50 protein-coding genes and 1 pseudogene are annotated in these 56,848 nt (G+C 70.9%); 20 read left to right on the top strand and 31 right to left on the bottom strand.

Annotated features, from left to right (window positions below; translation table 11 throughout):
* Positions 1-1,012: 1,012 nt before the first annotated feature.
* Positions 1,013-1,447 carry a MarR family transcriptional regulator gene (locus AB0937_RS22495; RefSeq protein ID WP_366713973.1) on the bottom strand — a complete coding sequence of 145 codons (435 nt, stop codon included), beginning with the start codon at positions 1,445-1,447 and terminating at the stop codon, positions 1,013-1,015.
* A 192-nt stretch (positions 1,448-1,639) separates the two neighbouring features.
* Between AB0937_RS22495 and AB0937_RS22490 the strand changes: the two genes are divergently transcribed.
* The 5 genes from AB0937_RS22490 (at position 1,640) to AB0937_RS22470 (ending at position 6,262) form a co-directional block, all read left to right on the top strand.
* On the top strand, positions 1,640-2,803 hold the full coding sequence (locus tag AB0937_RS22490) for a PP2C family protein-serine/threonine phosphatase (protein WP_366713972.1): 1,164 nt from the start codon (positions 1,640-1,642) through the stop codon (positions 2,801-2,803).
* 143 nt (positions 2,804-2,946) lie between these two features.
* On the top strand, positions 2,947-3,843 hold the full coding sequence (locus AB0937_RS22485) for an STAS domain-containing protein (RefSeq protein WP_366713971.1): 897 nt from the start codon (positions 2,947-2,949) through the stop codon (positions 3,841-3,843).
* Entirely contained in the window at positions 3,843-4,250 is a 408-nt protein-coding gene (locus AB0937_RS22480; protein WP_366713970.1) for an STAS domain-containing protein, read from the top strand. Before AB0937_RS22485 ends, AB0937_RS22480 begins: the two co-directional genes overlap by 1 nt.
* On the top strand, positions 4,247-4,708 hold the full coding sequence (locus AB0937_RS22475; protein WP_366713969.1) for an ATP-binding protein: 462 nt from the start codon (positions 4,247-4,249) through the stop codon (positions 4,706-4,708). The genes AB0937_RS22480 and AB0937_RS22475 overlap by 4 nt, the downstream gene beginning before the upstream one ends.
* A 363-nt stretch (positions 4,709-5,071) precedes the next feature.
* Positions 5,072-6,262 carry a PP2C family protein-serine/threonine phosphatase gene (locus tag AB0937_RS22470; protein WP_366713968.1) on the top strand — a complete coding sequence of 397 codons (1,191 nt, stop codon included), beginning with the start codon at positions 5,072-5,074 and terminating at the stop codon, positions 6,260-6,262.
* A 35-nt stretch (positions 6,263-6,297) separates the two neighbouring features.
* Here the strand turns inward: AB0937_RS22470 and AB0937_RS22465 are convergent, their stop codons facing one another.
* From AB0937_RS22465 to AB0937_RS22420, 10 genes are all read right to left on the bottom strand, one after another.
* A complete protein-coding gene (locus AB0937_RS22465; RefSeq protein ID WP_366713967.1) occupies positions 6,298-6,804 on the bottom strand; it encodes a MarR family transcriptional regulator in 507 nt (168 codons plus the stop codon).
* Positions 6,805-6,943: 139 nt separating this feature from the next.
* The gene (locus AB0937_RS22460) at positions 6,944-8,065 is read right to left on the bottom strand and encodes a PP2C family protein-serine/threonine phosphatase (RefSeq protein WP_366713966.1); all 1,122 of its coding nucleotides are present in this window, start codon (positions 8,063-8,065) and stop codon (positions 6,944-6,946) included.
* A gap of 751 nt (positions 8,066-8,816) precedes the next feature.
* Positions 8,817-11,288 (bottom strand): SpoIIE family protein phosphatase, encoded by a 2,472-nt coding sequence (locus AB0937_RS22455; protein WP_366713965.1) that lies wholly within the window; start codon positions 11,286-11,288, stop codon positions 8,817-8,819.
* A 1,105-nt stretch (positions 11,289-12,393) separates the two neighbouring features.
* Entirely contained in the window at positions 12,394-14,934 is a 2,541-nt protein-coding gene (locus AB0937_RS22450; RefSeq protein ID WP_366713964.1) for a DUF4118 domain-containing protein, read from the bottom strand.
* Positions 14,935-14,947: 13 nt separating this feature from the next.
* Positions 14,948-15,631: a response regulator transcription factor gene (locus tag AB0937_RS22445; protein WP_366713963.1), complete on the bottom strand. Its 684-nt coding sequence runs from the start codon at positions 15,629-15,631 to the stop codon at positions 14,948-14,950.
* Between the two features lie 134 nt (positions 15,632-15,765).
* Positions 15,766-16,434, bottom strand: coding sequence for a potassium-transporting ATPase subunit C (locus tag AB0937_RS22440; RefSeq protein WP_366713962.1), 669 nt, complete (start codon positions 16,432-16,434; stop codon positions 15,766-15,768).
* 5 nt (positions 16,435-16,439) lie between these two features.
* The gene (gene kdpB / locus AB0937_RS22435; RefSeq protein ID WP_366713961.1) at positions 16,440-18,563 is read right to left on the bottom strand and encodes a potassium-transporting ATPase subunit KdpB; all 2,124 of its coding nucleotides are present in this window, start codon (positions 18,561-18,563) and stop codon (positions 16,440-16,442) included.
* A complete protein-coding gene (gene kdpA / locus AB0937_RS22430; RefSeq protein ID WP_366713960.1) occupies positions 18,563-20,224 on the bottom strand; it encodes a potassium-transporting ATPase subunit KdpA in 1,662 nt (553 codons plus the stop codon). The genes kdpB and kdpA overlap by 1 nt, the downstream gene beginning before the upstream one ends.
* A gap of 8 nt (positions 20,225-20,232) precedes the next feature.
* Complete coding sequence (gene kdpF / locus AB0937_RS22425; protein ID WP_359630810.1) at positions 20,233-20,322, bottom strand: K(+)-transporting ATPase subunit F; 90 nt, start codon at positions 20,320-20,322, stop codon at positions 20,233-20,235.
* A 7-nt stretch (positions 20,323-20,329) separates the two neighbouring features.
* On the bottom strand, positions 20,330-22,033 hold the full coding sequence (locus AB0937_RS22420) for an APC family permease (protein ID WP_366713959.1): 1,704 nt from the start codon (positions 22,031-22,033) through the stop codon (positions 20,330-20,332).
* Between the two features lie 321 nt (positions 22,034-22,354).
* Between AB0937_RS22420 and AB0937_RS22415 the strand changes: the two genes are divergently transcribed.
* The 8 genes from AB0937_RS22415 to AB0937_RS22380 all read left to right on the top strand — a co-directional run bounded on the left by AB0937_RS22415 (position 22,355) and on the right by AB0937_RS22380 (position 31,715).
* Positions 22,355-23,578: an ATP-grasp domain-containing protein gene (locus AB0937_RS22415; protein ID WP_366713958.1), complete on the top strand. Its 1,224-nt coding sequence runs from the start codon at positions 22,355-22,357 to the stop codon at positions 23,576-23,578.
* Between the two features lie 16 nt (positions 23,579-23,594).
* Positions 23,595-24,824 (top strand): SidA/IucD/PvdA family monooxygenase, encoded by a 1,230-nt coding sequence (locus AB0937_RS22410; RefSeq protein WP_366713957.1) that lies wholly within the window; start codon positions 23,595-23,597, stop codon positions 24,822-24,824.
* Positions 24,821-25,198, top strand: coding sequence for a cupin domain-containing protein (locus AB0937_RS22405; RefSeq protein ID WP_366713956.1), 378 nt, complete (start codon positions 24,821-24,823; stop codon positions 25,196-25,198). Before AB0937_RS22410 ends, AB0937_RS22405 begins: the two co-directional genes overlap by 4 nt.
* The gene (locus tag AB0937_RS22400) at positions 25,191-26,297 is read left to right on the top strand and encodes an FAD-dependent oxidoreductase (protein WP_366713955.1); all 1,107 of its coding nucleotides are present in this window, start codon (positions 25,191-25,193) and stop codon (positions 26,295-26,297) included. The genes AB0937_RS22405 and AB0937_RS22400 overlap by 8 nt, the downstream gene beginning before the upstream one ends.
* A complete protein-coding gene (locus AB0937_RS22395) occupies positions 26,294-27,925 on the top strand; it encodes a class I tRNA ligase family protein (RefSeq protein ID WP_366713954.1) in 1,632 nt (543 codons plus the stop codon). The genes AB0937_RS22400 and AB0937_RS22395 overlap by 4 nt, the downstream gene beginning before the upstream one ends.
* Complete coding sequence (locus AB0937_RS22390) at positions 27,922-29,169, top strand: hypothetical protein (protein ID WP_366713953.1); 1,248 nt, start codon at positions 27,922-27,924, stop codon at positions 29,167-29,169. Before AB0937_RS22395 ends, AB0937_RS22390 begins: the two co-directional genes overlap by 4 nt.
* Positions 29,162-30,442 (top strand): MFS transporter, encoded by a 1,281-nt coding sequence (locus AB0937_RS22385; RefSeq protein WP_366713952.1) that lies wholly within the window; start codon positions 29,162-29,164, stop codon positions 30,440-30,442. Before AB0937_RS22390 ends, AB0937_RS22385 begins: the two co-directional genes overlap by 8 nt.
* 70 nt (positions 30,443-30,512) lie before the next feature.
* On the top strand, positions 30,513-31,715 hold the full coding sequence (locus AB0937_RS22380; protein WP_366713951.1) for a low specificity L-threonine aldolase: 1,203 nt from the start codon (positions 30,513-30,515) through the stop codon (positions 31,713-31,715).
* Positions 31,716-31,937: 222 nt separating this feature from the next.
* Here the strand turns inward: AB0937_RS22380 and AB0937_RS22375 are convergent, their stop codons facing one another.
* Entirely contained in the window at positions 31,938-32,597 is a 660-nt protein-coding gene (locus tag AB0937_RS22375; RefSeq protein WP_366713950.1) for an MSMEG_1061 family FMN-dependent PPOX-type flavoprotein, read from the bottom strand.
* 416 nt (positions 32,598-33,013) lie between these two features.
* Here AB0937_RS22375 and AB0937_RS22370 point away from each other — a divergent pair.
* A pseudogene (locus AB0937_RS22370) lies at positions 33,014-33,139 on the top strand (RidA family protein); the annotation flags it as partial.
* A gap of 271 nt (positions 33,140-33,410) precedes the next feature.
* On the opposite strand, the gene AB0937_RS22365 reads toward AB0937_RS22370, so the two are convergent.
* The 8 genes from AB0937_RS22365 to AB0937_RS22330 form a co-directional block, all read right to left on the bottom strand.
* On the bottom strand, positions 33,411-34,454 hold the full coding sequence (locus AB0937_RS22365; RefSeq protein WP_366713949.1) for an NUDIX domain-containing protein: 1,044 nt from the start codon (positions 34,452-34,454) through the stop codon (positions 33,411-33,413).
* A 143-nt stretch (positions 34,455-34,597) separates the two neighbouring features.
* Positions 34,598-34,798 carry a hypothetical protein gene (locus AB0937_RS22360; protein WP_366713948.1) on the bottom strand — a complete coding sequence of 67 codons (201 nt, stop codon included), beginning with the start codon at positions 34,796-34,798 and terminating at the stop codon, positions 34,598-34,600.
* Between the two features lie 175 nt (positions 34,799-34,973).
* A complete protein-coding gene (locus AB0937_RS22355) occupies positions 34,974-35,210 on the bottom strand; it encodes a hypothetical protein (RefSeq protein ID WP_366713947.1) in 237 nt (78 codons plus the stop codon).
* A 50-nt stretch (positions 35,211-35,260) separates the two neighbouring features.
* Positions 35,261-35,536, bottom strand: a complete 276-nt coding sequence (locus tag AB0937_RS22350) for a hypothetical protein (RefSeq protein ID WP_366714103.1) — start codon at positions 35,534-35,536, stop codon at positions 35,261-35,263.
* Positions 35,537-35,675: 139 nt separating this feature from the next.
* Entirely contained in the window at positions 35,676-38,078 is a 2,403-nt protein-coding gene (locus AB0937_RS22345; RefSeq protein ID WP_366713946.1) for an excinuclease ABC subunit UvrA, read from the bottom strand.
* 117 nt (positions 38,079-38,195) lie between these two features.
* The gene (locus AB0937_RS22340) at positions 38,196-38,612 is read right to left on the bottom strand and encodes a VOC family protein (RefSeq protein ID WP_366713945.1); all 417 of its coding nucleotides are present in this window, start codon (positions 38,610-38,612) and stop codon (positions 38,196-38,198) included.
* A gap of 10 nt (positions 38,613-38,622) precedes the next feature.
* A complete protein-coding gene (locus AB0937_RS22335; protein ID WP_366713944.1) occupies positions 38,623-39,066 on the bottom strand; it encodes a helix-turn-helix transcriptional regulator in 444 nt (147 codons plus the stop codon).
* Positions 39,067-39,220: 154 nt separating this feature from the next.
* Positions 39,221-40,174: an ROK family protein gene (locus AB0937_RS22330; RefSeq protein WP_366713943.1), complete on the bottom strand. Its 954-nt coding sequence runs from the start codon at positions 40,172-40,174 to the stop codon at positions 39,221-39,223.
* Positions 40,175-40,368: 194 nt separating this feature from the next.
* On the opposite strand from AB0937_RS22330, the gene AB0937_RS22325 reads away from it, so the two are divergent.
* Positions 40,369-41,433 carry a LacI family DNA-binding transcriptional regulator gene (locus tag AB0937_RS22325; protein ID WP_366713942.1) on the top strand — a complete coding sequence of 355 codons (1,065 nt, stop codon included), beginning with the start codon at positions 40,369-40,371 and terminating at the stop codon, positions 41,431-41,433.
* Positions 41,434-41,440: 7 nt separating this feature from the next.
* On the top strand, positions 41,441-42,256 hold the full coding sequence (locus AB0937_RS22320; protein ID WP_366713941.1) for a hypothetical protein: 816 nt from the start codon (positions 41,441-41,443) through the stop codon (positions 42,254-42,256).
* Here AB0937_RS22320 and AB0937_RS22315 read toward each other — a convergent pair.
* Positions 42,202-44,049 carry a protein kinase gene (locus tag AB0937_RS22315; protein ID WP_366713940.1) on the bottom strand — a complete coding sequence of 616 codons (1,848 nt, stop codon included), beginning with the start codon at positions 44,047-44,049 and terminating at the stop codon, positions 42,202-42,204. The two genes, AB0937_RS22320 and AB0937_RS22315, sit on opposite strands and share 55 nt — an antisense overlap.
* 156 nt (positions 44,050-44,205) lie before the next feature.
* Complete coding sequence (locus AB0937_RS22310) at positions 44,206-45,507, bottom strand: aldolase/citrate lyase family protein (protein ID WP_366713939.1); 1,302 nt, start codon at positions 45,505-45,507, stop codon at positions 44,206-44,208.
* Positions 45,508-45,700: 193 nt separating this feature from the next.
* Here AB0937_RS22310 and AB0937_RS22305 point away from each other — a divergent pair, with 193 nt between their 5' ends.
* Positions 45,701-46,621, top strand: a complete 921-nt coding sequence (locus AB0937_RS22305) for an endonuclease/exonuclease/phosphatase family protein (protein WP_366713938.1) — start codon at positions 45,701-45,703, stop codon at positions 46,619-46,621.
* Positions 46,622-46,678: 57 nt separating this feature from the next.
* Here AB0937_RS22305 and AB0937_RS22300 read toward each other — a convergent pair whose 3' ends face one another.
* The 4 genes from AB0937_RS22300 to AB0937_RS22285 form a co-directional block, all read right to left on the bottom strand.
* A complete protein-coding gene (locus AB0937_RS22300) occupies positions 46,679-47,641 on the bottom strand; it encodes an electron transfer flavoprotein subunit alpha/FixB family protein (protein WP_366713937.1) in 963 nt (320 codons plus the stop codon).
* A 52-nt stretch (positions 47,642-47,693) separates the two neighbouring features.
* A complete protein-coding gene (locus AB0937_RS22295; RefSeq protein ID WP_366713936.1) occupies positions 47,694-48,482 on the bottom strand; it encodes an electron transfer flavoprotein subunit beta/FixA family protein in 789 nt (262 codons plus the stop codon).
* 220 nt (positions 48,483-48,702) lie between these two features.
* The gene (locus tag AB0937_RS22290) at positions 48,703-49,194 is read right to left on the bottom strand and encodes a flavin reductase family protein (protein ID WP_366713935.1); all 492 of its coding nucleotides are present in this window, start codon (positions 49,192-49,194) and stop codon (positions 48,703-48,705) included.
* Between the two features lie 83 nt (positions 49,195-49,277).
* Positions 49,278-49,691 (bottom strand): thioredoxin family protein, encoded by a 414-nt coding sequence (locus AB0937_RS22285; RefSeq protein ID WP_366713934.1) that lies wholly within the window; start codon positions 49,689-49,691, stop codon positions 49,278-49,280.
* Positions 49,692-49,769: 78 nt separating this feature from the next.
* On the opposite strand from AB0937_RS22285, the gene AB0937_RS22280 reads away from it, so the two are divergent.
* Together AB0937_RS22280 and AB0937_RS22275 are read left to right on the top strand one after the other, a co-directional pair.
* Positions 49,770-50,186: a DUF4395 domain-containing protein gene (locus AB0937_RS22280; protein WP_366713933.1), complete on the top strand. Its 417-nt coding sequence runs from the start codon at positions 49,770-49,772 to the stop codon at positions 50,184-50,186.
* A 188-nt stretch (positions 50,187-50,374) separates the two neighbouring features.
* The gene (locus AB0937_RS22275) at positions 50,375-51,103 is read left to right on the top strand and encodes a lysophospholipid acyltransferase family protein (RefSeq protein WP_366713932.1); all 729 of its coding nucleotides are present in this window, start codon (positions 50,375-50,377) and stop codon (positions 51,101-51,103) included.
* Between the two features lie 18 nt (positions 51,104-51,121).
* On the opposite strand, the gene AB0937_RS22270 is transcribed toward AB0937_RS22275, so the two are convergent.
* From AB0937_RS22270 to AB0937_RS22250, 5 genes are all read right to left on the bottom strand, one after another.
* The gene (locus tag AB0937_RS22270; protein ID WP_366713931.1) at positions 51,122-51,823 is read right to left on the bottom strand and encodes a phenylalanine--tRNA ligase beta subunit-related protein; all 702 of its coding nucleotides are present in this window, start codon (positions 51,821-51,823) and stop codon (positions 51,122-51,124) included.
* Positions 51,824-51,835: 12 nt separating this feature from the next.
* The gene (locus tag AB0937_RS22265; RefSeq protein WP_366713930.1) at positions 51,836-52,408 is read right to left on the bottom strand and encodes a transglutaminase family protein; all 573 of its coding nucleotides are present in this window, start codon (positions 52,406-52,408) and stop codon (positions 51,836-51,838) included.
* Between the two features lie 99 nt (positions 52,409-52,507).
* Positions 52,508-53,578, bottom strand: a complete 1,071-nt coding sequence (locus AB0937_RS22260) for a low specificity L-threonine aldolase (RefSeq protein ID WP_366714102.1) — start codon at positions 53,576-53,578, stop codon at positions 52,508-52,510.
* Positions 53,575-54,321 carry an SDR family oxidoreductase gene (locus tag AB0937_RS22255; RefSeq protein ID WP_366713929.1) on the bottom strand — a complete coding sequence of 249 codons (747 nt, stop codon included), beginning with the start codon at positions 54,319-54,321 and terminating at the stop codon, positions 53,575-53,577. Before AB0937_RS22255 ends, AB0937_RS22260 begins: the two co-directional genes overlap by 4 nt.
* 41 nt (positions 54,322-54,362) lie before the next feature.
* Positions 54,363-55,760, bottom strand: coding sequence for a DUF6421 family protein (locus AB0937_RS22250; RefSeq protein WP_366713928.1), 1,398 nt, complete (start codon positions 55,758-55,760; stop codon positions 54,363-54,365).
* A gap of 249 nt (positions 55,761-56,009) precedes the next feature.
* Here AB0937_RS22250 and AB0937_RS22245 point away from each other — a divergent pair, with 249 nt between their 5' ends.
* Positions 56,010-56,693 carry a glycerophosphodiester phosphodiesterase family protein gene (locus tag AB0937_RS22245; RefSeq protein ID WP_366713927.1) on the top strand — a complete coding sequence of 228 codons (684 nt, stop codon included), beginning with the start codon at positions 56,010-56,012 and terminating at the stop codon, positions 56,691-56,693.
* Positions 56,694-56,848 lie beyond the last annotated feature (155 nt).

Below are 56,848 nucleotides of genomic sequence, written 5' to 3'. Positions count from 1 at the left end.
CATGTACGGACGACTGCCCCGGTCCAATGCCGATTGGATGCTGACTGACCTGATGAATCGTCAGGTCAGCGAGAGGCCCAGAACAAGTTGCGAACTGGGGTCAGCGGCGGTGAGTTAGAGGACCAGGGCCGACCAGCGCGCTCCTCCCCCGTGAGACCGAGCGCTTCCGCGTCATTTCCCGTCTTCACCATGCCCAAGGAGCATGACAAAGTCCCGGATGACGACGGTTGCGGGCGCCCGTTCGGCCAGGATTTCGCCGTTTTCTCGGCTCATCATCTTTCGTGCAGACGCCCAGAGCGTCAAACGAGCGTCACGGCCGAGTCCGTCCCGCTCAGGGCTGAGCAGACTGCGGCAACCAGCTCACCCGGGGATCCGCCCCGGCTCGCTCCGGACGCCGGCTCGCACATCATGACCCTCGCAACGTCTCCGGCGGCTCGGGCGCGGACGCCGAGGCCCTCGTGCTGTGCCGGGCAGGGCCCGGAAGACCGCCGCATAGTCGATCTGCGGTTTCCCTCATGTCCTGCCCCGTTTGCTTGGGTACCGAGCAGCACTGCGCCTGCCGTTCCACGATAGGAGCGCGAACGCGAAGGGGTTAGGTGCCGCGGCCGACTGGCCCAGTGCGTTCCGCCGTGGCTTCAACCCCTCGCCGGCCCTACACGCCCGGCGGGTTCGGGTATGGCATCCGCCCACACGTCAGCCGCGGTGCCTGGCGTCATCCAGGTCGTGGAGGGGCGCCGAGAGCGACCGGCTTGTCGCACGGCAGTCCGTCAGGCGGGCCACATCAGATCCCGCGGCGCTCTGCTCCCGCGCAGGCCGTCATGACAGGGGCAACCTGGTTCCGAAGGGCGATCGGCAGAGACAGTTGCCATTTGACAACTATAGCCCTGTGCAAGAAGGTAGGGGCGCGCAGGCACGGCGAAGCACCCGGGATGCTCCGCCGTGCGGTGCCGCTCCGTTCGCTGATCGCACCGGCACCGCACGGCGGAGTGCGGGTGAGATCGCGGCGGTCCGCTCAGGCGGTCCGGCTCTCTGAGTCCGGGGCGCCGTTGTGTATCTGCGCCGCCGCAGCGTCGCAAAACGCTTCGAGCCCCTGCAGCAACGCCGTCCGCCGGGCAGCGGGCATGTGGTCGAGCACCGCCTGCAGCGCTTCCTGCCTGCGTGCGCGTAGATCGGTGAGGAACGCATGGCCCCGGCGGCTGAGACACAGGCGCACCTCGCGCCTGTCGGTCGGGCTCACCGCACGCTCGACGAAGCCGGCCGCACGCAGCCGGTCACACAGCCGGCTGGTCGATGGTGGTGTGGAGGCGAGACCGTCGGCGAGGGTGCGCAGGTTGACGCCGCCGTGGTGCTCAAGGATGAGCAGCGCGCGCAATTGGGAGGCGGACACAGGCTCCGTCGAGGCCCGGCCCCACAGGACTTCCAGCAGCTCCGCGGCCGTGGAGGTCATGCGCGCGACCTCGTCCGGCTCGGATCGGGGGCGGAAGGAAGTCACCGTCACACTCTCGCAGGCGCTGGGATGACGGTCAGCGTACAGGGCGTGCGGACTGGCTAGAGATGAATTGGACCACGGGCTCCGATCGGCTTCGTCACGTGCGCGAGGACTGCCGGCGCCCGGCGACAGATTGGCGTATGCACCATTGTGAACGGATTCGTGATCGCTGAGCGGGCCCTGCGCACGGCCGCGCCCCATCAGCTGCTCGACGCGGTCCGTCGCGTGCTCGCGGAGCAGTACGCGGCGGACTCCGTCGAGCTCTTCATGGCCGACTACGGTCTGACCGTGCTCCAGCCGGTGTCCGTGCTGCCCCACACCCGGGAGCCGGTGTCGGTGCACAACAGCCCGGCCGGCCGCGCCTTCGGCGCCCAGGAGCCGTTCATCGAGGGCTTCTCGGAGGGTCTGGTGCGTGTGCACCTCCCCGTCACCGTAAGGGGAGACCGTCTCGGTGTCCTGTCGGTGACCCTGCCCGGCGGGGAGCACGCACGCGGCCACCTGAGGGAGATGGCGGAGATCGCCGACGTGCTGGCGCACGAGGTGGTCGTGGCCGAACGTGACACGGACCTCTACCTGCAGGCGCGGCGCAAGGACCGCCTGACCTTGGCCGCCGAGATGCAGTGGCAGCTGCTTCCGGGCCGTTCCTGTGCGAGCCCGGAGTATGAGCTGGGGGCGCAACTGGAGCCCGCGTATGCGATCTTCGGTGACAACTTCGACTGGTCGGCAACCGCCGACCGGCTGATGCTGTACGTCTCCAACGGCATGGGTGAAGGCATGGAAGCCTCCCTGCTGACGAACCTGGCCGTCAACGCACTGCGTAACGCCCGTCGGGCCGGCATCCCCCTCGCCGATCAGGCCGCCCTCGCCGACCAGGCGGTCTACGCTCACTACCGGGGTCACTGCTACCTGTCCGTGCTCATGTTCGACTTCGATCTCACCAGTGGACGGGCCCAGGTCGTGGACGCCGGCTCGCCGCAGCTGCTGCGCCTGCGCAACGGCAGGATCGAGCGCGTCACTTTCGAGGCCCAGCTGCCGCTGGGCATGTTCGAGGAGACCGACTACGTGGCGCAGGAGTTCGACGTCGAACCCGGTGACCGTCTCGTCTTCGTCAGTGACGGGGTCTACGCGGTCGCCTCTCCGGGTGGAGAGGCGTACGGGGGCGCCGCCCTGGCCCGAGCGATCATGTCCACCCGGCTGCTTCCCGCCGCTGAGGTCCCCCGGGCCGTCCTCCGTGAGCTGACGGGCCACCGTGGCGAGGCCGTGCCGAACGACGACGCTCTGGTGGTCTGCCTGGACTGGCGCGGGCGGCCGTGACGGCCGTCACGCGAGTCACCTCCTGGGTTTCGGCGATCACGCGTTGTTTGCGCCATGCCTCAGCGCTAATGTTTGTCGTACGGCAACTATTGGCTGATCGCCTGCCGCCCGCGGCCACACGGCCCTACGTGCAAGGGAAGAAGATGCAGGTGTCTGAACAGGGAGCGGCCTCCGGACCGGCGGCGGGACAGGTGGGCGCGTTCCTGGAGAGGCGCCAGGAGCAGATAGCTCAGCGATGGGCCGACGCGGCGCTGTTCCGGAGCGTGTTCACGGTCTCCCGGGACGAGGCGGTGGAGGCGGCGAAGGCCGTGGTCGACGCCCTGGCCGCGGTGGCCGCTTCCGGCCGGTTGGAGGACATCAGCGCGCCTGGCTTCGGGACGGTACGTGAGCAGCTCGCACGGATGGCGGCGTCCCGGAGCCGCAGAGGAGCCACCCCGGCTCAGGTCGCCGATGAAATCGCCGACCTGCGCGAGCCGGCGATCAGCCTGCTGCGCGGCGATCTCCCGGATCCGACCGACGCGCACTCCCAGGAATGCCTGCTGGCCCTGACGATGCTGATGGGCACCCTGCGCCTGGTGGTGATGGAGACAGCCCTCAGCACCGGCGAGGCACTCATCGACCGGCAGCGTCAGCAGCTGCTGGAAGTGGCGACCCCGGTGATCAAGCTGTGGGACGGCATCGTGGCCGTGCCGCTGATCGGGACCCTGGACAGTGCGCGCAGCCAGGTCGTCATGGAGAGCCTGCTGGACGCGATCGTCGCCGAGCGCGCCCGCTACGCGATCCTCGACATCACCGGCGTACCCACGGTCGACTCGCTGGTCGCCCAGCACCTGATGAAGACCGTGGCGGCGGCGCGGCTGATGGGCGCCGAGTGCATCGTGTCGGGCATCCGGCCCGCGATCGCCCAGACCATCGTCCACCTGGGCATCGACCTGGGGGCCGTTCTCACCCGCACCACGCTGGCCGACGCTCTGGCACACGCCCTGAGTCGGCAGGGCATCCAGGTCTCACCTCGCACGTCCGCCGGTACGAGCCTGTGATGGACGGCCCTCGCCCGGGCCTCGCGACCCCGGTCCCAGTCCTGGTGCTCGGGGACATCCTGCTGGTCACCTTGCCGGGCGAACTGCACGACGGGACGGCCGAGCAACTCCTTCAGGACGTGACCCGTCGCATCGCGCACAGCGCGACAACCGGCGTGGTGATCGACATCTCCGCCGTGGACATCGTGGACTCGTTCCTCGGCCGGGTCCTCGCGGAGATCGCCTCCAGCGCCCGGCTGCTGGCCGCGCGCACCGTGCTGGCCGGGATGCAGCCCGCCGTGGCCATCACACTCGTCGAGCTGGGGCTTCTCCTCCCGGAGCTGCATACCGCGCTGGACGTCGACCGCGCGAGGGAGCTGCTGATGCGGCCCGCACCGACCGTCCCGTCCGTGGAGAGCGGACCGTGACGCAGGCCTCCCGGCACGTCACCGCCAAGCGTCTGCCCATCGGCTCGGACGCGGACCTGGCGTGGGTACGGCAGCAGGTGCGGCAGGCGGCGGTCGAACACGGATTCGGGCTGGTGCAACTGACCAAGCTGGTCACAGCGGCCAGTGAACTGGCCCGCAACGCCCTCGTGCACGGCGGAGGCGGGCATGTCGAGATCACACCACTGGATCACGGGCAGCTCCGAGGAATACGGTTGTCCTTCATGGACACAGGCCCGGGCATCCGCGACCTGGAGCAGGCGATGACCGACGGCTATACCTCCGGCGGCGGCCTGGGCATGGGGCTGAGCGGGGCCCGACGGCTGGTGCAGGAGTTCGATGTCGACAGCCGGCCCGGCCAGGGCACCACCGTCACTGTCGTCGTCTGGGCCTCCGGCGTGCCTTCACCACGACCGGGGCCCGATGGAGCCGGTGTGTGACCGCCTGGTCCACGACTGGGCCCAGATCCGAGGTGTCCACGCGGCGGCCGGGCCAGCCCTCACCCGTGCCGGGCTCGACCCCCACCGCACTGCGGTCACAGCTCTCGTGGACACCGAGCCGGCGACCAACCTCCCCAAGCGCGCCGCCGGCGGCGGACGCATGGTGATCAACCTCGTCGAGCGGGTGCCCGCCGGGCACGAACGCCCACCGGCCCGCCACTGGACGACAGGCGCGGCACTCCGAACTCACTCCCCTCCTTCTAGGGTTCTACGGGGCGGAAGGGATCAGCCGATCAGCCTTTCACCCCACAGATCCCGAACGCGGTGACCACGGCGATATCGTGGAGGCCACCTGGGGAGAGGGTGGATTCCGTGAACGCATCTGAACCGGTCCCGTCCGTGGAAGGCCGACTTCGCGCCGCTGCGCCTCACGAACTGGTCGCCACCGCCCGCCGCCTCCTGACCGACCGGGTCGGGGCCGAGGAGGTGACCTTGTTCCTGGCCGACTACGGGCTGAGCGTTCTGCAGCCGGTCACCCACCTGCCGCATACCGGCGACCCTGTCCCCGCGTACGACGGGCCCGCCGGACGTGCCTTCATCAGCCAGGCTCCGGTCGTCGAAGTCAGCAACGACCTGACGTCGGCCAACCTCGTTCATCTGCCCATCACCGTCCGCGGCGACCGGCTCGGAATCCTGTCCGTCCGCCTGCCCAGCAGCGCGACCGACCCCGCCACAGTCCTCAGTCTCACCGACTTCGCCACCGCCCTGGGCCATGAGGTCACCACCGCCGGCCGCGACACCGACCTGTATCTGCAGGCCCGCCGCACCCGACGCCTCACCCTCGCTGCCGAGATGCAGTGGCAGCTCCTGCCCGGCCGGAGCTGCGCCCGCCAGGAGTACGTCATCGGCGCCCACCTGGAACCCGCCTACTCCATCGGCGGCGACAACTTCGACTGGTCGACCAGCGCCGACTGCCTCACCCTCACTGTCACCGACGGCATGGGCCAGGGTGTCGATGCCTCCCTGCTCACGAGTCTCGCCGTCGGGGCCCTGCGCAACGCCCGCCGTGCCGGGATAGGACTCGCAGACCAAGCCTGCCTTGCCGACCAGGCCCTCTTCGCCCAGTACGGCGGCAAGATGTACGCCTCGACCCTGCTCTTGAAGTTCGACCTGGGATCCGGCGTCGTACATGCCGTCGACGCCGGATCCCCCCAGCTCTACCGTCAGCGCGACGACGCGATCGAGCAGATCGAACTGCAAGCGCAGTTCCCGCTGGGCATGTTCGAGGAGACCCCCTACGAGGAGCAGTCGTTCCAGGTCGAACCAGGTGACCGGCTGATCGCGGTCAGCACCGGCGTGCACGGCGCACGCGACGCCGACGGCGGGACCTTCGGGGATCGGGCTCTGCGTCAAACGCTGAGCGCCACACGGCTGGAGCCTCCGCATGAGGCGGCGCGTGCCATGGTCTCCGGTCTGACCGAGCACTTCGGCAGCAAGGAACTCGCAGCCGACGCCGCGGTCGTCTGCCTCGATTGGAAAGGCCGCGGAGCCTAGAGGGCGCGGCACACGCAGTGAGGCGTGGACCTCCGTCACCGGCGGTCCCGAACCTCCGGCCGTGACAGCTGGGAAGCCTGGGCTCTGCGCAAAGCCTTCAGCCCACGGCTCAGAGCGACCCTCTCGGCCGGTTCCATCTCCTCCAATGCGAACGCCAGAGCCTGCACTCGTCGCCCGGTCACATCGCTGAGCACTTGTCGTCCGGGCGCGGTCAGGCGCAGTTGAACCTCGCGGCGCTTGTGCGGGTGGCAAGTGCGTTCCAGCATCCCGGCCGCCTCAAGGCGGTCACACAGTCGACTGGCCGTGGGGAGCCCGATGTCCAGCCGCTCCGCCAGCGCCGTGAGGTTCAAGCCCGGCGTCACCTCCAGGGCACGCAGCGCCCTCAACTGGTGGGGGGACAGCCTCAGCGCCGCGTCCTGCCCAGCGACGGACCACAGATCCGCCAGTTTCTCCACAGCGTCGGCGATCTCCAGTGCGACGGCCTCAGGGCCATCGCCCGGTCCCGTCGCCTGGTCTTCGCCGGGGCCGTCGAGATACGTCACGAACGAGTCACCTTCAGTAAACCCGTGGCGGTACAAATGCCATGCTCATTCAAACGCAGTACCCGAAGAGCAGGCGAGCAAGCCACCGCTGTTGTGTGCGACTGCGATGGCGCCCGCTCGCGCCTGCCCTGGGATGCCCTCACTGAGACCGCGGCATGCGTTCGATCGCCACCATGGCGGCGTCGTCGCCCAAATGGCCGCCGACGTGACGCATCAGGTCCTTGCACAGGTGGGCCAGGAGAGCCTCGGGGTTCTTGCCGGGCTTGCCGGCCACCCGTTGCGCAAGTGGATAGAAGGTGCCGTTCCCGTCGCGGGCCTCGATCACACCGTCCGTATAGAGAAGGACGACGTCGCCGTGGTCGAAGGTGAACGCTTCCGGGGAGAATTCGGCTTCTACGGATTCGGCGAGACCCAGCGGCAGTGCCGGGTGGCGTACCTCGAGCAGACTGACGTTTCCGTCGCGCACCAGCAGGGGCGGAGGGTGCCCACAGCTGATCAGGTGAAGGAGCGGTTCGTCGTCCGGGACGTCCAGTACCGCGGCGGTGATGAAAGCCTCGCCGCGCTCCTCGGTCCGGTCTTCGGGGGCGGCGGGGTCGTCCAGGTCCGAGGAGACGGTTCCCCCCAGGAAGGCGACCAGCGCCGACAAGTCGGCCTGCCTGTGTGCCGCGCCCCGGAACGCGCCGAGAAGGAGGGCGGCATCCCCGACCGCTTCCAGCCCCTTGCCCCTGACGTCGCCGATGACGATCCGGGTTCCCTGCATCGTTCGGGCGGCGGCATACAGGTCACCGCCGATCTGAGCCTCGGTTTCGGCGGCCAGGTAGACCGAGGCGATGCGCAATGGACCGATCCGCTCGGGAAGCGGCTTGAGCACCACTTCTTGTGCGGCCGTCGCCACCGAGCGCAGCTGGGTCAGTTCCCTTTCATGGCGTTCTCGCCGGGCGGCGAACGAGGTCACCAACGCCGACATCAGGATCAGCGTAATGAGCTGGAAGGTGTGGTTCACATCGACGAGGCTGGTACGCACGGCCGCGATCACTGCCTGAGCCAGGACGGCGAGCGCGCCGACGCATGCGGTCGTCCGAGGTCCGGCGAACGACGCCGTGATCGCGGGCGGGGCTACCAGGAAGGGCCCGAGATGGACGCTGGGCGGAGCCATGATGTCGGCCACCGTGATGATCGCGATCAGGGCGATCGGTACGGCCAGCAGCGCATGAGGAGGCTCCCGCGACAGCCTGCGGTCGGAACGGTGTTGAGGAGCCATACATCCTGAATATCGCGAATCCCGCCCCGGCGCCCGCGCCGGGGGCAGGAGCTGCCCCGGGCCATGGCACTTGCCCCATGATCGCTCTCACGGCCGGCAGTGAGACACGACCGCGGACGCCGAACCGGCGGCTCTGGTCTCGCCGGAACCGCGTCACTGTTCGCTGGCCCACCGGCACACCCTGTCGGAGACCTCTGTCACGCAAGCTCTGCCCAAAGGGCTTGAGGTCGATCCGAGTCGGGTGAACGCCGCTGAGACCAGGGCCGGCGGCGCCCGGGGCGGAGCCGACCGCGTTCGTTGCCGAGGAGCCGTGTTTCAGCCGTCCGACCTCTTGCCCTTCCTCTGGTGGTGCTTGTCCTTCTCCCCGTCGTGCTCCCTCTCGCCTCCCCTGGTCTTCCGGCTCCCGCTTGCTTGCCGACGGGGTCGCTGTCGATGGCGAGGCGGAAGGCGTGGCGTTGGCGGGGGCGGGCGCGACCGTCGTCGGGGTGATCTTCAATGTGGTTGGTCTCGTAGGCGCGGGACTGCCGGTGCCGGAATTCAGCGAGGCGCCGATGGCGGCGGCCCCTGTGAACAGCGCGACGGCTGTCTGTGGTCATGCGGAGAGGGTGATGGGGGGTGATCTGAGCTCTAGGAGGCGCTGGTACGGGTCTTCGCGGGCGCCGTCGCGGAGCATGGCGAAGCACCACCCAAGCCCCAACGGCCTTGACAAGGCCATGAAGACACCCCCGGAGGGACTCAGTGACAGTCGGCGTCACGAGGGGAAGGCGTCTGTCTCTGCCGTCGGGGCAAGCAGTTCCGCCCAGATGATCTTGCCCTCCGTGGTGTGGCGGGTGCCCCAGCGCGCGGCGAACTGTGCCACCAGGAAGAGGCCGCGGCCTCCTTCCTCGACGACCTTCGCCCGTCGCATGTGGGGCGAGGTACTGCTGCCGTCCGAGACCGCGCAGATGAGACGGTTCTCCGTCCGGATCAGCCGCAGGGAGACGGGGCCGCGCCCATGACGGATCGCGTTGGTGACCAGTTCGCTGACGATCAGCTCAGCCGAGAAGGTCAGATCCTCAAGCCGCCATTGAGCAAGGCGCTCGCCGGTCAGCGCGCGGGCCCTTCTGGCTGCTTCCGGCGCGAAGGCCAGCCTCCAGGACGCGACGCTGTCGACGGGCAGCGGGCGAGGCCGGGCGACCAGGAAGGCGACATCGTCCGGAGGGTGATCGGGCAGCAGGATGCGCTCCAGTGTGCTGGTGATCTCTTCCAGGGGGCGGTCCGGATGGGCGAGCGTGAAGCTCAGTCGCGCCAGTCCGATGTCCGGATCGGTTGAGGAGGCGGTGATGAGGCCGTCGGTGTACAGAGCCAGGACGCAGTCGTCCGGAATGTCGAGCTCCACTGATTCGAAGGGCAGGCCGCCCACGCCGAGCGGGGGGCCGGTCGGGATATCGCAGAACTCCACCGGCTTGTTCCTGTGTGCGAGGGCAGGCGGTGGGTGCCCGGCGCTGGCGAACGTCACACGTCGCGTGACCGAGTCGTAGACGCCGTACAGACAGGTGGCGCCGACCACGCCCTCGGCGCCGTAGGGATGTGCCGTCTCGGCCTCTTCGGCCAGGCGTTGAACCAGGTCGTCGAGGTGTGCCAGCAGTTCGTCGGGCGGCAGGTCAAGGTCGGCGAGCGTGTGCACGGCTGTGCGTAGCCGGCCCATCGTGGCAGCGGCTCGTAGGCCGTGTCCGACGACGTCGCCGACTACCAGCCCCACCCGGCCGCAGGCCAGGGGCAGCACATCGAACCAGTCACCGCCCACTCCCGCCTCCGTGTCGGCGGGCAGATAGCGGTAGGCGGCTTCCACGGCCGCGTAGGCGGGTGGTTCGTGCGGCAGCAGGCTGCGCTGGAGCATGAGGGCGGAGTGCCGCTCCCTGGTGAAGCGGCGTGCGTTGTCGATGCAGACCGCGGCCCGGGCCGCGAGTTCTTCGACGATGAGCAGGTCATCCGGGGTGAAGGGCTCAGGACTACGCCATCGCATCAGCGTTGCCACCCCCATGGTGACGTCCCGCGCGCGGAGCGGAACCACCATGTGGGAGTGAATACCCAGTTCCCGCATGCGCGAGCTGCGTACATCGTCTTCCACCAACCAGGGGCTTGACGTCGCCAGCACGGCGTCCAGGACGGGTTCCCCGCTTGCCAGACACCGCCACTGCGGAGACCCCTGCGTGTATCCGACCGCGCCGCCGGGAGGGACGATGACTTCGGGCAGGTCCTCGCGGACGGACCGGTGGAAGACCCGGCGCATGTCGCCTGTCCGAGCGACTGACCGAGCGTCTGGCTCCCGACCGTCCAGTACCGCACCAAGCAAGTCGACAGCGATGAAGTCGGCGATCTCGGGCACGACGATTGCGGCGAACTCCTGAGCGGTGCGGCCGAGGTCCAGGGTGCTGCCGATCCGGGCGGCGGCCTTGTTCAGCAGTGTCAGCCTGTGCCGGGCCCGGTACATGTCGGTGACGTCAACCGATTCCTCACAGACTCCCAGGGTTCGGCCGGCTGCGTCCTGCAGTCGGTAGTAGGTCAGTGACCGCACGTGTTCGCGGTCCGGGTCCGCGAGTGTACGTCCCCGGTAGGGCAGGTCGACGACGGACTGCCCGGTGAGGAGCACTTCGCGCATCAGCTGCGTCACCGAGGACGGGCCGCCGGCGGAAAGCACCTGGCTCCCGGGGTGCAGATCGCCTTCGCTGAGCCCCAGATACTGCGTGAACTCCCCCGGCAGCTCCTTGCGCGCCGCGGCATTGGCCCACGCCACCCGCAGGTCGGGGCCGTAGATCGTCAGCGCGATCGGGGATTCGGCTGCGAGACCGTGGAGCACGGCCTGCCGCAGCTGCCACTCCGCATGTTCCTCGGCGTCCGCCAGCAGCAGGAGGTAGGCGGTGCCGGCTGCCTCCGGGAGCCGGCACAGCGACGTCGCCGCCCGAAGCGGGCAGCCGGACCGGTGACGGAGAACCATGTGCCCAGGCGATCCGTGGTCCGGTTGGGAGCCGAGCCAGTCTGCGCTCGTCACCCCGGCCTGCACCGACAGCGCGCTGATCGGTTGGCCAAGCACCTCTTTGGCCTGATAGCCGAGCAGCTGTTCGGCCTGCGGGCTCCAACCGATCACCCACGTCCGGTCGTCCAGCATGACGACGGCTGCCCGCGTGACACTCAGCGGGTCGCCCCGATCGTCCGCCCCGGGGGCCGGTGTCAAAGCGGTCACCACATGTCCGTCCTCACTGTCACCACGCCGACGGCGCGATCAGCGCGCTCCCTTCCAAGGATCTGCTTGTAGGAGCGGACGTACAACGGCTGGCGCCGTAGAGGGCACCACTGTCCGTGCAGCGACTCGCCTGCTCAGCAGTCCGCTGCCGCGCTGAAGTGCGTACCGTTGGCCCCGTCCGCTCTCTCCCCCGTAGGGCTTGGCCGGGGCTGTCTTCTTTTCTGGCCGCAACGAACGAGGTCGGTGCGCGGCAACGGCCACCGGTAACCGATGACGCCGATGGCGACAACGGACGGCCGCAGTGATGAACACCCGGCGCCGGCAGGGGCACCAGCTCCCAGCTGATCGCACTCAGTCGGCGCCCGGAGGTGAAGGCGACGGCGGTGCGCTCGCCGGGCGGGGTGCGGAAGAGCCGCGCCGCGCACACCCGAGGGGACCCGGCCGGACCGGCACGTACAAAGGTCCGGCCGGGAACCGACAGGAGGGCTCGGGGTCGTCGGCGGAGGGGAGTTGTGCCATGGGGTGTCTCCCGGGAGGCACGCGGGTGTTTCGTGAGGAGCGGAGTCTGGGAGACCCCGGCACGCGGGGAGGCGGTCCGGGGCTCTCCTTCGACGGTATGCCCGGTGTGGTGCCGTCCGGCCCCGTCCTGACGGGACGCTGACGGCGGTGCCGAGGACTTTGACGGATCACTGACGCTGCTGGCGGGAGGGCACCGGAGACGGCGTCGGCGGCCCCTGAGAGCACCCAGTGGCTTTCGGATGCCGCGCGGCACAGGCAGGATCGAAGCGGGTCCGGCTCAATCGTCGAGGAGGGCTCCTGGGCTGCCCCCGGTGTGGAGCGGTACGGACGCTGTCGCGGGTCCGCCCGCCCTCGACAGCTCACGCCGTCAGGGAGAGGTGAGCTGCCCACGGAGGCAGTCACGCCGCAGTGCCCCCGCTCGTTCCGCTGGGCCCGGCGCTGCGGCGAGGGCTCCGGCCCGTGTGGTCGTCGCTGCTCCACTGGGCACCGACCGGCGGGGCGCAGCCCCGCGCCACTCGACCGCTCCGGCGGAACCCCCCTGCCTGTCACCGTTCCTCGAGACCCCGCTGCACGGAGCCCGAGGCTCTCAGGACCCGGCCGCGGCCGGAACCGCCGGCTGATCCAGCCGCTCGGAGGCCATCGGGACGCTGAGCACCATGGTGAGGCCGCCGCCGGGGGTGTCCTCGGCGTGCACGGTGCCGCGGACGGCCTCGGTGAAGCCGCGTGCGACCGCGAGGCCGAGTCCGACGCCCACGCCGCGAGGTGAGTCGCCGTAGCGCTGGAACGGTTCGAAGATGCGTTCTTTGGCCTCGTCGGGAACCCCGGGGCCGCGGTCGACCACCCTCACTTCGACCCGGTCGCCGAGGACGCTGGCGGAGACCAGCACCTTCTCCCCCGGTGGGCTGTGTTTGACAGCGTTCTCGACGACGTTGGCGACGGCCCTCTCCAGGAGTCCCCGGTCGACGTGGACCATGGGCAGCGTCTCGGGGATGTCCAGCTCGACGCTGTCCTCGGGGACCCCGCCCAGCGCCATGGGGACGACCTCGTCCAGGTCGGTCTCGCGGAGAACGGGCGTGACCGTGCCGGTCTGCAGGCGGGACATGTCGAGCAGGTTGCCCACCAGTTGGTCGAGCCGGTCGGCGCCCTCCTCGATCGCCTCCAGCAACTCCGCCTCGTCCCCCTCGGACCACTCGACATCGTCGGAGCGCAGCGACGTCACGGCCGCCTTGATCCCGGCGAGCGGGGTGCGCAGGTCGTGACTGACGGCGGCGAGCAGCGCGGTCCGGATGCGGTTGCCCTCGGCCAGTTCCTCCGCCCGGTCCGCCTCGCCCTTGAGGCGCTGACGGTCCACGACGACGGCGGCCTGGGTGGCGAACGCGGCCAGGACCCGCCGGTCGGCGGCCGGCAGCACCCGGCCGCGCAGGGACAGGGCCATGTGGTCGCCGACGGCGACGTCGACGTCCGCGTCGTCCGGGGTCACGGCGGGCCGGGGTCCCACGCTGCCGGCGCAGGTCCAGGGGGCTTTGTCGCCGGTCCGCTCCAGCAGCGCCACCGACTCCATGCCGAAGGTCTCGCGGACTCGTTCCAGCAACTCCTCCAGCCCGGTCTCGCCGCGCAGCACGTTCCCCGCGAGGAAGGACAAAATCTCCGACTCGGCCCGCAGCCGGGCGGCCTGGTGGGTGCGGCGGGCCGCGAGGTCCACCACCGAGGCCACCGCCACGGCAACCCCGACGAAGACCACGATGGCGACGATGTTCTGCGGGTCGGCGATCGTGAGTGTGTGCACCGGTGGTGTGAAGAACCAGTTCAGCAGCAGCGATCCGACCACGGCAGAGGCCAGCGCCGGCAGGAGTCCGCCCAGCAGCGCCGCCGCCACGGTCAGGCTCAGGAACAGCAGCATGTCGTTGGCGAGGCCGACGTCCGGCACGGCGCTGTTCAGGAGCCAGGTGAGAAGGCCAGGGCCGAGCACGCCGGCCAGCCAGCCGCTGATCACGCGGGTGCGTCCGAGGCGTGCTCCGCGCACCACCGGCAGTCCGCGGCCCTTGCCGGCCTCGGCGTGCGTGATGAGGTGGACGTCGAGGTCGGGGCCGGACTCGCGGGCGACCGTGGCGCCGACGCCCGGCCCGAAGACGTACTGCCAGCTTCTTCGCCGGGACACGCCGAGGACGATCTGAGTGGCGTTCACGCCCCGGGCGAAGTCGAGCAAGGCTGCGGGGATGTCGTCGCCGACGACGTGGTGGAAGGTGCCGCCGAGGTCCTCGACCAGGGTGCGCTGGAGCGCCAGCTCCTTCGGGGACGCGGCGGTGAGGCCGTCGCTGCGGGAGATGTAGACGGCCATGACTTCCCCGCCTGCGCCCTTCTCCGCCAGTCGGGCGGCCCGCCGGATCAGGGTGCGGCCCTCCGGGCCGCCGGTGAGGCCGACGACGATCCGCTCCCGCGAACCCCAGATGGCGGAGACATGGTGCTCGCTGCGGTACTCGGTCAGGTAGGCGTCGACCCGGTCGGCCACCCACAACAGCGCCAGTTCGCGCAGGGCGGTGAGGTTGCCGGGCCTGAAGTAGTTGGACAGGGCCGCGTCGACCTTGTCCGGCTTGTAGATGTTGCCGTGCGCCATACGGCGGCGCAGCGCCTGCGGGGACATGTCGACCAGTTCGATCTGGTCGGCCCGCCGTACGACCTCGTCGGGGACGGTCTCGCGCTGACGTACCCCGGTGATCGACTCGACGACGTCGCCGAGGGACTCCAGGTGCTGGATGTTGACGGTGGATATGACGTCGATGCCCGCGGCGAGGAGTTCCTCCACGTCCTGCCAGCGCTTGGTGTTGCGGGAGCCCGGCACGTTGGTGTGGGCGAGCTCGTCGACGAGGGCGACCCTGGGGGCGCGGCGCAGGACGGCGTCCACGTCCATCTCGGTGAAGGTCCCGCCCCGGTACTCGAGCTCCCTGCGCGGGACCTGTTCGAGGCCGTGGAGCATCACCTCGGTGCGCGGCCGGTGGTGGTGCTCCACGAAGGCGACCACGCAGTCGGTGCCCCGCTCGGCGCGACGGTGCGCCTCCGACAGCATCGCGTAGGTCTTGCCGACGCCGGGTGCCGCGCCGAGGTAGATCCGGAGCGTGCCGCGTGCCATGTCGTCCCTCGGTTCAGCCTTCGAAGCGGTAGCCCATGCCGGGCTCGGTGATCAGGTAGCGGGGGTGGGCGGGGTCCTTCTCCAGTTTGCGCCGCAGCTGGGCCATGTAGACCCGCAGGTAGTTGGTCTTGCTGCTCTGCGAGACGCCCCAGACCTCGTTCAGCAGGTGCTTCCGTGTGATCAGCCTGCCCGGGCTGGTCACCAGGATCTCCAGCAGGTGCCACTCGGTGGGCGTCAGCCGCACGTCCTTCCCGTCGCGAACCGCCCTCTTGGCCGCCAGGTCGAGAGTGAAGTCCTCGGTCTCGACGAGTGTCGCCGCCGGGCCGGCGGGGCTGTCCTCGGTACGGCGGACCGCGGCCCGCAGGCGGGCCAGCAGCTCGTTCATGCTGAACGGCTTGGTGACGTAGTCGTCGGCACCGGCGTCCAGCGCTGCCACTTTCTCGTCCGACCCCTGGCGGGCGGACAGGACCAGGATCGGCACCCGGCTCCAGCCGCGCAGGCCCTTGATGACCGCGACGCCGTCCATGTCGGGCAGACCGAGGTCGAGCAGCACCACGTCGGGCTGCCGTGCGGCGGCGAGCCGCAGGGCCGTGGCCCCGTCCGGAGCCGCGTCCACGCCGTAGCGACGTGCCTGCAAGTTCAGGACGAGGGCGCGCACCAGCTGCGGGTCGTCCTCGACCACGAGCACCCGGGTCATGGGAGTCTGCCTCTCCTGTCGTACGTCGTGCCGTGCACGCCCGGAAGCGTGGCGCCCGACGTCGCGGCTGCGGGATCCGGCGGGTCCGGGATGTTCCCGGCCCCGCCGGCTCCCGAGGGAATCACGTAATGCCATCAGCTCTTCGCCAGGAGTTCCTTGAGGGCGATGTTGAGTTCCAGGACGTTCACGCGCGGCTCGCCCATGAAGCCGAGCGTGCGGCCCTCGGTGTGCTCGTCGACGAGTTTCTGCACCTCGGTGGCGGACAGGCCGTTCTTCTCGGCGACCCGGTGGACCTGGAGGTCCGCGTACTGCGGGGAGATGTCCGGGTCCAGGCCGGAACCGGATGAGGTGACCGCGTCAGCGGGGACGTCGGACGGCTTGACAGGGTGTCCGGGTACCGAGTTGTCCTTGACGACTGCGGCCTTGGCGTCCTTCACCCACTGGATGAGCTCTTCGTTGTCGCCGGAGCGGTTGGTCGCGCCGGACAGGAGGAGCTTGTACTGGGTGTTGACGCTGTTGGTGCCGAGGCCGTTCTGCGGGCGGCCCTGGAACCACTTCAGGTCCGGTGCCGGGGTCTCCTCGCCCTCCTTCAGCGGCAGGTTGTACGCCTGCCCGATCAGGGAGGAGCCGACGACCTTGCCGTTCGCCTTGATCTCGGAACCGTTCGCCTTGTCGTTGAACAGCCCCTGCGCGATGCCGGTGACGACCAGCGGGTAGAGGACACCGGTCACCAGGGTCAGCACGAGGAGGGCGCGCAGGCCCGCCCCGATCAGCCGGGCGGTGTTCGATACGGAGTTGTTCATGGCCTTCAGCCGATCCCGGGGATGAGGGAGATGAGCAGGTCGATGATCTTGATGCCGATGAAGGGGGCGACCAGTCCGCCGAGGCCGTAGATCGTCAGGTTGCGCCGCAGCAGCTTGTCGGCACTGACCGGCCGGTACTGCACACCCTTCAGGGACAGCGGCACCAGGGCGATGATGACGAGCGCATTGAAGATCACCGCGGACAGGATCGCCGAGTCGGGCGAGGACAGGCCCATGATGTTGAGCTTGTCCAGGCCCGGGTAGACGGCCGCGAACAGCGCCGGGATGATCGCGAAGTACTTGGCGACGTCGTTGGCGATGGAGAACGTGGTCAGCGCGCCCCGGGTGATCAGCAACTGCTTGCCGATCTCCACGATCTCGATGAGCTTGGTCGGGTTGGAGTCGAGGTCGACCATGTTGCCGGCCTCCTTGGCGGCCGACGTACCGGTGTTCATCGCGACACCGACGTCCGCCTGGGCGAGGGCGGGGGCGTCGTTGGTGCCGTCACCGGTCATGGCGACCAGCTTGCCGCCGGCCTGCTCGCGCTTGATGAGGGCCATCTTGTCCTCGGGGGTGGCCTCGGCGAGGAAGTCGTCGACACCCGCCTCCTCGGCGATCGCCTTCGCGGTCAGCGGGTTGTCACCCGTGATCATGACCGTCTTGATGCCCATACGGCGCAGTTCCTCGAACCGCTCCCGCATGCCGTCCTTGACGACGTCCTTGAGGTGGATGACGCCCAGGACACGAGCCCCGCGGGCGTCCTCGACCGCGACGAGCAGCGGTGTACCGCCCGCCTCGGAGATGCGGCTCGCGATCTCGTCGGCGTCATCGGCGACCGTGCCGCCCCGTTCCTCGACCCAGGCGATGACCGAACCGGCCGCGCCCTTGCGGATCTTGCGTCCGTCGACGTCCACCCCCGACATGCGGGTCTGCGCGGTGAAGGCGATCCACTCGGCGCCCACCAGTTCGCCCTGGTGGCGCTCGCGCAGGCCGTACTTCTCCTTGGCGAGGACGACGATCGAGCGTCCTTCGGGCGTCTCGTCGGCCAGCGACGACAACTGCGCCGCGTCAGCGACCTGCGCCTCGGTCGTGCCGCGCACCGGCACGAACTCGGCGGCCTGCCGGTTGCCCAGCGTGATGGTGCCGGTCTTGTCCAGGAGGAGGGTGGAGACGTCGCCGGCGGCCTCGACCGCCCGGCCCGACATGGCCAGCACGTTGCGCTGGACCAGGCGGTCCATGCCCGCGATGCCGATCGCGGAGAGCAGGGCGCCGATCGTGGTCGGGATCAGGCAGACCAGCAGGGCTACCAGCACGACCATTGTCAGGTGGGTGCCCGCGTAGTCCGCCAGCGGGGGCAGCGTGGCGCAGGCCAGCAGGAAGACGATGGTGAGCGAGGCCAGGAGGATGTTGAGCGCGATCTCGTTCGGCGTCTTCTGCCGCGCCGCGCCCTCGACCAGGTTGATCATCCGGTCGATGAAGGTCTCACCGGGCCTCGTCGTGATCTTGATGACGATGCGGTCGGACAGGACCTTCGTGCCGCCGGTGACCGCCGAGCGGTCACCGCCGGACTCCCGGATCACGGGCGCCGACTCGCCGGTGATGGCCGACTCGTCCACGCTCGCGACGCCCTCGACGACGTCGCCGTCACCGGGGATGACGTCGCCGGCCTCGCAGACGACCAGGTCGCCGATCCTCAGCTCGGTGCCGGGTACGCGCTCCTCGGCGGAACCGCTGAGCCTGCGCGCCACCGTGTCGGTCTTGGCCTTGCGCAGCGTGTCGGCCTGGGCCTTGCCCCGGCCCTCGGCGACGGCCTCCGCCAGGTTGGCGAAGATCACCGTCAGCCACAGCCAGGCGCTGATGGTCCAGCCGAACCAGTCACCCGGGTCCGTGAACGAGAAGACCGTGGTCAGGACGGAGCCGATCCACACCACGAACATCACGGGGGACTTGACCATCACGCGCGGGTCGAGCTTGCGGAAGGCGTCCGGCAGCGATTTGACCAGTTGCTTGGGGTCGAAGAGGCCCGCGCCCACGCGGCCCTCGGGGGCCTTGTGCCCGGTGGGTGCGTCCTGGTGGGGCGCGAGGGTGGGAGTGGACATGGAGTCCTGCTTCTTTACGTCGGTGGTCATCACGCCAGCCCTTCGGCCAGCGGTCCCAGCGCGAGGGCGGGGAAGTACGTCAGACCGGTGATGATGATGATCGTGCCGACCAGCAGCCCGGTGTACAGCGGCTTGTCCGTGCGCAGGGTGCCCGCGGTCGCCGGGACCGGCTTCTGCTCGGCGAGCGAGCCGGCCAGCGCCAGCACGAACACCATCGGCAGGAACCGGCCGAGGAGCATCGCCAGACCGATCGTGGTGTTGAACCACTGCGTGTCCGCGTTCAGGCCGGCGAAGGCCGAGCCGTTGTTGTTGGCTCCGGACGTGTAGGCGTACAGGATCTCGGAGAACCCGTGCGCCCCGCTGTTCGTCATGGAGTTCGCCGGGGTCGGCAGCGCCATCGCGCAGGCGGTGAAGACGAGCACGAGAGCAGGGGTGATCAAGATGTAGCAGGCCGCCAGCTTGATCTCGCGGGAGCCGATCTTCTTGCCCAGGTACTCGGGCGTGCGGCCGACCATCAGACCGGCGATGAACACCGCGATGATCGCCATGACCAGCATGCCGTAGAGGCCGGAGCCGACACCACCGGGCGCGATCTCGCCCAGCATCATGCCGAGCATGGTGATGCCGCCGCCGAGGCCGGTGAAGGAGGAGTGGAAGGAGTCGACGGCTCCGGTCGAGGTGAGGGTGGTCGACACCGCGAAGATCGAGGAGCCGCCGATGCCGAAGCGGACCTCTTTGCCCTCCATCGCTCCGTTCGCCAGCTCGAAGGCCGGGCCGTGGTGGGAGAACTCGGTCCACATCATCAGCGCGACGAAGCCGATCCAGATGGTGGCCATGGTGGCGAGGATCGCGTAGCCCTGCTTGACCGAGCCGACCATGAGGCCGAAGGTCCGGGTGATCGAGAACGGGATCAGCAGGATCAGGAAGATCTCGAACAGGTTGGAGAACGGAGTGGGGTTCTCGAAGGGGTGGGCGCTGTTGGCGTTGAAGTAGCCGCCTCCGTTGGTGCCCAGCTCCTTGATGACCTCCGTCGAGGCGACCGCACCGCCGTTCCACTGCTGCGTGCCGCCCATGAACTGACCGACTTCATGGATGCCGGAGACGTTCTGGATCACGCCGCACGCGACCAGCACGAGCGCGCCGACGACGGCGATCGGGACGAGGACCCGCACGACACCGCGGACCAGGTCGGACCAGAAGTTGCCCAGCTCACCGGTGCGCGAGCGCGCGAACCCGCGTACGAGCGCCACGGCGACGGCCATACCGACGGCGGCGGAGACGAAGTTCTGGACAGCCAGACCGGCGGTCTGCACGACGTGGCCCATGGCCTGTTCGCCGTAGTAGGACTGCCAGTTGGTGTTACTCACGAACGACGCGGCGGTGTTGAACGCCTGGTCCGGGTCGATGGCGGCGAAGCCCAGCGAGCCCGGCAGGTGGCCCTGGAGGCGCTGGAGCAGGTAGAGGAACAGGACACCGACGGCGGAGAAGGCGAGGACACCGCGCAGGTAGGCGGGCCAGCGCATCTGCGTGTCGGGGTTGGCACCGATGCCCTTGTAGATCCACTTCTCGACGCGCCAGTGCTTGTCGGAGGTGTAGACCTTGGCCATGTAGGTGCCGAGCGGGATGTAGGCGAGTGCCAGTGCCGCTATGAGGGCGAGCAGCTGGAGCACGCCCGCGAGTACGGGACCCATCTCTTGTCTCAGAACCTCTCCGGGAAGATCAGGGCGAGGATGAGATAGCCCAGCAGGGAGACGGCCACGACGAGGCCGACGACGTTCTCGGCGGTCACAGCTTGGTCACCCCCTTGGCGACAAGGGCCACCAACGCGAAAACCGCGATCGTGGTGACGACGAAGGCCAGGTCGGCCATCGCGAACTCCTGGAGTGAGGTTCGGTGGGAACGGACGATTCGAGGAAAGCGCATCTGTGGCCGGATCGGGCCGGTCGTTGACGCCTCCCTAACGGCCGGGCCCACGGTTTTGACGGAACCCTGACGGCACCCGCTCCGAGAGGGCGAGCAGGCTCGCCGTGGAGGCAGGTCGTCCGGCCTCGCGGCAGCCGGAAGCGGAGACGGCAGATCACCGCGTCCGTCTCCCGTCGCACGGCGTGCGCGACGACCGTGCCCCGCTGGTTCTGCAGCAGCCGCTGCCAGAGCCGCTCCGGCTCCGTCTCCGGGATCAGCACGGTGACGCGCACGCCGAGCTCGGCGCCGCCCACGTCACGGACGTAGGCGGCGATGGGTCGGCCCAGCGAGCGCCGCTCGCAGTCCAGCCGGACCAGCGGCACCCCCGGGTTCCACTCGGCCCAGGCCAGCTCCAGCGCGTACAGGGCTGCCCGGTCCTCGGGGTCGGGGTAGCAGACGGTCACCGCGTGGACCTCGTCGCCGAGGGAGGTGGCGGCGGTGAGCGCCTCGGAGGTCAGGCGGGAGATCGAGGAAACGGGCACGATCACGACCGAGCGGTCGCGGTGCGGGACGTCGGGGATCCGGCCGAGGCCGAGACGCTCGCCGATACGGGCGTAGGCGCGGTGCACGGTCCGGAAGGCCACGACCAGCAGCGGCAGGGCGACGACGATCAGCCAGGCCCCCTCCTCGAACTTGGTCGCGGTGACGACGACGGCCGACACTCCGGTGAGCAGCCCGCCGAAGCCGTTGAGGAACGCCTTGCCCCGCCGGCCCGGACCCCGCCGGCTGCGCCAGTGCAGGACCATGCCGGCCTGGGCGATGGTGAAGCCGACGAAGACACCGATGGCGAACAACGGCACCAGGGTGTTGGTGTCACCGCCGGAGAAGACCAGCAGCGCGCACGCGACCAGGGCGAGCGCGAGCACACCGTGCCGGTGCACCTGGCGGTCCGCCTTCAGGGCGAAGACGTGCGGCAGGTAGTTGTCACGGGCCAGCAGCTTCAGCAGCACCGGAAGGCCGCCGAAGGAAGTGTTCGCGGACAGGGCGAGCAGGATCATCGTCGCGAACTGGATCACGTAGAAGGCCCAGTTATGACCGAGCGAGGCGTCCGCGAGCTGGGCGAGGACAGTGACGCCCTCGACCGGCTGGAGGTGGAACCGGGAGATCAGCACCGACAGCCCGATCAGCATCACGCCGAGAACGACTCCGAGCGCGACCTCCGCTCGCTGGGCGCGCCTGACGCGGGGAACGCGGCAGGAGGGAACGGCGTTGGCGATGGCCTCGACGCCGGTGAGAGCGGAGCAGCCCGAGGCGAAAGCCTTCAGCAGGAGCAGGGCGCCCACGGTGGTGGCGTTGTCGGCGAGCACGGAGGCGTGGCCCGCCGCGGTCGCCGTGCTCACGGGCTCGGACCGGAACAGGCCGACGGCGATCAGCACGAGGATCGAGCCGACGAAGACGACAGTCGGCACGATGAACGCCCTCGCCGACTCCACGATGCCGCGCAGGTTCACCGCCGTGATCAGCGCCAGCACGGCCAGGCACAGCACCAGCCGGTCGTCGTAGAGGATGGGGAAGGCCGAGGTCAGGGCGGCGCGCACGCCGAGGCGACCGGCGAGGACGGCATGCCCCGTTCGCCCGTGCCGGAGCCGGCCGAGGGGGACGTCTCGCCGTTGAGACCTGGAAGAGGGCGTTCAGTCGCTTCCGGGAGTCGAACAGGCGCCGACAGGGCGCTCGTTACGGAAAATATGCGGCTCAGGACCGCTCTCGCAGACAATCTTGCGGTGATCCATTGACCCGGACCAAGACGCCCGGATAGAAAGATCACGACCAGGATCGCGATCCGAGTCCGGTCCAACAGCTGCACCCCGGGGGATTTCGCTTTGCCGCACACAGATGCACTTCGTCCTGCCCGCGTCCTCGTGGTCGAACCCGCCTCTTCCGGAGGCGGCACCCTGATCGGCGTCGCGGCCGAGATGGGACTGCGGGTCGTCGTCGCCACCGCCGACTCCGGCGACCGCCGGCTCTCCGACTCCGTGCGCGCGGCGGCCGACTCGGTGCTGACGGTGGAGACCAACGACCAGGCCGCCCTCGATGCGGCCGTGCTCGAACTGCACCGGGCCGAGCCGTTCGAGGCGGTGCTGCCTGGCTCCGACATCTATGTGACGGCGACCGCGCGCGTCGCCGCGGCGCTGCACCTGCCCGGCCTGCCCGTGACGACCGTCGACCGGGTCCGGGACAAGAGCGTCATGCGAGCCGCCGTGGCGGAGGCCGGGCTGCGCACCCCGCGCTTCGCCCAGGCGACCACCGACGCCGAACTGCGCGCCGCGGCCGAACTGGTCGGCTTCCCCTGCGTGCTGAAGCCGGTCGCCTGCTCCGGCAGCATCCACGTCAGCCGCGCCGACGACCTCGACCAGCTCACCGCCGCCTTCCACCGGCTCGTGACCGACCCGGAGCCCGACATGGGCAAGCTGCACGAGCACCGGGTGCTCGTCGAAGAGTACGTGCAGGGCCCGGAGTTCAGCGCCGACGGCTATGTCCTGGAGAACGGCGAGGTCACCGTCGTCGCCCTCAGCCGCACGCTGCTCGGCCCCGAGCCCGACTTCGTGGAGCTGGGCCATCTCACCCCGGCGCTCGTCGACGACGCCACCGTGAAGAACGTCGAGGCGTACGTCGGCGACGTCGTCCGCGCCGTCGGCATCACCAGCGGCCCCTTCCACTGCGAACTGCGCCTGGCCGCCGACGGTCCGGTGCTCATCGAGATCGGTGCCCGGCTTCCGGGTGACCGGATCGTGGAGCTGCTGCGGCTCGTGACCGGCGTCAGCCTGCCCAGGGTGGCCGTCGCCATCGCGCTCGGCGTGGGCCTGGAGGCGGCCGGCGCCTTCGCGCGGCCGCAGGCCGAGAGCGCCGGCATCCGCTTCTTCTCCGCCGCAGGCCGCTCCTCGTACCGGGAGCTCACCGGGTGGGCGGAGCTGGAGGCACTGCCGGACGTCACCGAGACCGCCGTGTACTTCGCACCGGGCGAGACCATCCCGGGCGTCGAGGACTGCCGCTCGCGCCTCGGCCACGCCCTGTTCACCGCCGACTCGCCGCAGGGCGCCCTGGACCGCTGGCAGGCGCTCGGCGACCTCGTCGTCCCGGCCTGACCCGGCGGTTCCCACCATGAACGCACACATACTCGACTACGCGGCCGTCGGCATCGGCCCCGCGAACATGAGTCTCGCCGCGCTCGCGCATCCGGTCGAAGGGCTGCGCGGCGCTCATCTGGAACGCCGTGAGAGTTTCTCCTGGCACCCCGGACTGCTGCTGCCCGAGGCCACCCTCCAGGTCTCGCTGCTCAAGGACCTGGTGACACTGGTCGATCCGACCAGTCCCTTCTCGTTCCTGTCGTTCCTCGCGAGCGAGGGGCGGCTCTACCGGTTCCTGGCCGCGGACTTCCCGGCGGTCCTGCGCGCCGAGTTCAACCAGTACCTCCAGTGGGCCTCCGGGCGGCTGCCGAGCCTTACGTTCGGGGCGGACGTACACAGCGTGGACTTCCACGACGGGGCCTTCCACCTCCGCACCGGCGAACGCGAAGTGACGGCACGTCATCTCGTGCTCGGCACCGGGCTCACCCCGTTCGTCCCCGAGCCGTTCCGCCCCTTCCTCGGCCCCACCGTCTTCCACTCCGGGGAGTTCCTGCTGCGGGCCCCCGAGGTGACCGGACGGCGGGTCGTCGTGGTCGGCGGCGGCCAGAGCGGCGCGGAGATCGTGCGCCATCTTGCGGCCGGAGCGGCCCCCGAGAGCATCACCTGGGTCAGCCGGCGCCCGTCGTTCCTGCCGATGGACGACTCGCCGTTCGCCAACGACCTCTACACGCCCGACTACGTACGCCGCTTCCACGCGCTGCCCGCCGACCACAAGGCCCGGCTCCTGGAGCAGCAGAGGTACACCAGCGACGGCATAGACCTCCAAGTCCTCCAGGACATCTACCGGTTGAGCTACCGCGACGAGTTCATCGAGGACAACCCGGGCAGGCTGCGCTTCCTGGCGGACTGCGCGGTCACCGCGGTCGAGGGTGGCCCCGACGAATGGAAGCTCGTCGTCGAGTCCCCGGGCCCGGACGCACCCGCCGTGCTCGCCGCCGACATCGTGATCCTGAGCACCGGATACGCCTACGCGCTGCCGGAGTTCATGGCTCCGCTGGACGCGCGGCTGCGGCGGGACAGCGGGATGCTCGTCGTCGGCGACGACTTCTCGGTCGCATGGGACGGGCCCGCGGAGAACCGGATCTACCTCCAGAACGGCGCCCGGCACTCCTGGGGCGTCGCCGACCCCAATCTCAGCCTGCTCCCCTGGCGCAGCGCGGTCATCCTCAACAGCATCATGGGTGAGACGAGGTATCCGGTATGACCGCTCGTCAGGTCCCGCAGTTCCAGGCCGAGGCGGCCGGCGTCCTGGTCCCCTTCGGTCCGACCGAGGTGGAATCCGACGGAGTGACCGTCGCCGAGGCGGACTTCGCCCGTTCGGTCTTCCCCCGCGTGCCGTTCGAGGCGGCCCGTTTCACCGTGCCGCCGGGCGGGACCAGCTCGCCCGACCAGCACGCGGTCCAGGAGATCTGGGTGGTCCACGCCGGATCCGGCACCCTGGAGGTGGACGGCGAGCGGTCGCTCGTCGGACCCGGCTCCCTGGTGGGTTTCGCCTCGCAGGCCGTCCACGAGATCTTCGCCGACCAGGGCGAGGAACTGGTCATCTACTCCTTCTGGTGGTCGGCGCCCGATGAGTGAGCGCACCACCGGGACCGGTGAGGCGCCCCACTACGACCTCGCCGTCGTCGGCGCGGGCGCGGTCGGCGCCCTCGCCGCGTACTACGCCGTGCGCCGGGACCCGGACCGCCGCGTCGCCGTGATCACGCACGCCGGACGGGGATCGGGCGCGACCCGCTACTCGGCCGGGTTCGACACGCCCACGGGGCACAACCCGGCCCAGCGCGCCCTGGCCGCCCGCAGCACCGCGCTCTTCGGCGAACTCGCCGCCGGACTCGGCGACGCCGGACGCGCGCCGGTCGACGTCCGCTGGCTGGTGGCGCGCGAGAACACGGCCGCCCTCGACGCGACCATGGCCGACGGCGGCCGCACCCGCCCGGTCACTGCGGAGCAACAGGCCCTGCTCGACCGGACGTTCCCCGGCCTCGCCCACGACGACGACCAAGTCCTGTTGGCCACTGCTCCCATGACGGCCGGTCAGCCCCAGTGGCTCGCCGACCGGCTCCTCGACGAGGTCCTCGGCGGCCGCCCGGACAACACCCTCTTCGAGGGCTTCCGGGTCACCGAAGTACGCCGTACGGGCGGCCGCGTCGAACTGGTCGCCGCCGACGGCAGCCGGATCACCGCCGCCAAGGCGGTCCTCGCGCCCGGCCCCTGGGTCCTGGACGGCCCGGTGGCGGCGGCGGCCCGCGAGCGCGGGGCCCGGGTCAAGAAGGTGGTGGCGTTCCACATCATGACGCCGCCCCCGGCGGGCGCCCCGGCACTCGTCCTGGAGGACGCCGACGCCTTCCTGCTGCCCCACCACCCCGGCGGCCACTGGATCTTCAGCATCACCTCGCCCGACTGGGACCGCGGCCCGGACGAGCCGCTCGCCATCGATGCCCGCGACCGGGAACTCGCCCGGGCCATGCTCGCCCGGCACGTACCGGGATTCCTGCCGCACCTGCTCGGCGGCCGGGTCTTCAGCGACTGCTTCACCCCCGGCCATCTGCCGGTCGTGGACACGGTCGGCGGCGACGACGTGGTCATGGCCATCGGCGGCTCCGGCTCCGGCTATCGACTCGCCCCGGCCATGGCCGAGGACGCACTGAACCTGCTCGACGGGAGACCGCGCACATGAGCCTGCTGACCGGGGACACGCACACCCCCCGGCACTACCTCCTGGTACCGCCCGAGGCCACTCCCAACGGCCCCCTGCACCTCGGCCACATCGGCGGCCCCTTCCTGTGGTCGGACATGATCGCGCGGCATCTGCGGGTCCGGGGCGACCTGCCGTTGGTGATCACCGGCAGCGATGTGTACGAGTCGTACGTGGCGCTCAGGGCGCACGCCGAGGAGTCCACACCCGGCGAGGTGGCCGCCCGCTACGGACAGCGCATCCAGGACGACTTGGCCGCGATGCGCATCGGCGTCGACGCGTTCATCGTCCCCGACCGGCAGCCCTGGCGAGAGCAGTTCGAGCAGGAGGTCGCCGCCTCGATCGAGCGGCTGACGGCCCGGGGCGCGGTGCTGACGCGCACCGAGCGCGTGCCCCACTGCGCGGCGTCGGACCGCTGGGTGGTGGGCGGCTGGCTCCAGGGCCGCTGCCCCGAGTGCGGTGCGGGCATCGCCAGTTACTTCTGCGAGGAGTGCAGTGCGCACTTCCTGCCCGAGTCGGTCGTCGAGCCGCGCCCCCTGCTCGACGAGGGGCCGCTGACCTGGCGGGAGATCTCCAGCCTCTTCCTGCGGCTGCCGGACCGCGACCTCCTGGACGCCACGCTCGTGGGCCTGGGCGTCGCCGAACGCTACCGGGCGACCGTGGCGCGCTTCCTGGAGCGCGACGGCCTGACCGTACGGCTGAGCGCCCCGCAGACGTGGGGGGTTCCGCTGCCCGGTCCCGAGCCGGACGTGCCGCGCGCCCTCTTCCCGTACGCCGGGATCTTCATGTTCGCCCGCCTCGCCGGCGCCGTCCACGGCCGGCTCTCGGGCACCGGCGTGAACGCCTTCGACCCGGACTCCGGGGTCACCACCCTCACCACCCTGGGGGTCGACAACGTGATCCCCACCCTGGTCTCCATCGTCGGGACCAGCCTGCTGCACGGCGACATGAAGCCGTACGACCGGTGCCTGATCAACAACTTCTACCGGCTGGCCGGGCGGAAGTTCTCCACCAGCGCCCGGCACGCCATCTGGGCGGCGGACATCGCCGCGTCGCCCGCCATCGGTGTGGACACCGTCCGGTACCACCTCGCCGGGGCCGATCTGGAGTCCGGGGCGGCGAGCTTCGAGACGGCGGACTTCCTCCGGACCGCGAACGCCACGCTCGCCGACGGCCTCGGCAAGCGGATCGACGCCGCCTGGAGCCGGCTGCCCGAGGGGCCGCCGCAGGCGCCCGCCCCGGCCGTCGCCGACTTCCTGGAGTCCCTGCTCGCCGAGCAGTCCGCGGCGCTCGACGCCGCCCGTGTCTCGACCCGGCGCGCGGTCGCGGCGCTCGACCGCTGGTGCGCCGACGACGCGGTCGCCCACGCGGCCGAGGACGGCGCCTACTGGTGGCTCAAGGGCCTGTCCCTGCTGGCGTTCCCGGTGATGCCGGACCTCGCCGAGCTCCTCTGGCAGCGCCTCGGCGGCGCCGGAGAGCCTCGCGCGGCGGCCTTCCTCGCCAGGACCCCGGCCCACCGGGACCGGCCCGCGCCCGGCTTCGGCCGGGTGAGCGCCGCCGATCTGGACGCCTGCCTGCCCGACACCCTTCGACCGGGAGCGGACGCGTGACCGACCGGACCACACCGCTGTACGTCGTTCTCAACCGCTCCGGCGACGAGTTCGGCGAGTACCACCGTTTCCTCGACGGCCACCCCTGCAGGACGGTGTACCTCACCACGCCCGGCGGGCTGCCCGCGCTCGACCGGGACGGGGCGACCGAGGTCCATGTGCGCGACAGCCTCGCCCACGACGACCTGCTGCCCCTCGTACGGGAGATCGCGGACCGGCACGGCACGCCCGAGGCCGTCTTCGGCCAGTCCGAGTACGACATCCTGACGGCCGCCCGGCTCTCGGCCGCACTCGGCGTCCCCGGCGGCTACGGTCTCGACCTCGTCGAGCGGTTCAAGGACAAGCTCGCCATGAAGAGCGCGGTGGGCGCGGCCGGACTGCGGGTTCCCCGGTTCCTGCGCCTGGACGACGCACCCTCGGCTCAGGTGGTCGTCGACTCCCTCGGCGGTCTGCCCCTGGTCCTCAAGCCGCGCGCCGCGGCGGGCTCCCAGGGAGTCACGGTCGTCCGCAGCGCCGACGAACTGCGCGACGCGCTGAGGGGCGTCGACCCCGAGGCGTACGAGTGCGAGGAGTACGTGGAGGGGGACATCTTCCACGTCGACGGTGTCCGCCGCTCCGGCCGCCTCCACTTCGTCACCGCGTCCCAGTACGTCCACACCTGCCTGGACTACGCACACGGCCGCCCGCTCGGCTCGGTCCTGCTCGACCCGGGCCCCGAGCGCGACGAGCTCACCACCTTCGCCGACCGCTGTCTGCGGGCGCTCGGGCTGCGCGACGGCGCGTTCCACCTGGAGGCGATCCGGCGTCCGGGGGGTGAGCTGGTGTTCCTGGAGGTCGGGCTGCGGCCGGGCGGCGCGCAGGTGCCGTTCCTGCACGTCGACCTCTTCGGCATCGACCTGTTCGCCGAGGCGTTCCGGGCGGCCCTGGGCCTGCCCCCGCTGTGGCAGCCGTCCGAACCGGCCGGGCCCCGGGCCGGCGGCTGGCTCATCTACCCCGCTCCGCGCGAGCTGCCCGGACGGGTCGCCGCGCGCACCTCGCCCAGGTCGGCCGTCCCCGAGGTCTACCACGAGGAACTGCCCGCGATCGGCCAGATCATGACCGGGCCCGGCAGTTATGACGAGGGCTGCGGGATCTTCCGGTTCCGGGGGCGGAGCGCCGCCGGGGTGCGTGCCGCCGTGCACGCCGCGATGGAGGTGTACGGGCTGCGGACCGAGCGGGCCGAGGGAGCTGGGCCGCATGGCTGAGGCACGCCGGTACGGCGCCGTACTGCGCGCGTGGTTCCGGGAGACCCTTCCGGCCGCCGGGAACGCGCGCAGACTCGGCGTTCTCACACTCATCCAGTCCCTGGGGCTCGGGGTGTTCCTCACCTCCAGCGCCGTGTTCTTCACCCGGACCATCGGTATCCCCGCCCAGCGCGTGGGCCTCGCCCTGTCGGTCGCCGGGCTCTGCGGTCTGGTCTGCACCGTGCCCATCGGCCGACTCGCGGACCGGCTCGGCGCGGGCCGGGTGCTCACCGCCAACTTCCTGCTCGCGGCCGCCGGCTTCACCGCGTACTGCCTGGTGGACGGCTTCACCGCGTTCCTCGCGGTCGCCTGTGCCCTCGCGGTCCTGGAGACCTCGGCGGGCGCGCTCCAGGCGTCGCTCACCGACGCGCTGGTGGGCGAGGCGGAGCGGGTCAAGGTGAGCGCGCAGATGCGCAGCCTGTTCAACCTGGGCTTCCTCGGCGGCGCCGCGCTGGCCGGAGCCGCCATCGCGGCCGGCACCTCGACCGCCCTGTACGCCACGGTCCTCGCCAACGCCGCCCTCCAGCTGGTCTCCGTAGCCGTGCTGCTCGGGATGCGGCTGCCCGCGGGCGCCGGGCCCCGGTCCCCCGCCGCCGAGGCGCAGGGCGGGGTGCTGCGCAGCGCCGCGCTGCGGGACGTGCGCTATGTGGCTGTCGCGCTGGTGTGCGGCGCTCTGGAGCTGTACCACCCGCTGCTGACGGTCGGTCTGCCGCTGTGGATCGTCACCGCCACCGACGCGCCCGCGCTGCTGGTGTCGGGGCTGCTGATCCTGGACACCGTCCTGGTGCTGTTGTTCCAGGTCGCCGTCAGCAAGGGCGCACGTACCCCGGCGGGAGCGGCACGTATGCTGCGCTGGGCGGGGTGGGCGCTGGGGGCCTCCTGCCTGGTCTTCGCGGTGAGCGGGGGCCACGGCGCGCTCCTGGACAGCGCGGCCCTGCTGGGCGGCGCGCTGGTGCTCGTCCTCGGCGAGCTGTACCAGGCGTCGGCGAGCTGGGGCCTGTCCTTCGGGCTCGCCCCTGCGGGCCGGCAGGGGGAGTACCAGGCGGTGTTCTCCCTGGGGCGCGGACTCCAGCAGTTCGCCGGGCCGTGGCTGATGACCTCCCTGGTCGTCGGCGCGGCGGGGACCGGCTGGCTGGTCCTCGCGGCGCTCTTCGCCCTGCTCGGGCTCGCCGCGCCGCCGTTGGTGCGCGGCCTGGAGAAGGCCCGCGCGCGGACGGAGCCTGCGTCGGCCTGAGCGGACCGGCCGGCGCCCGTCCGGACCACATGTGTCACACCCGTCCCACCGAAACAAGTAGGCGAGCACCATGACCGTACAGCGACGACACGACCCGGACGAGCGCGGCTTCGCCAGCGACAACTACGCGGGGGCGCACCCCGAGATCCTCGCGGCGATCGCCCTGGCCAACGGCGGCCACCAGGTCAGCTACGGCGCCGACGTCTACACCGAGCGCCTCCAGGAAGTGGTGCGCGGCCACTTCGGCCCCACCGCGCACACCTACCCGGTCTTCAACGGCACCGGCGCGAACGTGGTCGCGCTGCAGACCATGCTCGACCGCTGGGACGCCGTGGTCTGCGCCGAGTCGGCCCACATCAACGTCGACGAGGGCGGGGCACCCGAGAAGGTCGCCGGGATCAAGCTCCTGACGGTGCCCGCATGGGACGGCAAGCTCACCCCTGAGCTGATCGACCGACAGGCATGGGGCTTCGAGGACGAGCACCGGGCCCGGCCCAAGGTCGTCTCGATCGCCCAGTCCACCGAGCTCGGCACCTGCTACACGCCGGACGAGATCCGTGCGATCTGTGACCACGCGCACGACCTCGGCATGCTCGTCTACCTCGACGGTGCCCGGCTCGCCAACGCCGCCGCCACCCTCGGCGTGCCCCTGCGCGAGATGACCACCGACGCCGGCGTGGACGTCCTCTCGCTCGGCGGCACCAAGAACGGGCTGCTCTTCGGCGAGGCGGTGATCGTGCTCAACGAGGACGCGGTGCGCGGCATGGCTCACCTGCGCAAGACGAGCATGCAGCTGGGCTCCAAGATGCGTTTCCTGTCGGTGCAGTTCGAGGCGTTGCTGGGCGGCGACCTCTGGCTGCGCTCGGCGGCCCGCTCCAACGCGATGACCCAGCGGCTGTACGAGGCGGTGCGCGAACTGCCGGGCCTGGAGATCTCTCGCCCGGTGCAGGCCAACCAGATCTTCGCCGTCCTGCCGCCGGCCGTCACCGAGCGTCTCCAGAAGCGTTTCCGCTTCTACACCTGGGACGAGCAGGCCGGCGAGGTCCGCTGGATGACCTCCTTCGACACCACCGAGGACGACGTGGACGCGTTCGCGGCGGCGATCGCGGAGGAACTGGCGGCGGAGCGAGGCGAAGGCCCGGAGGGCGCGCTGACCACGGCCGAGCGCGAGGAACTGGTGCAACTGCGCCGTAAGGTCCGCGAAATGAAAGAGACGATCGAAGCGCTGGGGAAAGAGCTGCCTCCCTTCTCCGCGCACCGCAAGACGAAGTAGCCGGCGGCACGTGCCCGGGGGCGGGCGAGCGCCTGACCCCCGGGCAGGAGAAGCACTGAGCCTCGAAGAACGACCCCACCCCACGCGCGAGCAGCCGCGCCACGCACCAGGCCTGCCGAGCGGGGCGATGGGCGGTGCCGGAGGCCCCTGCCGCAGGTACAGGTCAGCAAGCCGGACGTGGCCCGGCCTGATGCCCGCCCTTTGCCTGCCCGGAGGCGGCAATCACTCGTACCGGTACTTCAGCGAATCCGCCTCCGCCTGTTCGATGTCGGCGATCGTCAGCTCCGGCATCCGCAGCTGGGCCAGCGTCACCTCGGCCGAGGTCGGCTGGGCGTCGGCCGGCAGCCACTGTTCCGGCTTCCAGGCCCCGCTGCGCAGGAGCGACTTGGGACAGTGCGGGTAGACCTCCTCGATCCCCAGCACCAGCGCACTGGCCGGCGGCTTGCCCACGGCGGTCAGCTGCGACAGCAGCTCCGGGCGGGTGGAGACGCAGGCCCGGCCGTTCACCCTGAGCGTCGTGGTGCGGCCCGGGATGATGAACAGCAGCCCGGCCCGGCCGGTGGCGATGACGTTCTGCAGGGTGTCCAGACGCTTGTTGCCGGTCGCGTCGGGTATCGCCACCGTCCGTGCGTCCAGGACGGCGACGAACCCCGGAGGGCCGCCGCGCGGGGAGACGTCGCAGTTGCCGTCGGCGTCCGTGCTGGCGACCAGGACCAGGGACGAGCACGCGATCAACCGCTGCGACTGTTCGGTGAGTTCGGTCATCTGCTTGCGCAGGGCCGCGTCCCCGGGCAGTTCGTAGACCCGGCGCAACGCGTCCTGGTCGGTCACGGCGTCGAAGCTGAGCGAGTCGAAGGCACTGCCGGCAAGGGATGTCGTCATGCCACCGACCCTAATGGGCTTGGCTGTTGAGGCTTCGCCCGGTGTGCGGTCGAAGGCGACGCCCACGGCCCGGCGCGGTCTCCTTCCTTTGAACCACGCGCCCGGCGCCGATGGCGATCTCGGGTCCGGCGACTCACGGGTGAGGTCGGCCGGGTCTTCCTCGGTGAGGGTGGTGTCGGCGGGGGCCCATGGCCGGTCCCACCCGGAGACGCCGGAGGTGTGCGACAGCAGGTGCCGGACCAGCACGCTCTCCGCCCGGGCCGGGTCTGTTCTCCACGTGGTGAGAGTCCTGCCGAATACGTGACCGAGGGTGTCATGTTTTGGCGGCAGGCTCGTCCGTACCGGCGTCAGGGCGGTGGGGAAGACACCACGCCCATGTACGTACTTCCCATGGATGCGATGGAGTGGATGTGGCAGTGCAACGAACAGCGGTCAACCCGGTGACGTGGTCGAAGGAGATGGGGTTCAACCAGGGCGAGTTCGTCTCCGGGCACACCCGGACCCTGTACTGCTCCGGGCATACCGCCATGAGCGCCGAGGGCAGCGCGACTCGAGCGACGGGTCGCCGGCCATGGTCGTCAGGTCGGAGCCGGCGATCGGCGTCTGGGTGATCGCGGTCCGGGCGGAGCCGCCGTCGGACTTGATCTGCTGGTCGATGGCGGCCTGATCCTGCCCGAACTTCGCGTCGATCTCGTCGAGGTTCTGCTGCCGGATCGGGTCGTTCGACTGGCTCCAGTTCTTGTTCCGGACTTCTTTTGCTTCTTCCTCGGAATCCCCCGCGCCGGGTAAAGGGGGCGGGCGGCGGGCCCGGCGTCAGCCGACCGGCACCCCGGCTTCCAGATAGAGCGCCGCGCCTCGTTCGCGTGCGCGCAGCGCCCAGCGCAGCCGCTCGTAGCGCACGGGGGGCAGGAGGTCGGCGGCCTCCGCCTCGGTGACGAACCGCCAGGCACGCAGCTCCGGGCCGGGCAGCAGGAGCCGGCCGGCCTCGGCGGAGTGCAGCAGTCCGCCGTCGAAGAGCAGGCGCAGCCCGCCGAAGGCGGGGGGTGCGGGGCGCTCCCAGTCGACGACGAGCAGGCTGGGCAGCCGTTCGAGGCGGATGCCCGTCTCCTCGGCGACCTCCCGCACCCCGGCTCGCGCGGGTGCCTCACCGGGTTCGACGACGCCGCCGGGGAACTCCCAGCCGGCCTTGTAGGTCGGGTCGACGAGCAGCACGCGGTCCTGCTCGTCGAAGAGGAGCACTCCGGCGGCGACGGTCTCGGCGGTGGGCTCGGGCGTCTGCACGATGTCGCAGACGGGCGCGGACCCGTCGGTGACGGCCCCGGCGATCCGCACGGCCGTCTCGTACGGCGTGAGGTCGCTGGTGTCGACCGGGTGGGCGTCGGCGGTGAGCCAAGAGGCGAGGGCGGTCCGGTACGGCTCGATGTGGTCGAAGGACCACTGGCGTATTCGCGCATCGCCGTCAGGGAGGTCCCGGGGGATCTCACGGCCCGCTATACGCTCCCGCAGTATCGTTTCGGCCGGAGCGAGCAGGATATGACTGACCGGAATCCTGCGGGCGGCGAGGCCGCCGAAGATCTCGTCGCGGTACTCCTGGCGCAACAGTGTCATGGGTACGACGAGGGTCCCGCCGAGCTCGGCGAGCAACGCGGCCGCCGTGTCGATCACGAGCCGTCGCCAGATCGGCAGGTCCTGGAAGTCGCCGACCTCGGCGAGGTGCTTGGGCGGCAGCAAATGGGCTAGCGCGCCGCCGATGACCTCCGGGTCGAAGAGCGTGCTGTTCGGGATCAGTTCGATCAGCTCCCGTGCGGTGGTGGTCTTCCCCGCACCGAACGCGCCGTTGATCCAGACGACGGTCACAGGTCCCCCTCTTCTGTTGGCCCCCAGAGGCTTGCCCGCTCCACCCTGCCACGGAAACCAGCCGCAGTTGAGGGCGCATGACGACGGCGCCGGCCCCGTCACGCGGGAGCACCGGCGCCGTGGCCGCGGGGCCGTGCGGCTCGTCAGCCCTTCTTCTTGGCCTGGGGGCCGTTCTCCCGGTCCAGGGACAGGCCGTCCTTGGTTGCGGTCTCGTCGAGGGTCTTGAGGGTCTCGTCGACGCTCAGGGTCCCGAGCTCCTCCCCGAGGGCGTGGGACGGGGTGACCGCCGCGACGACGAAGCCGGTGGCGAGGGAGGCGATGGCGAGCATGCTGCGCTTCTTCATGCCCGACTCAACTGCCCGACCCGCCCCGGGGTCACGCAGCCGCGTACGACCGGGCGAAGCGGGACTCCTTCGCCGTCGCGCAGGACCGGGCGAAGCGGGACTCCTTCGCCGTCGCGAAGGATCGGTCGAAGCGGGACTTCTTCGCGGTCGTGCAGGACGGGGCGAAGCCAGCCTTCTAGGCGGAGCCGCCGTCCCGGCCGGCCGCCCACGCTCCGGGGCCGCCGCCGCGCCACTCGATGAGCCCCGTGGCCGCCACGTACGCCTCGTCCGCGTCCTCGATCCCGGCGCGCCGCAGGAACTCGGCGATGTCGAGCGGCCCGTAGGCGATCCCGAGGAACTGGCCGTCCACACGGACCCGCCGGCCGCCGTCCGCGGCGGGCGGGTAGACCACGACGGGCTTCTCCGACGCCATGGGACCAGGGTGCGCGGCGACGGCGCCGGCCGCGCGCCGGACTGAGCCGTTCAGCCCGCTTTCCGCGTCGGACGGAACTCGTGCACCTCTGCCGTGAGAGTGCCGTCCTGCTGCTCGTAGTGGGACAGGGCGAGACCGAGGCCGAAGAAGGTGGGCGCCCATTCGCCGACGAAGATGCCCCAGCGGTCGGCGCGGGCGACGCCGGTGTCCGCTTCCATCTTCCGGGAGCCCATCCAGGCGACGACACTGAGGCCGATGGAGGCCATGCCGGCCAGGTAGGCGTGTTCGCTGCGGACGCCCATCTCGTGCATCTTCTTGATGATCATCAGCGGCTCCGTTCCGTGGGGGTTCAGGAGACGGAGTGCCCCCACCAGATGACGATATTCACCGCTTTTGTGCTTAATGTCCGACATGGCGGCTGTGAGGCGGGCCCCGACGCGCCCACCCCACGGTCGCGGACTTCCGTCAGGCGCCCACGTAGGCCGCCAGGTGCTCCCCGGTCAGCGTCGAGCGGGCCTCGACGAGGTCGGCCGGAGTGCCCTCGAAGACGATCCGGCCGCCGTCGTGGCCGGCGCCGGGGCCGAGGTCGATGATCCAGTCGGCATGCGCCATGACCGCCTGGTGGTGCTCGATCACGATGACCGACTTGCCGGAGTCGACGAGCCGGTCGAGCAGACCGAGCAGCTGCTCCACATCCGCGAGGTGGAGCCCGGTGGTCGGCTCGTCGAGGACGTACACGCCGCCCTTGTCCCCCATGTGCGTGGCCAGCTTGAGCCGCTGCCGCTCGCCGCCGGACAGCGTGGTGAGCGGCTGGCCGAGGGTGAGGTAGCCGAGCCCGACGTCCGCGAGCCGCTGCAGGACCTTGTGGGCGGCCGGTGTGCGGGCCTCACCGCTGCCGAAGAACTCCTCGGCCTCGGCCACCGGCATCGCCAGCACCTCGCTGATGTCCCTGCCGCCGAGCCGGTACTCCAGCACCGACGCGTCGAACCGCTTCCCTTCGCACTCCTCGCAGGGCGTGGCGACGCTCTGCATGATCGCGAGGTCGGTGTAGATGACACCGGCGCCGTTGCAGGTGGGGCAGGCGCCCTCGGAGTTGGCGCTGAACAGGGCCGGCTTCACCCCGTTGGCCTTGGCGAAGGCCTTGCGGATCGGGTCGGCCAGCCCGGTGTACGTCGCCGGGTTGCTGCGCCGGGAACCGCGGATCGGGGCCTGGTCGATCGCCACCACGCCCTCGGCACCCGTCTGCCCGGGCAGCGCGCCGTGCAGGAGCGAGCTCTTGCCGGAGCCCGCGACGCCGGTGACGACGGTGAGCACGCCGAGCGGGATGTCGACGTCGACGTCCCGCAGGTTGTTCGCCGAGGCGCCCCGGATCTCCAGCGCCCCGGTGGGCTTGCGGACGGTCGCCTTGATCTTGGCCCGGTCGTCGAGGTGCCGGCCGGTGACGGTGCCACTGCCCCGCAGTCCCTCCAGGCTGCCCTCGAAGCAGACGGTGCCGCCCGCCGTGCCGGCTCCGGGGCCGAGGTCCACGACATGGTCGGCGATGGCGATCGTCTCCGGCTTGTGCTCGACGACCAGCACGGTGTTGCCCTTGTCGCGCAGGCGCAGCAGCAGGTTGTTCATCCGCTGGATGTCATGGGGGTGCAGGCCGATGGACGGCTCGTCGAAGACGTAGGTGACATCGGTGAGCGAGGACCCGAGGTGGCGGATCATCTTGGTGCGCTGGGCCTCGCCGCCGGAGAGCGTGCCCGACGCCCGGTCGAGCGACAGGTAGCCGAGGCCGATCTCCACGAACGAGTCCAGGGTGTGCTGGAGCTTGGTCAGCAGCGGCGCCACCGACGGCTCGTCGAGCCCCCGCACCCACTCCGCCAGGTCGCGGATCTCCATCGCGCAGGCGTCCGCGATGTTCACCGCGCCGATCTTCGAGGAGCGCGCGAGCTCGCTGAGCCGGGTGCCGTCGCACTCGGGGCACCGGGTGAAGGTGACCGCCCGGTCCACGAAGGCCCGGATGTGCGGCTGCATCGACTCGCGGTCCTTGGACAGGAAGCTCTTCTGCAGCTTCGGGATCAACCCCTCGTAGGTGAGGTTGACCCCGTTGATCTTCACCTTGGTCGGTTCGCGGTAGAGGAAGTCGTGCCGCTCCTTCTTGGTGTAGTCGCGGATCGGCTTGTCCTTGTCGAAGAAGCCCGACTCGGCGATGACCCGCACCACCCAGCCGCCCCCGGTGTAGGTGGGGATGGTGAAGGGGTCCTCGGAGAGCGACTTGGAGTCGTCGTAGAGCTGGGCGAGGTCGATGTCCGAGACCGTGCCCCGGCCCTCGCAGTGCGTGCACATACCGCCGGTGCGGCTGAAGGACACCTTCTCGGTCTTGGTCTTGTCGGCCCCTCGGTCCACCGTGAAGCCACCGCTCGCCGAGACCGAGGCGGTGTTGAAGGAGAACGCGCCGGGCGGGCCGATGTGCGGTGTGCCGAGGCGGCTGAACAGGATCCGCAGCATCGCGTTGGCGTCGGTGGCGGTGCCGACGGTGGAGCGCGGGTCGGACCCCATGCGCTGCTGGTCGACGGCGATCGCGGTGGTCAGCCCGTCGAGGACGTCGACCTCGGGCCGGGCCAGGTTCGGCATGAACCCCTGCAGGAAGGCGCTGTAGGTCTCGTTGATCAGCCGCTGCGACTCCGCCGCGATGGTGTCGAACACCAGCGAGCTCTTGCCCGAACCGGAGACACCGGTGAACACCGTGAGCCGGCGCTTGGGGATCTCGATGCTGACGTCCTTGAGGTTGTTCTCGCGTGCGCCGTGCACACGGATCACGTCATGGCTGTCGGCAACGTGCGGCCCGGGCGGCTGTCGGTCCGTCGTCGTGGCCTTGCTCATGGTGTCTCCATCTGTCGGGCGGTGCTGCCGCGCTCTCGGGCGATCTCGTTTGCGCCCGCGCCGCTCCCGGGGAGCGGCGCGGGCCGTGCGGTGCGGTGCGGTGCGGTGCGGGGACTGTTACGGCGCCTTCAGCTGCTGGATGCGGACCATGTTGCCCGCGGGATCGCGGAAGGCGCAGTCACGGACGCCGTAGGGCTGGTCGACCGGCTCCTGGACCACCTCGGCGTCACCCGCCTGCACCCGCTCGAAGGTGGCGTCGACGTCGGTGGTGGCCAGGACGATGCTGGCGTAGGTGCCCTTGGCCATCATCTCGGTGATGGTGCGGCGCTCGTCGTCGGTGACGCCGGGGTCGGCGGCCGGCGGGTGCAGCACGATGTTCGTGCCGGGCTGGCCGACGGGGCCGACCGTGATCCAGCGCATGCCCTCGTACCCGACGTCGTTTCTGACTTCGAAGCCGAGGGTGTCGCGGTAGAACGCCAGGGAGGCGTCCGGGTCGTCGTGCGGAAGGAAACTGGCGTGAATGCGAAGGTCCATGGCCCTCACGCTAGTTTCGGCCCGGGGTCGGCGCTTCTCGATTCCTGATCGGTCTGGTCACCTGCTTGGCCACACACGACGGGATCCCCGCCGTCGCGCGCGCCGCCTCGCGCCGGTAGGCGCTGGGCGGCATGCCCACCAGCTCGGTGAAACGCGTGCTGAAGGTGCCCAGCGACGCGCAGCCGACCTCGAAGCACACCTCGGTGACGCTGAGGTCGCCCCGGCGCAGCAGCGCCATCGCGCGCTCGATGCGCCGCGTCATGAGATAGCTGTACGGCGACTCCCCGTAGGCCTGCCGGAACTCACGGCTGAGGTGCCCGGCCGACATGTGGACTCCCCGGGCGAGCGCCTCGACGTCCAGGGGCTTCGCGTACTCCCGGTCGATGCGGTCCTTGACCCGACGCAGGCGGGCGAGGTCGCGCAGATGCTGCGCCGAGGCGGGTCTGCTGCTCACAAGCGCGATCGTGCCACATCGCACGCACGTGCGGTCGATTTCCGGATATCCCGGGCCGGACCGGCCGGGCCGTCGTCCTCGGCGGCGACCCGCGCCCCGCCCCGCGGCGACGCCCACAGGCTGAACGTTCCTGCTGGATCGGCGGGTCCTCCGCTCACACCCCGGCCGCCGCCGCGTCCGGCCGCTTCACCAGGGCCGCCGCCGCCGCGCCCACCAGTCCCGCGTCGGTGCCCGTCTGCGCCGGCGCCACGGTCAGGTGCCGGACGAAGGACAGCGTCGCGTAGGAACGCAGGGCCTTGCGCAGCGGGCCGAACAGCACCTCTCCCGCCTTGCCCACTCCCCCGCCGATGACGGCGATGTCGACCTCCACGAGGGTCGCCGTGGCGGCGATCCCGGCGGCCAGCGCCTGAGCAGCACGCTCGAAGGAGGCGACGGCGACCGGGTCGCCGGATCGGGCGGCGGCGGCCACTGCGGCGGCGGAGGTGTCCCCGTCCGGGCCGGGCCGCCAGCCGTTCTCCAGGGCCCGGCGGGCGATGTTGGGGCCGCTCGCGATGCGCTCCACGCAGCCGTGCGAGCCGCACGGGCACAGATCGCCGTCGAGGTCCACGCTGATGTGACCGATGTGCCCGGCGTTGCCGGTGGGCCCCGGGTGCAGGCGCCCGCCCAGCACCAGACCGCCCCCGACGCCCGTGGAGACGACCATGCACAGCGCGTTGTCATGCCCCCGGGCGGCGCCCTGCCAGTGTTCGGCCGCCGTGATCGCGACACCGTCGCCGATCAGCTCGACGGGCAGGTTGCCGGCGGCGGCCCGGACCCTGGCCACGAGCGGGTAGTCGCGCCAGCCGGGCACGTTCACCGGGCTCACCGTGCCCGCCGAGGCGTCCACGGGCCCCGCGCTGCCGATCCCGACGGCCGAGGCGCGCTCCCACAGCGGCGACGCCGCGAGCTCGCCGAGCACCTCCTCCACGGCCCGCATCACGGTGTCGCCGTCCTCCCGGGCGGGCGTCGGCCGCTGGGCGCGGACCAGGATCCGGCCGCCGCCGTCCACCAGAGCGCCGGCGATCTTGGTGCCGCCGATGTCGAGCGCGGCCACGAGGTCGGTGTGCATCAGAGTCGGATCTCCCCGTCGGACATGAGAAAAACGCCGATAAAGGCCATCAAGCAGGGCACGCAGCAGGCCGGTTCCGCGGCGGTGCGCGGGCCGGAGAGTGCGGTGGACAGTCTCTCCCGAGTCTGACAACGTTGTCCAGGCTCTATGCTCGACGCCACATCCTCATACAAGCCCAGGATCGACGCACCCCCGTGGACGACAGGACAGGACACCGCACCGTGCCCCAGACCCCCCTCCGATCCGCAGCGCGCTACGGCACCCGGCCGACCATGAAGGACGTAGCCGCACGCGCCGGAGTCGGCCTCAAGACGGTTTCCCGTGTGGTGAACGGGGAGCCGGGGGTCACCCCCGAGACGGAACGGCGGGTCCAGGAGGCGATCGACGCGCTCGGCTTCCGCCGCAACGACAGCGCGCGGGTGCTGCGCAAGGGCCGCACGGCGAGCATCGGCCTGGTCCTGGAGGACCTCGCCGACCCGTTCTACGGGCCGCTGAGCCGGTCGGTCGAGGAGGTGGCCCGTGCGCACGGCGCCCTGCTGATCAACGGCTCCAGCGCGGAGGACCCCGAGCGCGAACAGGAACTGGTGCTGGCCCTGTGCGCGCGGCGGGTGGACGGGCTGGTGGTGATCCCGGCCGGGGACGACCACCGGTATCTGGAGCCGGAGCTCAAGGCGGGGGTCGCCACGGTGTTCGTGGACCGGCCGGCCGGGCACATCGACGCCGACGTGGTGCTGTCGGACAACTTCGGCGGCGCCCGTGACGGCGTCGCCCACCTCATCGCGCACGGGCACCGGCGGATCGGCTTCATCGGCGACATGCCGCGCATCCACACCGCCGCCGAGCGGTTGCGCGGTTACCGGGCCGCCATGGAGGACGCGGGCATACCGGTGGCGGATTCCTGGATGTCCCTCGGCGTCACCGACCCCGTGCGGGTGCGCAGGGCTGCCGAGCAGATGCTGAGCGGCACCGACCCCGTGACGGCGGTCTTCGCGGGCAACAACCGGGTCACCGTCACCGTGATCCGGGTGCTCGCCGAGCAGGCCCGCCGTGTCGCCCTCGTCGGCTTCGACGACATCGAGCTCGCCGATCTGCTCCAGCCGGGCGTCACGGTCGTCGCCCAGGACGCGGCGGACATCGGCCGCACCGCGGCGGAACGTCTCTTCAGGCAGCTCGACGGCACCCTGGTCACGCCCGAGCGCATCGAGCTGCCGACCCGGCTGATCACCCGCGGCTCGGGCGAGATCCCCCCGGCGGACTGAGCGGCCGATGGACCACGCCACCGATCGCACCCTGCGGGCACTCGGCCTGGCCGAGGCTCCGCGCGAGCACCCCCTGCTGTATCCGGGAGCGTGGCCAGCCGATTCCGGGCTCCTCGACGGGGACCGCTTCCTGCCGCTGGAGCGGCTGGTGTACGACGACCGCACTCCGGTCATCGCCATCGGCTCCAACGGCTGCCCGGGGCAGTTGCGGCACAAGTTGACGGAGTTCGGTGTCCGGGCACCGCTGCCCATGGTGAAGGCGCGGGTGACAGGGGTGGAGGCAGGCGTCTCCGCGCATGTGAGCCGCATGGGGTACGTGTCCGCTTCGCCGGTCGGCGCCCCGGGCACCGTGCGGGAGTTGTTCGTCCTGATGCTCGACGCCGAGCAGCTCGCGGTGATCGACGCGAGCGAGGGCGTGCCGGTGCCGGGCGGCAACTTCGACCGGGCCTGGCTGCCGTCGCCCGACGTCCGGATCGACCTCGCCGACGGTACCCGGCTGCCCGGCGCGTACGCCTACGTGAACCGGCACGGTGTCCTCCACGACGGCACGGGCACGCCGCGCGTCCACCCGGGTGAGCGGGAGCTGCTGACCGAGCTCCTGGTCGGGCTGCCCCGCTTCCGGGAGCTGTTCGGGGTGGTGCCCGAGGAGTTCTGCGCGCGGGCCCGCGGTGACCGGCGGCTGTGCGAGCGGGGCACGCGGCTGTTCATCGAGGAGAAGCTGGTGACGGCCTCCGGTCTCGAACGGTACGTGGCCGCCTCGGCGCGGGGTCAGCAGAGCGGGAGCCCCGGCACCGCCGCGTCGTTGTCACCGCCCTTGATGTAGACGTCGCTGACCCAGACGTCCGAGTTGCCGCTGTCGTCGTCGGTCTTCGCCCACCAGACGTTGGTCCACTCCCCGGACGTCTCGCGGCGGCCCAGGTTTTGCTGGCAGTAGAAGTAGTTGGTGCCCGCGTTGAGGATGCCGGCCCGGGCGCCGGAGGCGGTGTAGGAGCCGGCGGTCTTCCAGACGTGACAGTTGTACTTGCCGCCGCCGATGGCGTGGCACACGGGGGCCGCGGTGGTCGAGCCGCCGCCCGGTGTGGCACCGCCACCGGAACCGCCGCCGTCCGGCGTTCCTCCGCCGGTCGGTTTCTCGGGGGCCGGAGTGGTCGCGCGGCCGGTGGGCTCGGGGTCCCCCTTGCCGGCCGGCTTCCCGGACGGAGCTGTGCCCTTGTCGTCCCCCTGTCGCGTGGACCTCGGAGCGTTCGAGCCGTCGGCCGGGCTGGAGCGCCGGGAGGACCCGGACTCCCCTCGGGCCGCGTCGGTCCGCGCGCCGGTCTCCCTGCCTCCGAAGTCGCCGAGGAGGGCGACCGTGGTCCCGGCGGCGAGGACGACGGCGACGGCCGCGGCGGCCGGCAGGAGGCGCGCCGTGCGGCGGGAGCCGGTGCGGTCGGGGTTCACCGTGGTGGTCGGGGCGGAGGCATCGGGGGTGGTGCCGCCGGTGCCGAGCGATCCGAAGCCCCCAGGGCCGGTGCCGGGGTTCTGCTCGCCTGGGCCCGTCGCCGGCCGTGGGCCGGTGCCCGGGGTCCGCGCGTCCGGGCCGGTCTGAGGGCCGGTGCCCGGGGCTTGCGCACCGGCGCCCGTCCCCGCCTGAGGCGCGGCTGCGTCCTGCTGCGGGGGACCGAACCCCGGCGGCACCGACGGGACGCTGCGTTCCGTCTGCGCGCGTGGGGGCGTGACAGCCGGGCCCCGCAGGGTGGACGTCGGCGTGTCGGTGCCGCCCGTGTCCGCGACCGCCTGGAGCAGCGCGCGGGCCTGGTCGGCCTCCGGGCGGGACTCGGGACGTTTGTCCATCAACCGCTGGAGGACGGGCGTGAGGGGACCGGCGCGGCGGGGCTCCGGCAACGGCTCGGAGACGATCGCCGTGAGTGTGGAGAAGGTGGACGTGCGGCGGAAGGGCGAGGTGCCCTCGACGGCCGCGTACAGCGTGGCGCCCAGGGCCCAGACGTCGGACGCGGGGCCCGGGTCGGCGCCCTGGGCGCGCTCGGGTGCCAGATAGTCGAGGGAGCCGACGAGTTCGCCGCTGCGCGTGAGGTGGGTGGCGGAGCCGTCGCCCGGATCGTCCATCGTGGCGATGCCGAAGTCGGTGAGGACGACCCGGCCCGAGCGGTCGAGGAGGATGTTGCCCGGCTTGACGTCCCGGTGCAGGACGCCCGCGCGGTGGGCGGCGGCCAGCGCGTCCATGACCTCCGCGCCGATCCCGGCCGCCTCGGCCGGGTCCAGCGTGCCGCGCTCGCGCAGGACGTCGTCCAGGGACGGCCCGTCGACCAGTTCCATGACGATCAGCGGGCGGCCGTCGACCTGGGCGATGTCGTGGACGGCGATGACGCCGGGGTGGCGCACCCGGGCCGCCGCGCGGGCCTCGCGCTGCATCCGCAGCCGCAGGGCGTCCAGTTCGGGTCCGGCCGTGTCGGTGTACGTGCGCAGCTCCTTGACCGCGACCTCACGGCCGAGGACCTCGTCCACGGCCTTCCAGACGACACCCATGCCGCCGCGCCCCAGCGCCGCCGTGACGCGATAGCGGCCCGCCAGCAGCCGTCCGGCCCCGTCCGCCCGCCCGTGCTCCCCCGTCGACACCGCTGCCCCGTTCCTGTGGTCCCACCCCGGATGCCCCGACGACCGACACCGTCAGTGCGTGGCGTACAGACTACGGGGCGGCGGTGACGGGACCAGCCGCCGGCGACGGCTGTGACAGGTCCGGTACGTGCCCGCGGTGCCGGCCCGCGCGAACCGTCACGCGGAGGCCGTCAGATCCCCGCGGCGGGGCACCGCGAAGGTCTCCAGGTCCGCGCGGGTCAGGCCGGCCAGGCGGGCGACCTCGCCGTTGTCCAGGGCGCCGCAGTCCAGGCCGCGCAGCAGGTAGCCGCTGAGGGCCTTGGCGGTGGCGGGTTCGTCCATGACGTCGCCGCCGGTGCGGTTGGCGTAGCGGGACAGGCGGGCGGCGGCCTGCTCGAAGCCCTCGCGGTAGAAGGCGAAGACGGCCGCGTAGCGGGTGGGGAGGTGGCCGGGGTGCATGTCCCAGCCCTGGTAGTAGGCGCGGGCCAGTGCGCGGCGGGTGAGGCCGTAGTGCAGGCGCCAGGCGTCGTGGACCTTCGCCGTCGGGCCGACCGGCAGGACGTTCGTCGAACCGTCCGAGACGCGCACGCCCGTGCCGGCCGCCGCGACCTGCATGACTGCCTTGGCGTGGTCCGCGGCGGGGTGGTCGCTCGCCTGGTGCGCGGCGGAGACGCCGAGGCAGGCGCTGTAGTCGAAGGTGCCGTAGTGCAGACCGGTGGCACGGCCGTCGGCGGCCTGGATCATGCGGGCGACGGTGGCGGTGCCGTCGGCGGCGAGGATGGACTGGCTGGTCTCGATCTGGATCTCGAAGCCGATCCGGCCCGGCTCCAGGCCGTGTGCCTTCTCGAAGGCGTCCAGCAGCCGTGCCAGGGCGGTGACCTGCTCGGCGTACGTCACCTTCGGCAGGGTGAGGACCAGGCCGTCGGGCAGGCCGCCGGACTCCATCAGGCCGGTGAGGAAGATGTCGAGGGTGCGGATGCCCCGGGCGCGTACGGGCGCTTCCATGCACTTCATGCGGATGCCCATGCAGGGCGCGGCGGTGCCGTCCTGGCAGGCCTCGGCGATCAGCCGGGCGGCGCGGGCGGCGGCCTCGTCCTCCTCGGCGTCGGGGCGGTTGCCGTAGCCGTCCTCGAAGTCGACGCGCAGGTCCTCGACAGGCTCGCGCTCCAGCTTGGCGCGCACGCGGGCGTGGACGGGCCCGGCGAGTTCCTCGGTGAGGCCGAGCACGGCGGCGAAGGACGCGGCGTCCGGGGCGTGTTCGTCGAGCGCGGCGAGGGCCCGGTCGCCCCAGGAGCGGACGGTGTCGGCGGCGAAGGCGTCGCCTGGTACGTAGACGGTGTGAACGGGCTGGCGGGTGCCGGGGTCGCCGGGGTAGCGGCGCTCCAGCTCGGCGTCGACCGGCGCGAGGGAGGCGCTGATCTCCTCGCTGACGGCGCCCGCGAGGCTCGTCGCCACCTTCTCCTGCTGGCCCTGACCCATTCCGAGACCCTCCTTTTTCCGCTGTACGGAATCAACAATCCGTAGAGCGAAGCTATCGGCCGACCTTCGGCCTGGTCAACACCGTCTTGCCGTGGGGTTTCCCATCCTTCACCCTCGGTCGCTGAAGACCCACCCTCTTCATCCGTATTCAGAAGGCGAGCGTCATCCTGACGCGCAAGGGGAGGGAGACCACGTGCCGAACGAGGCCGGCGTGACACGCCGCCACGGGCTCAAGGCGGCGGCGGCCGCCGTCGTCGCAGGACCGCTGCTCACCACCGCGGGCCCCACACCGTCCGCTACCGCCGGCGAGCACGAAGGCGCACTGAACGTCATGACGTTCAACGTCCGCTTCGGGACCGTCGTCGACAGGACACCGCGCTGGGAGGTGCGCCGGCCGGTGATGCGCGAACTGCTGCGCCGCGAGCGACCGCACGTCATCGGCACCCAGGAAGGGCTCTACCGGCAAGTGCGCGCGATCGAGAAGGATCTCGGCGAGCACTACGACTGGATCGGCACCGGGCGCGGGGGCGGCAGCAAGGACGAGTTCATGGCGGTCTTCTACGACACGCGCAGACTCGAGCCCCTCGAGTTCGATCACTTCTGGCTGTCCGGCACCCCGTACACGATCGCCTCGAACACCTGGGGCGCGGACTGGCTGCGCATGGTGACCTGGGTCCGCTTCGCCGATCTGGCCGACGGGGGACGGGAGTTCTACGTCCTCAACACCCACCTGGACAGTGTCAGCCAGTACGCCCGGGAACGCTCGGTGGGACTCATCGGCGAGACGATCGCCGGGTGGGACCGGTCGTCACCGGTCATCGTCACCGGCGACTTCAACGCGGGCGCCCACGACAACCGGGTCTACGACCTCATGCTGGACATCGGCCTGGTGGACGCATGGGACGCGGCGGCCTCACGAGGCACGGCGTACGGGACGTACCACGGCTACCGGACGCCCGAACCCGGCGGGCGGCGCATCGACTGGATCCTCACCACGCCCGGGGTGACCACGCACTGGGCCGGGATGAACACCTTCAGCGCGGACGGGACCTACCCGAGCGACCACCTGCCGGTGCAGGCCTCGATGACCCTGGGACGAGAAGAGCGGGCATGAGAAGAGGCCCCCGCGACCGCTCGCACGGTCACGGGGGCCTTCTCCGGCCTGGGTCGATCAGCCCTTGCGGGCCTTGATCTCCTCGGTCAGCGCCGGGACGACGTCGAAGAGGTCGCCGACGACGCCGTAGTCGACGAGGTCGAAGATCGGGGCCTCGGCGTCCTTGTTGACCGCCACGATCGTCTTCGAGGTCTGCATACCGGCGCGGTGCTGGATCGCACCCGAGATGCCGTTGGCGATGTACAGCTGCGGCGAGACCGACTTGCCGGTCTGGCCGACCTGGTTGGTGTGCGGGTACCAGCCGGCGTCGACCGCGGCACGCGAGGCACCGACGGCGGCACCGAGGGAGTCGGCGAGCGCCTCGATGATCGCGAAGTTCTCCGCGCCGTTGACGCCACGGCCACCGGAGACCACGATCGCGGCCTCGGTCAGCTCCGGACGGCCCGTGGACTCACGCGGCGTACGGCCGGTGACCTTGGTGCCGGTGGCCTGGGCGGAGAAGCTCACGGACAGCGCCTCGACCGCACCGGCGGCCGGGGCGGCCTCGACGGCGGCGCTGTTGGGCTTGACCGTGATGACCGGGGTGCCCTTGGAGACACGGGACTTGGTGGTGAAGGACGCGGCGAACACGGACTGCGTGGCCACCGGGCCCTCGTCACCGGCCTCCAGGTCGACGGCGTCGGTGATGATGCCGGAGCCGATGCGCAGCGCCAGGCGGGCGGCGATCTCCTTGCCCTCGGCGGAGGACGGGACCAGCACGGCGGCCGGGGACACGGCCTCGTGGGCGGCCTGGAGGGCGTCGACCTTCGGTACGACCAGGTAGTCGGCGTACTCGGCGGCCTCGTGCGTGAGGACCTTGACCGCACCGTGCTCGGCGAGCGTGGCGGCGGTGTCGGCGGCGCCGTTGCCCAGCGCGACGGCGACGGGCTCGCCGATGCGGCGGGCCAGGGTCAGCAGCTCCAGGGTGGGCTTGCGGACGGCACCGTCCACGTGGTCGACGTAGACGAGAACTTCAGCCATGGGACTTCTTCTCTCCTGCTTGCGAAAGATGAGGGGCGGTCGGCGAAAGGGCTCAGATGAACTTCTGGCCCGCGAGGAACTCAGCGAGCTGCTTGCCGCCCTCGCCCTCGTCCTTGACGATCGTGCCCGCGGTGCGGGCCGGGCGCTCGGCCGCGCCGTCGACCTTGGTCCAGGCGCCCTCCAGGCCGACCTCCTCGGCCTCGAGGTCCAGGTCGGACAGGTCCCAGGACTCCACCGGCTTCTTCTTGGCCGCCATGATGCCCTTGAAGGAGGGGTAGCGCGCCTCGCCCGACTGGTCGGTCACGGACACGACCGCCGGGAGGGAGGCCTCCAGGTTCTCGGAGGCGGCGTCGCCGTCGCGGCGGCCCTTGACCGTGCCGTCCTCGACGGAGACCTCGGAGAGCAGGGTGACCTGCGGGACGCCCAGGCGCTCGGCGAGCAGCGCGGGCACGACGCCCATGGTGCCGTCGGTGGAGGCCATGCCGGAAACGACCAGGTCGTAGCCGGCCTTCTCGATCGCCTTGGCCAGGATCAGGGAGGTGCCGATGGCGTCGGTGCCGTGGATGTCGTCGTCCTCGACGTGGATCGCCTTGTCCGCGCCCATGGACAGCGCCTTGCGCAGGGCGTCCTTGGCGTCCTCGGGGCCCACCGTCAGGACGGTGATCTCCACGTCGTCGTCGGAGTTCTCGGAGATCTGCAGCGCCTGCTCGACCGCGTACTCGTCGAGCTCGGAGAGCAGACCGTCCACGTCGTCCCGGTCGACGGTCAGGTCATCGGCGAAGTGCCGGTCGCCAGTGGCGTCGGGCACGTACTTCACAGTGACAACGATCCTCAAGCTCACGCCGGCTCTCCTACTGCATCGTCATTTCCATGCTGCCTACTTGCAGGCAGCATAGGCGCCTCAAGCGTCCGATCCCGGTCGGGGCGACCCACGCCCCGAGCGAAATATTACTCGTCAGTACACCCAGTTCATTCCCGCTAAGCAAGCGCTTTGAACTGTGACCTTCGCAACGCAGCGTAACCGGAACTCGACGGCCACGCAGCCCGGGGAGCCACCCGGTTCAGTCGCCCAGACGCTGGAAACGCCCCTGGTGATAGAGGAGCGGACGGCCGGTGCCCGAGGGGTCGCCGTCCACCACCTCGGCGATCACGAGCCGGTGGTCGCCGGCGGGCACCCGCGCCACGACCCGGCCCACCAGCCAGGCGAGCACGCCGTCGAGGACCGGAACCCCCTCGGGCCCCTCCCGCCAGACGGTGGGCGCCCCGAAGCGGTCGGCGCCGCTGCGGGCGAAGGTGGCGGCCAGCTCCTGCTGGTGCTCACCGAGGATGTGCACTCCCACGTGGTCCGCCGCCTCGATCGCGGGCCAGCTGGAGGCGCCGGTGCCGACTCCGAAGGACAGCAGGGGCGGCTCGGCGGACACGGACGTCAGGGAGGTGGCGGTGAAGCCCACCGGGCCCGCCTCGGCACGAGCGGTGATGACGGCGACTCCCGCCGCGTGCCGCCGGAAGACCGAGCGCAGGAGGTCGGGCGTGGCGAGGAGGTCCGCAGGCATGCGGTCAGGCTGACGATAAATGGTACGCACAGTCAAGTTCGTTCCGTGATGTGGGAGATGGCTCACTGACGGCGTCACGCCCGTCACACCGCCTCGCCCAGCGCGGCGATCACGTCGGCCTTGCGCGGCTGTCCGGTGGCCCGCCGCACCACCCGGCCGCCGGCGTCCAGGACGAGCACGGTGGGGGTCTTGAGGATCTCCAGCCGCCGCACGAGGTCGAGGTGGGCCTCGGCGTCGATCTCGACGTGCGCCACGCCCGGCACGAGGCCGGCGACCTCGCCGAGGACCCTCCGGGTCGCCCGGCAGGGCGCGCAGAACGCGCTGGAGAACTGCACGAGCGTGGCCCGCTCGCCGAGTTCCGCACCGAGCTCCGCCGCCTCGAGCCGCTTGCCGTCGTCGCGCCCGCGCACCCGCACTCTCCCGCTCCGCCGCCGTTGCAGCACTCCGAAGGCGCTCGCCGCCGCGAGCACCGCCACGCACACCACCAGTCCGGTCATCACCTCCTGCAACCGTTCACGAGACCGCAAAGATTCCCGCCCCCGCCAGGAGGGCCCGCTGCGGAATGCTTGGCTCCCATGGACATCGATGCGAGAGGGCCGCGTTTCGGCGCGGCCGTCACGACCGCCGTCCTGGCGGTCGTGCTGGTCACGGGGAGTGCCTGGCTGCTGGCCTGGCAGACGCTGGCGTTCCTGTGCGGTGCGGCGGGCGGCGTCGGCCGTTCCCCGTACGGGCTGCTGTTCGCCAGGGCCGTGCGGCCGCGCCTCGGGCCGCCGACGGAGTTCGAAGCGCCCGAACCGCCGCGATTCGCCCAGGCGGTGGGGCTGCTTTTCGCCGGACTCGGGCTGATCGGCCTCACCCTGGGACCCGACTGGCTGGGACTCGCGGCGACCGGTGCCGCGCTCGCCGCCGCCTTCCTCAATGCTGCGTTCGGGTACTGCCTGGGCTGCGAGTTGTACCTGCTCGTGCGGCGGGTGGCGGTGCGCACGGAGTAATGGGGACGCAAAAGCACGAGGTGGAGACCCACGGGTGACGTGACGAGAATCTCGCCGTCCACGGGCACGAGGACTGGCTACCCGGCCGTTCTTCGGGCACGATCTGCGACAAGCCGTAAACCTACGGCTGCGTAACTTCTCCACTGGGAATCCCTTCCCAGGCAGAGCAGGAAGGGTCCGAACCGCCCATGGCAGAGCTCGTCTACCGTCCCGTCGTCGGTTTCGCCCGCACGCTGTTCAAGGTGTGGGACCTCAAGATCGACTGTCAGGGTTCGGAGAACATCCCGCGCTCGGGCGGCGCTGTGCTGGTGAGCAATCACATCAGCTACCTGGACTTCGTCTTCGACGGCCTGGCGGCCCTGCCGCAGAAGCGTCTCGTGCGCTTCATGGCGAAGGAGTCCGTCTTCCGGCACAGGATCTCCGGCCCGCTGATGCGCGGGATGAAGCACATCCCCGTGGACCGCAAGCAGGGCGAGGCGGCCTACGCGCACGCCCTGGACTCGCTGCGGTCGGGCGAGATCGTCGGGGTCTTCCCCGAGGCGACGATCTCCCAGTCGTTCACGCTGAAGAGCTTCAAGTCGGGCGCCGCGCGCCTGGCCCAGGAGGCGGGCGTCCCGCTGATCCCGATGGCGGTGTGGGGCACGCAGCGGCTGTGGACCAAGGGGCACCCGCGCAACTTCAAGCGCAGCCACATCCCCATCACGATCCGGGTGGGCGAGGCGATCGAGGCTTCCCGCGACAAGTACGCGGGCGCCATCACGCGCCAGCTGCGTGAGCGGGTCCAGGAGCTCCTCGAGGCCGCCCAGCGGGCCTACCCGGTGCGCCCGAAGGGCCCGGACGACACCTGGTGGATGCCGGCCCACCTCGGCGGCACGGCCCCGACGCCGGAGCAGGTGCGGGCGGCCGAAGCGCACTGAGGCCCGCCCGGCCCGGTCTCAGGCGGAGGGCTCCGGAGCGCGTACGACGACGTCCGCTCCCGGGCTGAACTCCGCGAGCAGCCCGGCGAGTTCCGACGCGGCGGCCGTCACCTCGGCGACCGGCACCGGCGCCAGGCTCTCCAGCAGGAAGATGCCCGACGTCGTCTCCTCGGTGAGCCGGGTGCGCGGGCCCTGACGCCAGTTCCAGCGGCGGCAGGTCACGCCCGCGTCGTCGCACCACACCACTTCACCCGCGTCGGGGTGCTCGACGGTCTCCTCGCCGTCGGCGACGGTCACGAACCGCTCCTCCCCCGTGGCCCGGATCAGCCGCATGCCGCCCTCGATGCGGTCGAGGTCCTCGCCGCCGACGGGGATCAGACGGGCGACGGAGACGGCGTTGTAGAGGTCGACGAGCAGGTTGACGCGGGGCAGTCCGGTGCCGGAGAGGGCGCGCTTGGCGAGCGCCTCCGCGGAGTTGCGGGTCCGGGACGGCTTCGAGCCGAACGCCGTGTAGGTGGCGCGCCAGGCCGCCATGTGCGGATCCTCGTGCGGGGCGCGGCCGTCCAGTCGCTCGGCCAGCCGCCGCGTCGCATCGTCGAGGAGTTCCGAACTGGCTTGGCTGCTCGGCCCGTTGACCAGGCCGTGTGCTTCGATCGCGACGTGCGTGAAGCCGGGCGCGAGGGCGCGTACGTCGTCGGACACGGTCAGGGTGAGCGTCATGGTCGCCTTGCCTCAGAGTGCGGTGGGGAGCGTCTGCCACAGGTGCGTCCGATCGCGAGCTGAGGTGAGAGCGCCCAGCACGACCGGGTGCGGTGCAGCATACAGGACTGTGTAGTCCATTTCATTGGACGCCGGATCGGTTACGAAGGCGAGCCGTTCACCATGGAGGGAGAACTGCGCGTCGACGCCGGGCTTGTTGCCCCGGGGATCCTGCCGGTGCCAGGCACCGTTGAACCGCACGGCGACCAGCCCGTGCACCTCGCCGAACTGCTGATAGCACAGCGCGGTGGGAATGTCCTCGGCCCGCAGCAGTGCGGCCAGCGCATGAGCCTTGGCGTAACAGATGCCGGTGCGCTGCTCCAGGACGTCGGAGGCGCGCCAGGTGACGCGGAGATCGCCGGAGTCCTGCGAGTGCGGAATGGTGTCGCGGACGTAGTCGAAAGCCGCCCGCGCATACTCATACGAATCGACCACCCCCTGGGCGAGCCTCGCCGCGGTCTCGCGAACGAGCGGGTGATGATGGTCGATCGCCTCGTCAGCGGCCAGGTAGGCAGAGAGGTCGGGCGTCTGCTGGATGAACTGCATGCCGGCAGAGCGTAGAGAGCGACCTGCATCCAGGTCAATCTTTTTACGCCCTGCCGCATACCTATGCAACAGCTGCCCCGTACTCGGGCTCGGGCGACCCTAGCGGGCCATCTCCTCCTTCAGCGCCGCCAGGAACGCGTCCACGTCGTCCTCGGTCGTGTCGAAGGCGCACATCCAGCGGACGTCGCCCGCGGCCTCGTCCCAGAAGTAGAAACGGAACCGCTTCTGAAGGCGCTCGCTGACGTCGTGGGGCAGCCGGGCGAAGACCGCGTTGGCCTGCACGGGGTAGAGGATCTCCACCCCGTGCACGGCCCGCACGCCCTCGGCGAGGCGCTGGGCCATCTCGTTGGCGTGACCGGCGTTGCGCAGCCACAGGTCCCGGGCGAGCAGGGCCTCCAGCTGCACCGACACGAAGCGCATCTTGGAGGCGAGCTGCATGGACAGCTTGCGCAGGTGCTTCATGTGGCTGACGGCGTCCTGGTTGAGCACCACGACGGCCTCACCGAACAGGGCGCCGTTCTTCGTGCCGCCCAGGGAGAGGATGTCGACGCCGGCCGCGTTGGTGAGCGTCCGCATCGGGACGTTCAGGGTGGCGGCGGCGTTGGCCAGCCGCGAGCCGTCCAGGTGCACCTTCATGCCGTGCGCGTGGGCGTGCTCGCAGATGGCGCGTATCTCGTCCGGCGTGTAGACCGTGCCCAGCTCGGTGGCCTGGGCGAGGGAGACGACCTGCGGCATCGCGCGGTGCTCGTCGTCCCAGCCGTACGCCTGCCGGTCGATCAGCTCGGGCGTGAGCTTGCCGTCGGGCGTCGGAACGGTCAGCAGCTTCAGGCCGCCGACCCGCTCCGGTGCGCCGCACTCGTCGACGTTGATGTGCGCGCTCTCCGCGCAGATCACCGCGCCCCAGCGGTCGGTGACCGCCTGGAGCGCGACGACGTTCGCGCCAGTGCCGTTGAAGACCGGGAACGCCTCGGCCGTGGGCCCGAAATGGCTGCGGACCACCCGCTGGAGGTTCTCGGTGTAGACGTCCTCGCCGTACGCGACCTGGTGCCCGCCGTTGGCCAGGGCCAGGGCGGCGAGCACCTCCGGGTGTGCCCCGGCGTAGTTGTCGCTGGCGAATCCGCGGATCCCGGGGTCGTGATGACGACGAGCGTCGGTCTTCGGCGGGTTCACGGCTTCTCGGTGAGCCACAGACGGTTTCCGTTCACTTCGGCGGCGGGCTTCTCCCATACCTTGGTGATGGCCTCGGCCAAGTCCTTGACGTCGGTGAAGCCCGCGAACTTCGCGTTGGGCCGGTCCGCCCGCATCGCATCGTGGACCAGTGCCTTGACCACCAGGATCGCGGCAGCCGACGTCGGCCCCTCGGCGCCCCCGGCCTTGCGGAAGTAGTCCGCCATGGCCAGCGTCCAGGCCTCGGCCGCCGCCTTGCCGGCCGCGTAGGCCGCGTTGCCCGCGGTGGGCTTGCTGGCCCCCGCGGCGCTGATCAGCACGTACCGGCCGCGATCGCTGCGCTGCAGCGCCTCGTGGAAGGCGAGGGAGGTGTGCTGCACCGTGCGGACCAGCAGCATCTCCAGGAAGTCCCAGTCGTCCAGGCTGGTCCTGGTGAAGGTCTCGCTGCCACGCCAGCCGCCGACGAGGTGGACCAGGCCGTCCACCCGGCCGAAGTCCTTCTCGATGCGGGTGGCCCAGTCCCGGGTGGCCTCCAGGTTCAGCAGATCGACCGTGTCACCGGTGACGGTGGCGCCGCCGGTCGCGTAGCGCGCCGCGTCCACCGCCTCCGCCAGCCGCTCCGGATCGTTGTCCGATCCGATGACGGTGGCTCCCGCCTCGGCCAGCCTGAGCAGTGCGGCCCGGCCCGCGGGTCCGCCCGCTCCGGCCACCGCGATCACCGCACCGCTGAGCGCCCCGTTCCCCATGATCCTCGCCTCCTGAGCAGTGTTCCCGGTACGCCGATCGCTCACGCGGCGATCCGCTCGGCGCTGTCCGCCGTGATGCCCTTGGTCGAGGCGATCACGTTCTTCAGCTTCTTGGACAGTGCCTCATAGAACATGCTCAGCGGAAACTCGTCCGGAAGCACGTCATCGACGAGTTTGCGCGGCGGCTGCGTCGTGTCCAGGGCGTCGGGGCCCTTGGCCCACTTGGAGCCCGGGTGCGGGGAGAGGTAGGTGGAGACCAGCTCGTACCCGGCGAACCAGTGGACGAGCTTCGGACGGTCGATGCCGTCGCGGTACAGGTCCTCGATCTCGGCGCACAGCTGGTTGGTGACCTGCGGGGCGCGCTCCCAGTCGATGGTGAGCCTGTTGTCGGTCCAGCGGACGACGTCGTGCTTGTGCAGGTAGGCGAAGAGGAGCTGGCCGCCGAGGCCGTCGTAGTTGCGGACGCGCTCGCCGGTGACGGGGAAGCGGAACATGCGGTCGAAGAGGACCGCGACCTGCACGTCACGGGCCTGCGGGACGCCGTCGGCCTCCAGCTTCACGGCCTCCTTGAAGGCGGTGAGGTCGCAGCGCAGCTCCTCCAGGCCGTACATCCAGAACGGCTGGCGCTGCTTGATCATGAACGGGTCGAAGGGCAGGTCGCCGTGGCTGTGGGTGCGGTCGTGGACCATGTCCCACAGGACGAACGCCTCCTCGCAGCGCTTCTGGTCGTGGACCATGGCGGCGACGTCCTCGGGCAGTTCCAGGCTCAGGATGTCGACGGCGGCGTCGGTCACCCGGCGGAAGCGGGCGGCCTCACGGTCGCAGAAGATGCCACCCCAGGTGAATCGTTCCGGCGCCTCGCGCACTGCGATGGTCTCGGGGAACAGCACGGCCGAGTTGGTGTCGTAGCCGGAGGTGAAGTCCTCGAACTTGATGCCGCAGAAGAGCGGGTTGTCGTAGCGGGTGCGCTCCAGCTCGGCCAGCCAGTCCGGCCAGACCATGCGCAGCACGACCGCCTCGAGGTTGCGGTCCGGGTTGCCGTTCTGCGTGTACATCGGGAAGACGACGAGGTGCTGGAGGCCGTCCGCGCGGTTCGCGGCGGGCTGGAAGGCCAGCAGCGAGTCGAGGAAGTCGGGCACCTGGAAGCCGCTGTCGGCCCACCGGGTCAGGTCCTTGACCAGAGCCTCGTGGTAGGCGCCGTCGTGCGGGAGCAGCGGGGAGAGCTCCCGGACCGCGTCGGCGACCTGGCGGACCGCGAACTCGGCGTCGGCCGCGCCGGGCGCACCCTCGGCGTCGAAGTCGATCGACCCGTCCTTGGACTGCCATGGCCGGATCCGCTCCACGGCATCCTTGAGCACGGGCCATGCCGGGTGGTCCACCACCCTGGCCACGGGAGGAAGAGCTTCCTCCGAACCCACCTGCACAAGAATTTCCGTCATGTCCCACCTTCCACGGGAGAATCTCACGTATGCAGACCGTATACACACGAGGTTCCTCCCAGCAAGGGTGAACCCGGGAAATTATCCTGCCCGACCCTGTGCTTCACCGCACTTTTTCCTGCCGGTCACGCTTCTGCCCGGATGTGCCGCAACCATGCCCTCACTCTCTGCACAGGGCGGGTCCAGGCGATACGGTCAGGGGGGCCGTCAGGCCCCCAGTGCCGCCTGTCGACGGAAGAGAGTCGCGTCTTGAACTTCCTCACCATCGGTCACCGCGGAGTCATGGGTGTGGAGCCCGAGAACACCCTCCGGTCCTTCGTCGCCGCCCAGGAAGCGGGCCTCGACGCCATCGAACTCGATCTGCACCTGAGCAAGGACGGCGCGCTCGTCGTCATGCACGACACGGATGTGGACCGCACGACCGACGGCACCGGCCCGATCGCGGAGAAGACCCTCGCCGAACTGCGGGCCCTGGACGCGGGCCGGGGTGAGCGGGTGCCGGTCTTCGAGGAGGTGCTGGAGGCCGTCCACACGCCGCTGCAGGCGGAGATCAAGGACAAGCAGGCGGCCCGGGCCCTGGCCGAGGTGATGAACCGGCGCGACCTGGCCGGCCGGGTGGAGGTGTCCTCGTTCCACGACGAGGCGATCGCAGAGATCAAGCCACTGGTGCCGGGTGTGCGCACCGCGCTGATCGCCAGCCACTACGGCACGGACATCGTGGACCGCGCCGTCGAGGCCGGCGCCGAGACCGTCTGCCTGAACATCCGCCGGCTCACCCTGGAGATCGTGGAGCGGGCCCGCAAGGCCGACCTGAAGATCATCGGCTGGGTGGTGAACACGCAGGACCAGCTGCGACTGGTCCGGGCGTTCGGCCTGGACGGCGCGACCACCGACCACCCGGACATCAAACGCACGGGCCGTTTCACGGCTTAGCAGCTGGTGCCGCGGCAGGCAACGTTCGCCCGTGAAGGAGCGGCGTCCGGTGCGTGCTCCCGGCGTGCCGGCCGGAAGCCCTCGTACTGGGCGTACTCGGGCTTTCGGCCGGTGCGGCGAGAGGGCGTGCCGGGCGTCGCGACGGGGCGAACGTT

Origin of the sequence: Streptomyces sp. NPDC047880 (assembly GCF_040706515.1) — a bacterium.
Classification (GTDB): Bacteria; Actinomycetota; Actinomycetes; order Streptomycetales; family Streptomycetaceae; genus Streptomyces.
The sequence above is the reverse complement of the archived record's forward strand: the minus strand, read 5'-3'. Positions and strand labels throughout refer to the sequence as shown.

Excerpts from the sequence above, each read along its gene's own strand:
- AB0937_RS22280 (WP_366713933.1), top strand. The coding sequence starts at position 49,770 with ATGGACATCGATGCGAGAGGGCCGCGTTTCGGCGCGGCCGTCACGACC.
- AB0937_RS22460 (WP_366713966.1), bottom strand. The coding sequence starts at position 8,065 with ATGGCTCCTCAACACCGTTCCGACCGCAGGCTGTCGCGGGAGCCTCCT.
- AB0937_RS22485 (WP_366713971.1), top strand. The coding sequence starts at position 2,947 with ATGCAGGTGTCTGAACAGGGAGCGGCCTCCGGACCGGCGGCGGGACAG.
- AB0937_RS22450 (WP_366713964.1), bottom strand. The coding sequence starts at position 14,934 with ATGGCACGCGGCACGCTCCGGATCTACCTCGGCGCGGCACCCGGCGTC.
- AB0937_RS22395 (WP_366713954.1), top strand. The coding sequence starts at position 26,294 with ATGAGCCTGCTGACCGGGGACACGCACACCCCCCGGCACTACCTCCTG.
- AB0937_RS22480 (WP_366713970.1), top strand. The coding sequence starts at position 3,843 with ATGGACGGCCCTCGCCCGGGCCTCGCGACCCCGGTCCCAGTCCTGGTG.
- AB0937_RS22340 (WP_366713945.1), bottom strand. The coding sequence starts at position 38,612 with ATGGACCTTCGCATTCACGCCAGTTTCCTTCCGCACGACGACCCGGAC.
- AB0937_RS22445 (WP_366713963.1), bottom strand. The coding sequence starts at position 15,631 with ATGACCCGGGTGCTCGTGGTCGAGGACGACCCGCAGCTGGTGCGCGCC.
- AB0937_RS22265 (WP_366713930.1), bottom strand. The coding sequence starts at position 52,408 with ATGCAGTTCATCCAGCAGACGCCCGACCTCTCTGCCTACCTGGCCGCT.
- AB0937_RS22380 (WP_366713951.1), top strand. The coding sequence starts at position 30,513 with ATGACCGTACAGCGACGACACGACCCGGACGAGCGCGGCTTCGCCAGC.
- AB0937_RS22350 (WP_366714103.1), bottom strand. The coding sequence starts at position 35,536 with ATGATCATCAAGAAGATGCACGAGATGGGCGTCCGCAGCGAACACGCC.
- AB0937_RS22270 (WP_366713931.1), bottom strand. The coding sequence starts at position 51,823 with ATGACGCTCACCCTGACCGTGTCCGACGACGTACGCGCCCTCGCGCCC.
- AB0937_RS22440 (WP_366713962.1), bottom strand. The coding sequence starts at position 16,434 with ATGAACAACTCCGTATCGAACACCGCCCGGCTGATCGGGGCGGGCCTG.
- AB0937_RS22375 (WP_366713950.1), bottom strand. The coding sequence starts at position 32,597 with ATGACGACATCCCTTGCCGGCAGTGCCTTCGACTCGCTCAGCTTCGAC.
- AB0937_RS22410 (WP_366713957.1), top strand. The coding sequence starts at position 23,595 with ATGAACGCACACATACTCGACTACGCGGCCGTCGGCATCGGCCCCGCG.
- AB0937_RS22330 (WP_366713943.1), bottom strand. The coding sequence starts at position 40,174 with ATGCACACCGACCTCGTGGCCGCGCTCGACATCGGCGGCACCAAGATC.
- AB0937_RS22310 (WP_366713939.1), bottom strand. The coding sequence starts at position 45,507 with ATGGGTCAGGGCCAGCAGGAGAAGGTGGCGACGAGCCTCGCGGGCGCC.
- AB0937_RS22250 (WP_366713928.1), bottom strand. The coding sequence starts at position 55,760 with ATGACGGAAATTCTTGTGCAGGTGGGTTCGGAGGAAGCTCTTCCTCCC.
- AB0937_RS22405 (WP_366713956.1), top strand. The coding sequence starts at position 24,821 with ATGACCGCTCGTCAGGTCCCGCAGTTCCAGGCCGAGGCGGCCGGCGTC.
- AB0937_RS22495 (WP_366713973.1), bottom strand. The coding sequence starts at position 1,447 with ATGACCTCCACGGCCGCGGAGCTGCTGGAAGTCCTGTGGGGCCGGGCC.
- AB0937_RS22320 (WP_366713941.1), top strand. The coding sequence starts at position 41,441 with ATGGACCACGCCACCGATCGCACCCTGCGGGCACTCGGCCTGGCCGAG.
- AB0937_RS22285 (WP_366713934.1), bottom strand. The coding sequence starts at position 49,691 with ATGACCGGACTGGTGGTGTGCGTGGCGGTGCTCGCGGCGGCGAGCGCC.
- AB0937_RS22300 (WP_366713937.1), bottom strand. The coding sequence starts at position 47,641 with ATGGCTGAAGTTCTCGTCTACGTCGACCACGTGGACGGTGCCGTCCGC.
- kdpB (WP_366713961.1), bottom strand. The coding sequence starts at position 18,563 with ATGACCACCGACGTAAAGAAGCAGGACTCCATGTCCACTCCCACCCTC.
- AB0937_RS22275 (WP_366713932.1), top strand. The coding sequence starts at position 50,375 with ATGGCAGAGCTCGTCTACCGTCCCGTCGTCGGTTTCGCCCGCACGCTG.
- AB0937_RS22290 (WP_366713935.1), bottom strand. The coding sequence starts at position 49,194 with ATGCCTGCGGACCTCCTCGCCACGCCCGACCTCCTGCGCTCGGTCTTC.
- AB0937_RS22360 (WP_366713948.1), bottom strand. The coding sequence starts at position 34,798 with ATGAAGAAGCGCAGCATGCTCGCCATCGCCTCCCTCGCCACCGGCTTC.
- AB0937_RS22255 (WP_366713929.1), bottom strand. The coding sequence starts at position 54,321 with ATGGGGAACGGGGCGCTCAGCGGTGCGGTGATCGCGGTGGCCGGAGCG.
- kdpA (WP_366713960.1), bottom strand. The coding sequence starts at position 20,224 with ATGGGTCCCGTACTCGCGGGCGTGCTCCAGCTGCTCGCCCTCATAGCG.
- AB0937_RS22355 (WP_366713947.1), bottom strand. The coding sequence starts at position 35,210 with ATGGCGTCGGAGAAGCCCGTCGTGGTCTACCCGCCCGCCGCGGACGGC.
- AB0937_RS22345 (WP_366713946.1), bottom strand. The coding sequence starts at position 38,078 with ATGAGCAAGGCCACGACGACGGACCGACAGCCGCCCGGGCCGCACGTT.
- AB0937_RS22385 (WP_366713952.1), top strand. The coding sequence starts at position 29,162 with ATGGCTGAGGCACGCCGGTACGGCGCCGTACTGCGCGCGTGGTTCCGG.
- AB0937_RS22400 (WP_366713955.1), top strand. The coding sequence starts at position 25,191 with ATGAGTGAGCGCACCACCGGGACCGGTGAGGCGCCCCACTACGACCTC.